56 protein-coding genes and 2 pseudogenes (1 of these 58 running past the window's edge) are annotated in these 56,205 nt (G+C 58.3%); 33 read left to right on the top strand and 25 right to left on the bottom strand.

Going from position 1 to position 56,205, the window contains the following annotated elements; all coding sequences use genetic code 11:
• The 4 genes from H1S06_RS13070 to H1S06_RS13055 all read left to right on the top strand — a co-directional run.
• On the top strand, positions 1-470 hold the 3' portion of the coding sequence (locus H1S06_RS13070; protein ID WP_181740890.1) for a porin. 445 nt of this gene lie to the left of the window's left edge; only the last 470 of its 915 coding nucleotides appear in the window; its start codon lies beyond the left edge, outside the window; it ends in the stop codon at positions 468-470.
• A gap of 122 nt (positions 471-592) precedes the next feature.
• Entirely contained in the window at positions 593-925 is a 333-nt protein-coding gene (locus H1S06_RS13065) for a DMT family transporter (protein ID WP_181740888.1), read from the top strand.
• 137 nt (positions 926-1,062) lie between these two features.
• Positions 1,063-1,449, top strand: a complete 387-nt coding sequence (locus H1S06_RS13060; protein WP_181740886.1) for a hypothetical protein — start codon at positions 1,063-1,065, stop codon at positions 1,447-1,449.
• Between the two features lie 72 nt (positions 1,450-1,521).
• Positions 1,522-2,064 carry a DUF411 domain-containing protein gene (locus tag H1S06_RS13055; protein WP_220183874.1) on the top strand — a complete coding sequence of 181 codons (543 nt, stop codon included), beginning with the start codon at positions 1,522-1,524 and terminating at the stop codon, positions 2,062-2,064.
• A gap of 63 nt (positions 2,065-2,127) precedes the next feature.
• Here H1S06_RS13055 and cydB read toward each other — a convergent pair whose 3' ends face one another.
• Together cydB and H1S06_RS13045 are read right to left on the bottom strand one after the other, a co-directional pair.
• A complete protein-coding gene (cydB, locus tag H1S06_RS13050) occupies positions 2,128-3,132 on the bottom strand; it encodes a cytochrome d ubiquinol oxidase subunit II (RefSeq protein WP_181740884.1) in 1,005 nt (334 codons plus the stop codon).
• Position 3,133: 1 nt separating this feature from the next.
• Positions 3,134-4,516, bottom strand: a complete 1,383-nt coding sequence (locus H1S06_RS13045) for a cytochrome ubiquinol oxidase subunit I (protein WP_181740882.1) — start codon at positions 4,514-4,516, stop codon at positions 3,134-3,136.
• 364 nt (positions 4,517-4,880) lie between these two features.
• Between H1S06_RS13045 and H1S06_RS13040 the strand changes: the two genes are divergently transcribed.
• On the top strand, positions 4,881-6,383 hold the full coding sequence (locus tag H1S06_RS13040) for an MFS transporter (protein WP_181740880.1): 1,503 nt from the start codon (positions 4,881-4,883) through the stop codon (positions 6,381-6,383).
• Between the two features lie 16 nt (positions 6,384-6,399).
• On the opposite strand, the gene H1S06_RS13035 is transcribed toward H1S06_RS13040, so the two are convergent.
• Both H1S06_RS13035 and pdxR read right to left on the bottom strand, forming a co-directional pair.
• Entirely contained in the window at positions 6,400-6,714 is a 315-nt protein-coding gene (locus H1S06_RS13035) for a hypothetical protein (protein WP_181740878.1), read from the bottom strand.
• 85 nt (positions 6,715-6,799) lie between these two features.
• The gene (gene pdxR / locus H1S06_RS13030; RefSeq protein ID WP_181740876.1) at positions 6,800-8,284 is read right to left on the bottom strand and encodes a MocR-like pyridoxine biosynthesis transcription factor PdxR; all 1,485 of its coding nucleotides are present in this window, start codon (positions 8,282-8,284) and stop codon (positions 6,800-6,802) included.
• A 236-nt stretch (positions 8,285-8,520) separates the two neighbouring features.
• On the opposite strand from pdxR, the pseudogene glyA reads away from it, so the two are divergent.
• Positions 8,521-9,785, top strand: a pseudogene (gene glyA / locus H1S06_RS13025) (serine hydroxymethyltransferase).
• An 89-nt stretch (positions 9,786-9,874) separates the two neighbouring features.
• A complete protein-coding gene (locus H1S06_RS13020) occupies positions 9,875-11,083 on the top strand; it encodes an MFS transporter (RefSeq protein WP_220183873.1) in 1,209 nt (402 codons plus the stop codon).
• A gap of 252 nt (positions 11,084-11,335) precedes the next feature.
• Here the strand turns inward: H1S06_RS13020 and H1S06_RS13015 are convergent, their stop codons facing one another.
• The 3 genes from H1S06_RS13015 to H1S06_RS13005 are packed head-to-tail and all read right to left on the bottom strand — an operon-like array spanning position 11,336 to position 14,092.
• Positions 11,336-12,577 carry an NAD(P)/FAD-dependent oxidoreductase gene (locus H1S06_RS13015; protein ID WP_181740874.1) on the bottom strand — a complete coding sequence of 414 codons (1,242 nt, stop codon included), beginning with the start codon at positions 12,575-12,577 and terminating at the stop codon, positions 11,336-11,338.
• 3 nt (positions 12,578-12,580) lie between these two features.
• Positions 12,581-13,666 carry a YkvI family membrane protein gene (locus tag H1S06_RS13010; RefSeq protein ID WP_181740871.1) on the bottom strand — a complete coding sequence of 362 codons (1,086 nt, stop codon included), beginning with the start codon at positions 13,664-13,666 and terminating at the stop codon, positions 12,581-12,583.
• A 48-nt stretch (positions 13,667-13,714) separates the two neighbouring features.
• Complete coding sequence (locus H1S06_RS13005) at positions 13,715-14,092, bottom strand: RidA family protein (protein ID WP_181740869.1); 378 nt, start codon at positions 14,090-14,092, stop codon at positions 13,715-13,717.
• 171 nt (positions 14,093-14,263) lie between these two features.
• On the opposite strand from H1S06_RS13005, the gene H1S06_RS13000 reads away from it, so the two are divergent.
• A complete protein-coding gene (locus H1S06_RS13000) occupies positions 14,264-14,893 on the top strand; it encodes a helix-turn-helix domain-containing protein (protein ID WP_181740867.1) in 630 nt (209 codons plus the stop codon).
• 44 nt (positions 14,894-14,937) lie between these two features.
• Complete coding sequence (locus H1S06_RS12995; RefSeq protein WP_181740947.1) at positions 14,938-15,345, top strand: GFA family protein; 408 nt, start codon at positions 14,938-14,940, stop codon at positions 15,343-15,345.
• A 320-nt stretch (positions 15,346-15,665) separates the two neighbouring features.
• On the opposite strand, the gene H1S06_RS12990 is transcribed toward H1S06_RS12995, so the two are convergent.
• Positions 15,666-16,211 carry a hydrolase gene (locus H1S06_RS12990; protein ID WP_181740865.1) on the bottom strand — a complete coding sequence of 182 codons (546 nt, stop codon included), beginning with the start codon at positions 16,209-16,211 and terminating at the stop codon, positions 15,666-15,668.
• Positions 16,212-16,342: 131 nt separating this feature from the next.
• Here H1S06_RS12990 and H1S06_RS12985 point away from each other — a divergent pair, with 131 nt between their 5' ends.
• From H1S06_RS12985 to H1S06_RS12960, 6 genes are all read left to right on the top strand, one after another.
• Positions 16,343-16,579, top strand: coding sequence for a hypothetical protein (locus H1S06_RS12985; RefSeq protein WP_181740863.1), 237 nt, complete (start codon positions 16,343-16,345; stop codon positions 16,577-16,579).
• Positions 16,580-16,742: 163 nt separating this feature from the next.
• Positions 16,743-17,834 carry a LacI family DNA-binding transcriptional regulator gene (locus H1S06_RS12980; protein WP_181740861.1) on the top strand — a complete coding sequence of 364 codons (1,092 nt, stop codon included), beginning with the start codon at positions 16,743-16,745 and terminating at the stop codon, positions 17,832-17,834.
• Positions 17,827-18,840, top strand: a complete 1,014-nt coding sequence (locus H1S06_RS12975) for an ABC transporter substrate-binding protein (RefSeq protein ID WP_181740859.1) — start codon at positions 17,827-17,829, stop codon at positions 18,838-18,840. The genes H1S06_RS12980 and H1S06_RS12975 overlap by 8 nt, the downstream gene beginning before the upstream one ends.
• Positions 18,841-18,901: 61 nt before the next feature.
• Positions 18,902-19,723 carry an ABC transporter permease gene (locus H1S06_RS12970; RefSeq protein WP_181740857.1) on the top strand — a complete coding sequence of 274 codons (822 nt, stop codon included), beginning with the start codon at positions 18,902-18,904 and terminating at the stop codon, positions 19,721-19,723.
• Between the two features lie 10 nt (positions 19,724-19,733).
• Positions 19,734-20,525 carry an ABC transporter permease gene (locus H1S06_RS12965; RefSeq protein ID WP_181740855.1) on the top strand — a complete coding sequence of 264 codons (792 nt, stop codon included), beginning with the start codon at positions 19,734-19,736 and terminating at the stop codon, positions 20,523-20,525.
• Positions 20,526-20,577: 52 nt separating this feature from the next.
• Positions 20,578-21,318 (top strand): ABC transporter ATP-binding protein, encoded by a 741-nt coding sequence (locus tag H1S06_RS12960; RefSeq protein WP_255483075.1) that lies wholly within the window; start codon positions 20,578-20,580, stop codon positions 21,316-21,318.
• 127 nt (positions 21,319-21,445) lie between these two features.
• On the opposite strand, the gene H1S06_RS12955 is transcribed toward H1S06_RS12960, so the two are convergent.
• On the bottom strand, positions 21,446-22,687 hold the full coding sequence (locus H1S06_RS12955) for an RNA-guided endonuclease InsQ/TnpB family protein (RefSeq protein WP_181740853.1): 1,242 nt from the start codon (positions 22,685-22,687) through the stop codon (positions 21,446-21,448).
• 32 nt (positions 22,688-22,719) lie between these two features.
• Between H1S06_RS12955 and tnpA the strand changes: the two are divergent.
• From tnpA to cysQ, 5 genes and pseudogenes are all read left to right on the top strand, one after another.
• A pseudogene (gene tnpA / locus H1S06_RS12950) lies at positions 22,720-23,155 on the top strand (IS200/IS605 family transposase).
• Positions 23,156-23,216: 61 nt separating this feature from the next.
• A complete protein-coding gene (locus H1S06_RS15615; RefSeq protein ID WP_328515347.1) occupies positions 23,217-23,570 on the top strand; it encodes a TOBE domain-containing protein in 354 nt (117 codons plus the stop codon).
• Positions 23,571-24,398 (top strand): phosphodiesterase, encoded by an 828-nt coding sequence (locus H1S06_RS12940; RefSeq protein ID WP_181740847.1) that lies wholly within the window; start codon positions 23,571-23,573, stop codon positions 24,396-24,398.
• Positions 24,398-25,204, top strand: a complete 807-nt coding sequence (locus tag H1S06_RS12935) for an HAD family hydrolase (protein WP_181740845.1) — start codon at positions 24,398-24,400, stop codon at positions 25,202-25,204. The genes H1S06_RS12940 and H1S06_RS12935 overlap by 1 nt, the downstream gene beginning before the upstream one ends.
• Before the next feature lie 64 nt (positions 25,205-25,268).
• A complete protein-coding gene (gene cysQ / locus H1S06_RS12930; protein WP_181740843.1) occupies positions 25,269-26,060 on the top strand; it encodes a 3'(2'),5'-bisphosphate nucleotidase CysQ in 792 nt (263 codons plus the stop codon).
• Positions 26,061-26,102: 42 nt separating this feature from the next.
• Here the strand turns inward: cysQ and H1S06_RS12925 are convergent, their stop codons facing one another.
• Both H1S06_RS12925 and H1S06_RS12920 read right to left on the bottom strand, forming a co-directional pair.
• The gene (locus H1S06_RS12925) at positions 26,103-26,876 is read right to left on the bottom strand and encodes a DUF4197 domain-containing protein (RefSeq protein ID WP_181740841.1); all 774 of its coding nucleotides are present in this window, start codon (positions 26,874-26,876) and stop codon (positions 26,103-26,105) included.
• Positions 26,877-26,910: 34 nt separating this feature from the next.
• A complete protein-coding gene (locus H1S06_RS12920; protein ID WP_220183872.1) occupies positions 26,911-27,783 on the bottom strand; it encodes a DMT family transporter in 873 nt (290 codons plus the stop codon).
• Positions 27,784-28,119: 336 nt separating this feature from the next.
• Between H1S06_RS12920 and H1S06_RS12915 the strand changes: the two genes are divergently transcribed.
• The 9 genes from H1S06_RS12915 to fauA all read left to right on the top strand — a co-directional run bounded on the left by H1S06_RS12915 (position 28,120) and on the right by fauA (position 37,541).
• Positions 28,120-28,395 carry a DUF3649 domain-containing protein gene (locus H1S06_RS12915; RefSeq protein ID WP_181740837.1) on the top strand — a complete coding sequence of 92 codons (276 nt, stop codon included), beginning with the start codon at positions 28,120-28,122 and terminating at the stop codon, positions 28,393-28,395.
• The gene (locus tag H1S06_RS12910) at positions 28,392-29,912 is read left to right on the top strand and encodes a PepSY-associated TM helix domain-containing protein (RefSeq protein ID WP_181740835.1); all 1,521 of its coding nucleotides are present in this window, start codon (positions 28,392-28,394) and stop codon (positions 29,910-29,912) included. The genes H1S06_RS12915 and H1S06_RS12910 overlap by 4 nt, the downstream gene beginning before the upstream one ends.
• Positions 29,912-30,163, top strand: a complete 252-nt coding sequence (locus tag H1S06_RS12905) for a hypothetical protein (RefSeq protein ID WP_181740833.1) — start codon at positions 29,912-29,914, stop codon at positions 30,161-30,163. Before H1S06_RS12910 ends, H1S06_RS12905 begins: the two co-directional genes overlap by 1 nt.
• The gene (locus H1S06_RS12900; RefSeq protein ID WP_220183871.1) at positions 30,153-31,241 is read left to right on the top strand and encodes an iron-siderophore ABC transporter substrate-binding protein; all 1,089 of its coding nucleotides are present in this window, start codon (positions 30,153-30,155) and stop codon (positions 31,239-31,241) included. Before H1S06_RS12905 ends, H1S06_RS12900 begins: the two co-directional genes overlap by 11 nt.
• Positions 31,228-32,262, top strand: coding sequence for a FecCD family ABC transporter permease (locus tag H1S06_RS12895; protein ID WP_220183870.1), 1,035 nt, complete (start codon positions 31,228-31,230; stop codon positions 32,260-32,262). The genes H1S06_RS12900 and H1S06_RS12895 overlap by 14 nt, the downstream gene beginning before the upstream one ends.
• Positions 32,259-33,308, top strand: a complete 1,050-nt coding sequence (locus H1S06_RS12890) for a FecCD family ABC transporter permease (protein WP_181740829.1) — start codon at positions 32,259-32,261, stop codon at positions 33,306-33,308. Before H1S06_RS12895 ends, H1S06_RS12890 begins: the two co-directional genes overlap by 4 nt.
• A gap of 26 nt (positions 33,309-33,334) precedes the next feature.
• The gene (locus tag H1S06_RS12885) at positions 33,335-34,183 is read left to right on the top strand and encodes an ABC transporter ATP-binding protein (RefSeq protein ID WP_220183869.1); all 849 of its coding nucleotides are present in this window, start codon (positions 33,335-33,337) and stop codon (positions 34,181-34,183) included.
• 109 nt (positions 34,184-34,292) lie between these two features.
• On the top strand, positions 34,293-35,222 hold the full coding sequence (locus tag H1S06_RS12880) for a helix-turn-helix transcriptional regulator (RefSeq protein ID WP_181740827.1): 930 nt from the start codon (positions 34,293-34,295) through the stop codon (positions 35,220-35,222).
• Between the two features lie 156 nt (positions 35,223-35,378).
• On the top strand, positions 35,379-37,541 hold the full coding sequence (fauA, locus tag H1S06_RS12875) for a TonB-dependent alcaligin siderophore receptor FauA (RefSeq protein ID WP_181740825.1): 2,163 nt from the start codon (positions 35,379-35,381) through the stop codon (positions 37,539-37,541).
• 13 nt (positions 37,542-37,554) lie between these two features.
• Here fauA and H1S06_RS12870 read toward each other — a convergent pair whose 3' ends face one another.
• The 14 genes from H1S06_RS12870 to hpaH form a co-directional block, all read right to left on the bottom strand.
• Entirely contained in the window at positions 37,555-38,310 is a 756-nt protein-coding gene (locus H1S06_RS12870; RefSeq protein WP_181740823.1) for a helix-turn-helix transcriptional regulator, read from the bottom strand.
• Between the two features lie 220 nt (positions 38,311-38,530).
• Positions 38,531-39,469 (bottom strand): p-hydroxyphenylacetate 3-hydroxylase reductase component, encoded by a 939-nt coding sequence (locus tag H1S06_RS12865; protein ID WP_181740821.1) that lies wholly within the window; start codon positions 39,467-39,469, stop codon positions 38,531-38,533.
• A 154-nt stretch (positions 39,470-39,623) separates the two neighbouring features.
• Positions 39,624-40,793 (bottom strand): p-hydroxyphenylacetate 3-hydroxylase oxygenase component, encoded by a 1,170-nt coding sequence (locus tag H1S06_RS12860; protein ID WP_181740819.1) that lies wholly within the window; start codon positions 40,791-40,793, stop codon positions 39,624-39,626.
• 228 nt (positions 40,794-41,021) lie between these two features.
• On the bottom strand, positions 41,022-42,203 hold the full coding sequence (locus H1S06_RS12855) for a Bcr/CflA family multidrug efflux MFS transporter (protein ID WP_181740817.1): 1,182 nt from the start codon (positions 42,201-42,203) through the stop codon (positions 41,022-41,024).
• 172 nt (positions 42,204-42,375) lie between these two features.
• Positions 42,376-43,302: a 3,4-dihydroxyphenylacetate 2,3-dioxygenase gene (gene hpaD / locus H1S06_RS12850; RefSeq protein ID WP_181740815.1), complete on the bottom strand. Its 927-nt coding sequence runs from the start codon at positions 43,300-43,302 to the stop codon at positions 42,376-42,378.
• Positions 43,303-43,360: 58 nt separating this feature from the next.
• Positions 43,361-44,560, bottom strand: coding sequence for a multidrug effflux MFS transporter (locus tag H1S06_RS12845; protein WP_181740813.1), 1,200 nt, complete (start codon positions 44,558-44,560; stop codon positions 43,361-43,363).
• A 45-nt stretch (positions 44,561-44,605) separates the two neighbouring features.
• Positions 44,606-46,036 (bottom strand): aldehyde dehydrogenase family protein, encoded by a 1,431-nt coding sequence (locus H1S06_RS12840; protein WP_181740811.1) that lies wholly within the window; start codon positions 46,034-46,036, stop codon positions 44,606-44,608.
• Positions 46,037-46,347: 311 nt separating this feature from the next.
• Positions 46,348-46,770, bottom strand: coding sequence for a homoprotocatechuate degradation operon regulator HpaR (gene hpaR, locus H1S06_RS12835; RefSeq protein WP_181740809.1), 423 nt, complete (start codon positions 46,768-46,770; stop codon positions 46,348-46,350).
• A 183-nt stretch (positions 46,771-46,953) separates the two neighbouring features.
• Positions 46,954-47,880, bottom strand: a complete 927-nt coding sequence (gene hpaA, locus H1S06_RS12830; RefSeq protein WP_181740807.1) for a 4-hydroxyphenylacetate catabolism regulatory protein HpaA — start codon at positions 47,878-47,880, stop codon at positions 46,954-46,956.
• An 80-nt stretch (positions 47,881-47,960) separates the two neighbouring features.
• Positions 47,961-49,496 carry a 5-carboxymethyl-2-hydroxymuconate semialdehyde dehydrogenase gene (gene hpaE / locus H1S06_RS12825; protein ID WP_181740805.1) on the bottom strand — a complete coding sequence of 512 codons (1,536 nt, stop codon included), beginning with the start codon at positions 49,494-49,496 and terminating at the stop codon, positions 47,961-47,963.
• 19 nt (positions 49,497-49,515) lie between these two features.
• Positions 49,516-50,298 (bottom strand): fumarylacetoacetate hydrolase family protein, encoded by a 783-nt coding sequence (locus tag H1S06_RS12820; protein ID WP_181740803.1) that lies wholly within the window; start codon positions 50,296-50,298, stop codon positions 49,516-49,518.
• Between the two features lie 3 nt (positions 50,299-50,301).
• Entirely contained in the window at positions 50,302-50,970 is a 669-nt protein-coding gene (locus H1S06_RS12815; RefSeq protein ID WP_181740801.1) for a fumarylacetoacetate hydrolase family protein, read from the bottom strand.
• A 29-nt stretch (positions 50,971-50,999) separates the two neighbouring features.
• The gene (hpaI, locus tag H1S06_RS12810; RefSeq protein WP_181740799.1) at positions 51,000-51,806 is read right to left on the bottom strand and encodes a 4-hydroxy-2-oxoheptanedioate aldolase; all 807 of its coding nucleotides are present in this window, start codon (positions 51,804-51,806) and stop codon (positions 51,000-51,002) included.
• Between the two features lie 61 nt (positions 51,807-51,867).
• A complete protein-coding gene (gene hpaH, locus H1S06_RS12805) occupies positions 51,868-52,671 on the bottom strand; it encodes a 2-oxo-hept-4-ene-1,7-dioate hydratase (protein ID WP_181740797.1) in 804 nt (267 codons plus the stop codon).
• Positions 52,672-52,998: 327 nt separating this feature from the next.
• Here hpaH and H1S06_RS12800 point away from each other — a divergent pair, with 327 nt between their 5' ends.
• From H1S06_RS12800 to H1S06_RS12785, 4 genes are all read left to right on the top strand, one after another.
• Entirely contained in the window at positions 52,999-53,388 is a 390-nt protein-coding gene (locus H1S06_RS12800; protein ID WP_181740794.1) for a 5-carboxymethyl-2-hydroxymuconate Delta-isomerase, read from the top strand.
• A 136-nt stretch (positions 53,389-53,524) separates the two neighbouring features.
• On the top strand, positions 53,525-54,544 hold the full coding sequence (locus H1S06_RS12795) for a TRAP transporter substrate-binding protein (RefSeq protein ID WP_181740941.1): 1,020 nt from the start codon (positions 53,525-53,527) through the stop codon (positions 54,542-54,544).
• Positions 54,545-54,547: 3 nt separating this feature from the next.
• Entirely contained in the window at positions 54,548-55,063 is a 516-nt protein-coding gene (locus H1S06_RS12790) for a TRAP transporter small permease (protein ID WP_181737554.1), read from the top strand.
• 27 nt (positions 55,064-55,090) lie between these two features.
• The coding region (locus tag H1S06_RS12785) for a TRAP transporter large permease (protein ID WP_181739427.1) at positions 55,091-56,205 on the top strand (1,115 nt) is incomplete at its 3' end.

The following is a 56,205-nucleotide window of genomic DNA, read 5'->3' as shown; positions in this document are numbered from 1 at the left end:
ATGAGAGCCCCGATCTGGCAGGCCTGAAGCTGAAGGCGCTGGTGCAGATCGACGATGACGACAACGACGATGAAGGCCAGCACCAGCTGGGCGCCAACTACAGCATCGGCAACCTGACCCTGGGCGCCGCCTATACCGATGCCGCCAACGACAAGGACATCTATGGTCTGTCTGCGTCTTATTCCGGCAACGGCTTCTACATCAACGGCGCCTGGATTGATCGTGATGACACGGGTTCAGGTATCGATGCACTGATCGGCGTGCCGTCCGGCAAGAATCTTTACACTCTGGGACTGTCCAGTCTGGATGATGATGCGGGGACGGATGATTTCGATGCAGTGATTCTGGCGTTCCAGCGTAGTCTGCACAGAGATGTTCTGGTCTGGGTTGAAGCCATGGCCTGGGACGGAACTCTGTACGGCATCGAGGACTCCAACGTGGTTCATGTGGGCATGAACTTCAATTTCTGAGTTTGATGCGCATATTACAAGAGGAGGCATTAGCCTCCTTTTCGTGTTTCCGGGCCGCGGTGAGCGGCTTATAATCGTCTCGGCTTTCAGCAAGAGCCGGGTGGAACGGGCAGGATAAAAGCATGCAAAATTGGCTGTTTCTTTCTATCGCAATTGTGGCCGAAGTCGTAGCGACCTCGGCGCTTAAGTCCAGTGAAGGCTTTTCTCGTCCTCTGCCCTCCATCATCGTGGTGGTTGGTTATTTGATTGCGTTTTATTGCCTGTCACTGACGTTGAAGACCATTCCTGTTGGTGTCGCGTACGCGATTTGGTCCGGTGTAGGGTTGGTTCTGGTGGCTTTGGCTGGTTGGTGGCTACATGGCCAAAAGTTGGATCCGGCAACCATGGCGGGCATGACGCTGATTGTGGCCGGAATCCTGGTGATCAATCTGTTCTCGGCCGGCAGCAGTCATTGATACCTGGAGGTCGGGCCCGCCGTGCTAGGGGAACCATAAGCGCCGTTTGTGTTCCTACTGTTTGCCGACCTCGATGGTATACTGGAAGAGGCAGGCTTCTGGTCCGTCTTTTTCACTCATCGTCACAGTGAGCACCCGTGTCGAAATCGCAGCCCAAAAACCGCACACAGACAATGTACCCGGTCCTGCCGCTGATGCTGCTGGGTCTGGTACTTTTGGTTGGACAGTTGTCGGTCCAGGCCGGGGGACACACGATGGCGCCATCTTCTCTGTTGAGCAGCCATGAAATGCCCTGTGTATCGGCAGATGGCAACTGCCATGCGCAGATGCCGGACGATTGCTGTGCCGATTCGGCGGCGACCTGTGTTATCAAATGTGCCCTGGGGACGGCATGGATCGGCATCGCGCCGGTTCAGGTGACTCTGGCACAGGTTCGTGCTTTACCTCCCCCCGTGTCACAGCGCTTGACCGACCACCCTCCCGAACCGCCTTACCAGCCCCCACGGCTGAGCCGGGTTGCCTGATCAAAGCGGTTTTTTATGATTAACCGGTACCCTCAGATTGAATACTCGGTACCGATCATCGGGAGATACATCATGTTTGCAATACGCAAGAATATCGTCGTTTCCATTGTTTCTGCTCTGGTAGTGTTGGGTGCCGGGACGGTTCAAGCCGGGCCGACCCCATCCGCAACCTCTGCCGACTCTTCGACCGTCAACGAGATGCTGAAGACGGCAGGGGCCGAACATCTGAACGTCTATAAAAGCCCGACCTGTGGGTGCTGTATTGATTGGGCCGAACATGCGGAAGAAAACGGTTTCGGAATCAAAAACTTCCACCCCCAGAATCTGACCCAAATGAAACTGGATTTGGGCATTCAAGGGCGTTTCCATTCCTGTCATACGGCGGTTTCCGAGTCCGGGTATCTGTTCGAGGGCCATGTGCCGGCCAGACTGGTGAAGCAGTTCCTGGCTGATCCGCCCGAGGGTGCACTGGGGCTGACGGTACCCGGCATGCCGATGGGCAGTCCGGGGATGGAAATGGGCGAACGCTTCCAGCCGTATCAAGTACTGCTGATGAAAAAGGGTGGAGATTACGAAATCTACGCGACCATCGATCAGCAGGCTGAGCAATACTGATCCAAGCGCCCTTGGCGACCCTGAGCCCGGGTGGTTGTCACTCGGGCTCAGGCGGACAGCCTGTCAGTGGTAACCATCCTCGGCGTGTACCTTGCCTCGGAAGACGTAATAGGACCAGACCGAGTAGGTCAGAATTACCGGAATGATCAACAGGGCGCCGACCAAAGCGAAGCCCTGGCTGGCCACCGGCGCCGAGGCCTCCCAGATGCTGATCGAGGGCGGGATGACATTGGGCCAGAGGCTGATGCCGAGTCCCAGAAAGCCCAGCGCCATGACGATCAGGCTCATCACGAACGGTCCGGCTTCGCCTCGATCGACCATCTTCAGCAACCACAGACACGCCAGAGCGGTGAACACCGGTAACGGGGCCAGCCAGTACAGGTTGGGCAGGCTGAACCAGCGCTCGGCAATGGCTTCATGGGCCAGCGGCGTCCAGATCGACACCAGCACGATGACGGCCATCAGCAGCCCGACCAGCGGCCGGCTCAGGCGGCGCATGCGTTGCTGCAGGCGGCCTTCGGTTTTCATGATCAGCCAGGTCGATCCCAGTAGAGTGTAGGCAGCGATCAGCGCAATGCCGCAGAACAGCGCAAAGGGGCTGATCCAGCTCAGGGCATGACCGCTGAAGGTATTGTTTTCCACCGGTAGTCCGGATAGGTAGGCCCCCAGTATCACGCCCTGGAAAAAGGTGGCGAGCAGTGAACCGGCGAAAAAGGCCTTGTCCCACAGGTGGCGGCTGCGGGGGCTGGCCTTGGCGCGGGCCTCGAACGCCACACCGCGCAGAATCAGCCCGATCAGCATCATCAGCACCGGAATATACAGCGCGCTCAGAATGACGGCGTAGGCCAATGGAAAGGCGGCCATCAGCCCGGCGCCGCCAAGGATCAGCCAGGTTTCATTGCCGTCCCAGATCGGTGCGATGCTGGCCATCATGCAGTCGCGGTTCTCCTTGTCGGGCACCAGCGGGAACAGTATCCCGACGCCCAGGTCGAAACCATCGGCAACCACGTACAGCAATACGCCAAAAAGAATGATGACGGCCCAGATCAGGGCAGTATCGATACCCATGTCAGTCTCCCGGATGCATATCCGACGGGGAGGTCGGACGGATGGTGGAAAGCGTTGTGTCAATGTCCTGATCGGGTCCCCGGCCGATCAGACGCAGCAGGTAGCGGATGCCGGTACCGAAGATCAGGCCGTATACGATCACCAGCAGTCCCAAAGAGAACACCAGGGTCGACGTGCTGTGATTGCTGCCGGCATCGGCGGTTTTCATCAGGCCGTAGATCACCCAGGGCTGCCGGCCCAGCTCGGTTGTGAACCAGCCGGCCAGCAGCGCGATCAGCCCGGAGGGTCCCATCAGCAGGGTAAAGCGGAGCAGGGTACGGCTCTGGAACAGCCGACCTTTGAGCCAGGCCCAGATGCCCCAGATACCCAGCAGGAACATCAGCAGTCCCAGGCCGACCATCACCCTGAATGACCAGAAAACGGCGGCGGCATTGGGACGCTCGTCGGCCGGGAACTCCGACAGGCCGGGGAAGGTGCCGTCCCAGCTGTGGGTCAGGATCAGGCTGCCCAAACGGGGAATGCCAACGGCAAAGCGGGTGGTCTCGGCGTCGTTGTCCGGCCAGCCGAACAGCAGCAGGGGCACGCCCGCGCCCGGTTCCTCGTTGCGCCAGTGTCCCTCCATGGCGGCGACCTTGGCCGGCTGGTGTTCCAGCGTATTCAGGCCGTGAAAATCACCGGCCAGCATCTGTAGCGGAGCGGTGACCACCAGCATGCCGAGGGCCATGGTCAGCATCTTGCGAATGGCTGGTGTGTTCTTGCCTTTGAGCAGGTGCCAGGCGGCGCTGGCCGCGACCATCAGTGCGGTACTGAGAAAGGCCGCCAGCACCATATGGACCAGTCGGTAGGGAAATGACGGGTTGAAGATGATCGCCATCCAGTCGGTGGGAATCACCTGATTGTCCACAACCTCGAAGCCCGCCGGTGTTTGCATCCAGCTGTTGGAGGCCAGAATCCAGGTCGCGGACACCAGCGTGCCCAGCGCGACCATCAGGGTGGCGAAGAAGTGCAGTCGGCCGCCCACCCGGTTCCAGCCGAACAGCATGACGCCCAGAAAACCGGCTTCAAGGAAGAAGGCGGTCAGGACCTCATAGGTCAGCAGGGGGCCGGTGATGCTGCCCGCAAAACGCGAAAATTCGGGCCAGTTGGTGCCGAACTCGTAGGCCATGACCACGCCGGAAACGACGCCCATGCCGAAGTTGAGCGCAAAGATGCGGCTCCAGAACTGGTACAGCTGCTTGAACACCGGGTTTTGGCTGCGTAGCCAGCAGCCTTCCAGAACGGCCAGGTAGCTTGCCAGGCCGATGGTGATGGCCGGGAAAATGATGTGGAAGGATACAGTAAAGCCAAACTGTATCCGGGCCAGCATCAGGGCTGTGTCGTACATGGAATTCCTCGGATTGAAATCAGTTTGTTCGGGGGTATCGTGTCCAGCGAGTTGCGCCGCGTTCATAGGAAGCAGGGAGGGGCCACTGCTGCTGGATCGTGGGATACGCCTCACCGGTTTTCGATGGCGCCAGACTACGCCTGTATTGCTGATAGGTTCAGGTATAAAAAAGTAATATTTAATGGGTACAGAATGAGGGGCAGCGTTAATATGATGGATCTGTACCCATCCATATTGACCGATGTGAGCCTTCCCCAATGGTACGGAGGCCGCTACCCTGCGAGTTTCCTTGAAAACAATAATGGGGTTGATGCGTGTACAGAAGCGCTGAATATGAATTGGCTCCGATACAGGAGCGTCGTATATGAAGGCGGAAAACCGGCAGCGGTCGGTGCTGCTGACGGCGTCGGCGGCCTGCGCACTGACCATTTTTGATACCAACTTGCTGGGTGTCATCATGCCGATGCTGGTGGCGGACATGGGGGTCGACTTTGCCCAGATGGCATGGGTCATGAGTGGGTTTTTGCTCAGTTTTGCGTCCCTGTTGCTGGTAGCCGGGGCACTGGCCGACCATTATGGTCGCAAGCGGATCTTGTTGCTGGGGCTGGGCCTGTATGGTGGTGCCGCACTGGCCTCAGGGCTGGCGCCCGAGGTGGGGTTACTGATTGCCGCTCGAATTCTGCAGGGAGCTGGGGCCGCGTTTTTGTTGGCGCCGGCGCTGGCTATCATCGGGCAGACCTTCCGGGCGCCGGAAGAGGCGGTCAAGGCTTGGGCTATCTGGGGCAGTCTGATGGGTTTGACCATGGTAACGGCACCCTTATTGAGCAGTCTGGTGGGAGCCGGGCTTGGGTGGCGCTGGGCGCTGGGTATGATGATGCCGATCTGTGCTCTGTTGATGTGGCAAGTCATGCGGTTAATCGACGAGTCCAGTGCACCGCGTCCGCAGGCGTTCGACTGGCTGGGAGCGGCTCTGTTCAGCCTGACCATGTTGGCCGGGAGCTGGAGTCTGATTCGTGGCCCTGAAATTGGCTGGAGCAGTGCTCTGGTACTCGGACCGTTGTTGGCCGGAGCCGTGTTGCTCACCGCTTTTATTGTGCGTGAGCTGGCCGTGTCCAACCCCATGCTGCAGCTGCGATTATTTGCTTCACCCGCTTTTGTGGGGGCGGTTGCCGCTATGCTGGGGTATGCCGCTGCCGCGCAGGTGATGGCGGCCTTTTTGCCTGTCTATCTGCAGAAGGGACTGGGTGTGTCACTGGTTTGGACGGGGGTTGCACTCCTGCCGTTTGCACTGGCCATGTTGATCTTTCCCATGGTCGGTCGGCGATTGTCGGCCTGGCTGCAATCCTGGCAATTGCTGGGACTGGGCTTGGCGATTATTGCGCTGGGTAATCTGGGCCTGGCGGCGGCGGTGAAGGCCGACAGTTCGATGGGGTTCTTTATCTGCATGGCGTGTCTGGGAGCCGGTGGTGGCCTGATCAACGGAGAAACCCAAAAAGCCATCCTGGGTACGGTGTCGGCCGATCAGGTTGGCATGGCCTCGGGAATCAGTACAACCGCGCGCTTTCTGGCCATGTTGATAGGGTATGCCGGTTTGTCATCGGTGCTGCTCAGTGGTGTTCGTGCGGAACTGCAGGTACAGCTGTGTCCTCCGTCGGGCTGCTGGTTGACAGCGGATCTGGTGACATCCGTGGCGGCCGGTGAGTGGATGCGGGCCGAGTATGAAGGCAGTCCGCTGGCGTCATCGTTTGCCTTGCAGGGATACCAGGCAGGCTTCAGCGCCCTGTTTGAGGTGGCGGCGATTGTCGCACTGGTGGCGGTGGCTTGTGTGCTGCTGTTGATGCGACGCTCAAAAGGAGATGAGACCTGAGACAGGGCCTTGGGCTTCAGTACTTGTCGATATAGGTCGGATGAATATCCGGCCGTTTATCGCTGTCGGGCTGATACAGCCAGGCATGCAGGCAGGTGAAAATGGAGAAAAAGGCGGACAGCTGTACGGCGAAAGTGAACTCTCCCAGCACGGCATACAGATGATCGGATATGTACAGAACTACTCCGGTCAGCCCGATGAAAAACAACAAACAGGCCAGTAGCATCGGCTTGCTGAGCAGGTGGCGGCATAGGTGGCGCAACAGATAGTCGGTTGCCGTCACGAAGAGCACCATGGCCAGAGCGGAAAATGTGAAGCCTTCCTGGAGCATTTTCGAGTCCTTTCGGAAGTGTCGGCGATCCTGCCTGGATAGGGATTATGTTGCCAGTCGTGAAGCGAATGCAAACCTTCAAACCTTACTTTTGGAGCTTTCTGAACACCCGTGCCAGTGTTTTTATGGCGGCACACATCTCTTCCGGGGTATAGGCTGCAAAACCGAGTAGAAACCCGGCAGTGCCCACGCCTGAAGCGTGTAGTCCACTTAATCCCATCAGGTCCAGCCCCTGTCGCCGCGCAGCCGTGATGACATCGGTTTCGGGGGTATTACAGGTCAGTATGCAGGGCATCTGCAGGCCGCCGATGGGTGGGCGGGGCTCGACAAAACCGGTCAGGTACTGCTGTACCAATTCGTCCAGTACCTTCAATCGCTCGGCATAGAGACCGCGCATCTGGCGGACATAGGCGTTGAAGTGGCCGCTTTCCATGAAGCGAGCCAGTGTCAGCTGTGGCAAGGGGGCGCTGTGGCCATCGATCAGGGTACGGGCGGTGGTCAGTGGTTTTACCAGCTGAGGTGGCAGTACCAGGTAGCCAATGCGCAGTCCGGGGAACAGTGATTTGGTGAAGGTGCCGATGTAGATGGTGCGGTCATAAGGATCCAGTCCTTGTACGCAGGCGGTAGGCTTGCCTGCGTAGTGGAATTCGCTGTCATAGTCATCTTCGATGATCCATGCGTTGTGCTGCCGGGCCCATTCGATCAGGGCCAGACGTCGATCCAGTGACAGGGTGGCACCGCTGGGAAATTGGTGCGAAGGCGTCAGGAATACCGCTTTGGCCGGATGAGGGCTTTGCTGTAGCAGGTCGACCTGCAGGCCTTGCCGGTCGACGGCAATGGGGATCGATTTCAGCCCGGCCGCATCGAAGGCGCGGCGGGCGCCGTAGTACGCCGGGTCTTCGATGAAGATGGCATCACCGGCATCCATCAGGTTCTGGGCACAGAGCGTCATCCCCTGTTGCGAGCTGGTGAGGACCAGTATTCGTTCGGGCGTGGCGCGGCCGCCTCGTTCCAGATTCACGTAATCGGCAATGGCCTGACGCAGTGCTGTGGTGCCCTGAGGATCGCTGTGCAGCAGTGCCGTCGTGCCCCATTCTTTTATCACCTGACGTTCCAATCGTGTCCAGAGCGGCAGCGGGAAGAGGCGTGTTTCGGGGATACCCGGCGAAAACGGGCGGGGTGACAAAGCTTCGCGTACGCCGCCGCTGTCATACATGGCGCTGCCGCGTCGGCTGAGCTCGGGGGCCAGTATTCTGGGGCTCCGGGTACGTCGCGTCAGGCTGCGGCGCGACAGTCGGGTCCGCTCTGATACGAAGCTGCCACTGCCGACTCGGCGTTCGATGTAGCCTTCTGCATGTAACTGGGTATAGGCGGCTTCAACCGTATCACGTGACACCTGCAGTGACCCGGCCAGCGCTCGTGAGGCGGGCAGCGGTTTTCCGGGTCCCAGAGCACCGTCGAGAATCAGTTGCCGAATGGCGCGCTGAATACGGGCATACAGTGGCAGATCCGCATGGTTCGGGTGGATCAGCCAGGCTTTTACCGATTCGAGCTGGGAATGTTTGAACATCGATTATGGCCTCTTCGGGGCGTGCCAGGATGGGAGCGGGATACGGCGTTACCCGCCTCAAAAGAGCCGACCAACTCCAGTATTGGTCTGGTTATTCTTAATAAAGTGGATGGGTTGGTCAGTCCATTTTCACGCTATAAATAATCTCACGCAAGGCCAGGTTTACCTGTTGCCAGCCGCGGTGCCTTGCAGCGCCATTGATTATTTATCCATCCGAATCTGAGGAAATAACTGATATGTATGATTCATCCCTCACACTGGAAACTTTTGATGCCGCATTGGCCGAGTCGGTACGGCAGGAAGTGCGCCGTCAGGAAGAGCATGTGGAGCTGATCGCATCTGAAAACTACGCCAGTCCACTGGTGATGAGGGTGCAGAACACGGTGTTCACCAACAAGTATGCCGAGGGCTATCCAAAACGCCGTTATTACAGCGGCTGTGAATATGTGGATCAAGTGGAACAGTTGGCCATTGAGCGGGCCAAAGAGCTGTTCGACTGCGATTATGCCAACGTGCAGCCACACGCGGGGGCTCAGGCCAATGCGGCGATCTTTCTGGCGTTGGTACAGCCGGGTGATACCGTGATGGGGATGAACCTGGCACAGGGCGGTCATCTGACCCACGGCAACCCGTCTAGTTTCTCCGGTCGGCATTACAACATCGTGCCTTATGGCCTGGATTCTGAAACCGGTTTGATCAATTACGACGAGATGGAGCGCATCGCACTGGAAAACCGTCCCAAGCTGCTGATCGGCGGTTTTTCCGCCTATTCACGTCGCAAGGACTGGGCCCGTATGCGGGCCATCGCCGACAAGGTGGGGCGCTGTTCTGGGTCGATATGGCGCATGTGGCCGGCCTGGTGGCGACTGGTGAATATCCTGATCCCTTGCCCCATGCCCATGTGGTCACCAGCACCACCCACAAGACACTGAGAGGCCCGCGTGGCGGCCTGATTCTGTCCAGAGGGCAGGGCGAGGATTTCTATAAGCGGTTGGACTCGGCTGTATTTCCTGGAGTACAGGGTGGCCCACTGATGCATCAGGTGGCGGCCAAGGCGGTGGCGTTCAAGGAAGCGTTGGCGCCCGAGTTCAAGGCATATCAACAACAGGTCGTGATCAATGCTCGCGCCATGGCCGAGGTGATTCAGGCACGTGGCTACAAGATCGTATCCGGCGGTACGGACAACCACATGATGCTGATCGACCTGATCGGTCGTGACTACACCGGCAAGGAGGCGGATGCCGCGCTGAGCAAAGCCTGGATTACTGCCAACAAAAACTCGGTGCCCAATGATCCGCGCTCGCCCTTTGTTACTTCGGGCCTGCGCATCGGCACTCCGGCGGTGACCACCCGTGGTTTCGGTGTGGCAGAGTGCGAACAGCTGGCCGGTTGGCTGTGTGATGTGCTGGATGCACTGGAATCTGCCGACCGTGATGCTGTTATTGCACGGGTGCGGGAGCAGGTGCTGTCGTTGTGCCGCCGTTACCCGGTCTATGCCTGAGACGAAAGTATCTCGGTTATACGGGGGTGCCGTTATACTCGGTTATTCCCCGTCATCAGCCCAGTAGTAAGCGGCAAGGAGAGTTAAAGGTGAACGTGACACGGAACGGCCTGCTGGCGCAGGTCTCGGCGGCCCATCTGATCAGCCACCTGCATATCATGACGGTGCCCGCATTGTTGCCGCTGCTGCCCGGCGTGATGGAGGTCGGTTTTGTCGAGCTGGGCATCGCCATCGGCGTATTCAACATTGTCACGGCGCTGGTGCAGATTCCGCTCGGTTTCATGGTCGACCGGCTTGGGGCCAAGCGCATGCTGCTGGCCGCGCTGCTGCTGGGCGCCTTCAGTTTCGGGCTGGTGGCGGCCATACCGACCTACACCTGTCTGCTGGTGGCCATGGCGCTGGCGGGGCTGGCCAATGGCGTTTATCACCCGGCGGATTACGCGCTGCTGTCCCGTGGCATGGCACCGGAACGCATGGGGCGGGCGTTCTCGGTACATACCTTCTCGGGTTTTCTGGGTGGTGCGCTGGCCCCGCCGGTGATGATCGGGGTGGCGATGATGCTGGAGCCGCGCTGGGCCTTCGCGGTCGCGGCCGGAGCCGGGTTGCTGGTGTTTGCCCTGGTGGCACCGGGCAGGGAACAGGTACCGTCGGAGCGGGAGGCCGCCGAGTCGTCCCGAGCCGAACAGCGGCCACTGTCTACACCGCTGGCCTCACTGGCAATCCTGATGTTGCTGTTCATGATGTTGAACCTGAGCACCGGCTCGATCGAGCAGTTCTCGGTATCGGCACTGGTGGGCGGATTCGATGTGTCATTGTCGGACGCCAACCGGGCGCTGACGGTGTTTCTGTTCTCGACCGCGTTCGGCGTTCTGGCCGGTGGTGTGCTGGCTGACCTGACTCAGCGACACGGTTCTCTGGCGGGAATCGCTTTTGCGCTGGCGGCCTGTCTGGCGATGGTGGTGGCGAGTGTACCGCTGTCGCCACTGATGCTGGCACTGGTGCTGGGCGCGACCGGTTTCCTGGCCGGTGTGGTTGCCCCGTCACGCGACATGCTGGTGCGAGCGGCTTCTCCGGCCGGTGCGGAAGGACGCACCTTCGGCATCGTCTCGACCGGCTTCAATATCGGTGGCGTGGTCGGGCCGATCCTGTTCGGTTTCATGCTGGACCGAGGCTGGCATACCAGCCTGTTCTGGGCGACGGCCACGTTCATGGGTATCACCACCCTGATCGTGCTGTATCAGGAGCAGCGTAAAATACGCTCGACCGGCACTGCGCTGGCTGAGGCGCAAGGCAGTTAGCGCGTGACCATCAGATCAGGGCATCAGGCGTGAGAATCAGGTGTATAGAGTGCGGGATCAATGGCATGAACCTACTGATGGAACAGGTGCGCGATCTCGGCCATCAGTCGAGCAGGTCTGAAGGCAAGGGTCTGCCTGTTGCCATCGACTGGCAATTGATTGGTGGAGGCGAAGATTTCCGGCAGGGAAGCGGTGGATACGTTCGGATATCCACCGCGTGTACCCGGTGCTCAGACCTCAACCGGCAGAGGGCTAGAATCGCTCCACCCGGTAGGGGTGCATATCGATATCCGGGGTCTCGCCATCCATCATCTGGCCCAAAAGCTTGCCGGTCGCGGGGCCAAGGGTGAAGCCCTGATGTCCATGACCCACTGCCAGCCAGAGTCCGGGGTGTTTATGTGACGGGCCAATCACCGGCTTCATATCAGGCATGCAGGGACGTCCACCCATCCAGGGCTCTGCATCCAGGCGCTCGCCCAACGGGAAAAAGCGACGGGCAGCGTTTTCGGCCGCTTCCAACTGCTGGTAGCGCCGTTTGGCATCCAGGGTTGCGAGTTCGGCACCACTGGTCAGGCGGATCCCCGTTTGCATGGGGGCCAGCACATAGCCGACTTCGGAGTCCAGCAGCCAGTGCTTGAGGGGTGTCTGCTCCGCATTGGCGTAATGCATGTGGTAACCGCGTTTGACAAACAGTGGCAGCGCAATATCCAGTTTCTTCAGCCAGTCAGTCGACCAGGGCCCCAGTGCCACAACCACCTGTTCAGCCTGGATGCGATCCTGTCCAGCACAGGCCTGCCAGCCTGATTGATGAGGCTCCAGCGAGTGCAGTTCGGCCTGTAGCCACTGCCCTCCAGCCTGCTGAAATGCAAGAGCATAAGCGGCGACCAGGCCGCCGGGTGAGGATGCGTTCCAGGGCTGTGTCCAGTGAATACCACCGACCAGATCTCGAGTCAGTCCCGGCTCCATTCGGGCCAGGGCAGCGGCATCCAGGGTTTGGTGAGTGACGCCGAAATGCGTCTGGACCTCATCAGCCATTTGCTGTCCCGCCGCCAGCGCACGGGAGGAGCGGAAAACTTCGATATAGCCATCCTGGCTCATCAGCGATTCGGCTTTGGCTGCTCGGATCATTTCCGCGTGGGTATCCAGCGACTGCTCGATCAGTGCCGCATACTCGGGGACAATCCTTGCATAGCGTGAGGGCGTTGACTGGTTCCAGTAGCGCAGCAACGGACCGGCAAACTTGAACAGTCCGCCCATCTGGTAACGGATATCGATATCCCGGTTGGGCAGTACCCGCAGCAGCGTTTTCAAGTCGCGCGGGAAGGCGTAGGGACGTACGGCCTCACGTTGAATCAGGCCGGCATTGCCAAACGAGGTTTCCCGCCCTGGTGTGTTGCGATCGACCAAGGTCACCTGGTGCCCGCGCTGCTGCAGATGCCAGGCTACCGAAACACCTACCATACCGGCACCTAAAACCAGAATCTCGCGTGACATCAATCAGTTACCTCTTTGTTCGATCGCGACTGCCGGGGCTGCGCCTGCTCGGCGCTGACGTATCCAGGCGAACAGAATCGCGGCCATCAGGAAAAAGCCCAGGTAGCCAAAAAATGGATACACCTGGCCGACAAGACTAACAAAACCGACCAGACTGCCGCCATAGGCGGCGAGGCCTATGCCGATGGCGCCAAAGCGAAACTGTCGGGTGCCAGCGGGCAGGAAACGTGCCGTAAATGCGTACAGAGCGCCCACGGCGGTATTCAGGATCATGCCCAGAATTACCATTGCGACCAGTACCGACAGGGCGGGCGACACTTCCTGTACCAGAAGCAGCATGGGCATGGGGGCCCCCGCGATACTGTCCAGGCGTGACAGCAACGCCATGGCGATGACCAGCATCAGTCCACCCAGAATGGCACCGCCGAGCAGGCCGCCCCAGGCCGCCTTGCGTTCATTGGCGACGGCCCCGCCCATAATGGCCAGAATCGGAACGCCTGCGACGATGTTGTAGGACACGTACAGCAGGGCGCCCAGCCACCAATAGCGAGCACCGGGTGTTTGAGTCTCGGCAACGGCTTCCAATGCGTTCAGGTCCGCTTCTCGCGTCAACACGGCATAGGCGGCAATAGCCAGCGATACCATGACCAGGACCGGTGTGACGGAGCCGATCAATGTGATGACGCGCCGTATGTCCAGACATACCACGGTAATGATGAAAACCGTGACCAGCGCGCTGCCCAGCAGTGCCGACAGGCCGAACTGCTGTTCCATCAGAGCACCGGCTCCGGCCAGCATGACGACGGTGACCGCAAACATGAAAAAGGTGATCATGCCATCGACCAGCCAGCCAAGGGCGGGGCCGCAAATGGCGTATACAAGCTCCTTGTGAGAGGTTGCCTGAAGGCGGCTGCCCATACCGGCCAGGGCCATGCCCAGGAACACGAAAACAGCGGCACTCAGTAATGTTCCCGCAAGTCCCCAGAGGCCGAAGTTGACGAAAAATACCTGGATTTCCTGGCCCGAGGCAAACCCCGCACCCACCAGGACGCCGACAAATGCACCGGCGATCTTGAGTATTTCCTTCATGGGCAGTGGCTCCACCGTTGCCTGTTGTTTCGTGCCGTCAGCACCTGTTCAGCTCTCGCCGACCCAGGCCTGTACCTCGACTTCAACGTCCACGCCCAGTGCCAGGCCTGCTGTTACAGTGGAGCGTACCGGCAGGCCGGCTTCAAAATAGCGCTTGTAGACTTCGTTGAAACCGGCAAAGTGCTGCATGTCGGACAGCCACACGGTGACTTTAACCACTTGAGAAAAATCGGCCCCGCAGTGTGCCAGTGTCTCGCCTATACGCGTCATCACGGTTTCGGTTTGCTCTTCAATGGTGCCGAGGACCACTTCACCGTTCGCTGTCATGGGGACCTGACCTGACAGCATCAGAAAGCCACCGGCCTTGACGGCACGGGAGAACGGAAGCGGCAGGTCGCTGGGGAAGCGCTGGATAGAATCAGTCATTATTATCAGTCTCGTTGGGTACGGGTTTGGATATCGGCACTATCAATGCCGAGTATTAGTCTGCATTATTTTCTCTGATGTGAGAATATCAGATATGAGAATTTTAAAGTCAAGTCGATTTCGGGATACACTAATGCCACACGCACAGCCCGGCTTTGCCGTAACACGTCAATGACAATCGAGTCACATTCTTTGCAACAGGCCCACCCGCTCATTGATCGAGTACTGGTCGGTGCGCGCCTGAGAAAGCATCGCAAGCAACAGAAGCTTACCCTCAAGCAGCTGTCGGAACAGTGCGGTGTCGCACTGTCGACGCTGTCGAAAATGGAGCTGGGCCAGGCTACGGTCAGCTATGACAAGCTTGCCGCCGCCGCCCGAGCACTGAACATCGAGCTGTCACAGTTGTTCAACCCGGATGAACAGGCCGACTCGGCGGCACGCCCCACCGTGGTCAGCGTCAAAATATCCGAGGCTCCCGGTTACGCCACCGGCAACTATGAATATCACCCCATCGCCGGCGAATTCCCCGGCCGTAGCATGATGCCGATCTATGCCCGTATCATGGCGCGGGACCTGAGCGAATTTGACGACTTTGTGCGTCATCCGGGGCAGGAATTCACCATGGTACTGTCTGGCCGCATCCGCATTCACTTCGAAACCGGTGAAACGATCAGTCTGGGGGAGCGTGAAACCGCTTACTTCAACAGTGCCATCGGTCATATCTACCTGGCGGAAGGCGAGCAGGATGCCGAAGTGATCGCGGTGATGTCGGAGCCGAAGGAAAACGAGCCGCCGCAGTAGGCGGTCTTTATCAACCTGATAGAAAGGTGAATACGTTGGACGCGATCAAATATCCGATCAAGGGGTCATGCCAATGTGGCCAGGTATCCTATGAACTGCTGGAGCCACCGCAGATGGTCGTTGCTTGTCACTGCAGGGAGTGTCAGAAACTGTCGACCAGTGCCTTCAGTATTACCGCCATGGTGGATGCCAAAAGCGTCGTATTCAGTGGCGAGATGGCACATTGGCAGCGTCCGGCGGAGAGCGGCAATGTCAGTGCTGCCAAATTCTGCCCCGGCTGTGGCAACCGTATCTATCACTACAACCCGGATCAGCCGGATCAGATCAAACTCAAGCCCAGCAATCTGTCCGACACCCGGTTGATCCAGCCGGTGGCCCATGCCTGGGTCAGCGAAAAGCAGGACTGGTTCGAGATTCCGGCGGGCGTGAAGGTGTTTGACAAGCAACCCTAGTTGTCGCATCCCGGACGGTTACAACTAATAAGAGTAAAAAAGAATTTAAATTTTTCATGTAGCTTCCTGTATTGCTAAAAGTTTAATCCTGCGCATGTGCATTTTTGCTCAGGGTCCACGATTTGAAGAGCTGATATAAGCACATGAATAGAAATTATAAATCAAGATGTTACCGCCATTTGTCGGCGGCTTGCACGGTGAGTCAGGTTTTCATAGTCGTTTTGTATACGGTCAGGGTGGCGATTTTGTGCCATGTAAACAGTCTTGTTCAGTATTGCGAAGAGGGTGGCCCCGGCGAAAGGTGACCGGGGCGTCATCAATCAGCGCAGAAATTCCATACTGAAGGCTTTGAATTGGGGGGCGTCGGAGCTGCGTACCCATTCGAATCCTGCCATTTCGCGGGTAAGTAACCTGACGCCTTCCTTTTCCATTCGACGCAGGGCCACTTCGGTATCAAGCGGGTTACGTGCGGAGATGGAGTCGGCAATCACGAATACTTCGTATCCTTCTTCGAGCAGGCGCAGAGCGGACTGTATTACACAAGCATGGGATTCCATGCCGCAGAGGACCGCCTGTTTTCGGTCCAGCTTACGGAAGGCGTTGCCAAAGTCTGGGTCATCAATGCAGGCGAAGTGAGCCTTGCCGTACAACCTGTCAGCACCGATCAGTTCACGCAGGCCTTCTTCAGTGTGCCCCAGCCCCTGAGGGTATTGTTCGGATCCGATTACCGGCACTGCCATCAGTTGAGCCAGCCGGGTCAGCCACTTGCAGTTGTCCACGAGCCGCTGCTGTTCATGTACGCCGGGCAGCAGTTTGGCCTGCACATCGATTACAACCAATACGGACTTATTTGTATCCAACAGCATTTTTACTCACTCCTTGTGCGTGTGATGGCAGGCCGGGCGGCATCCGGCTTGTAGTTATCTCTCCTGTATACTGCCTTGCATCCCACGTGGTCAAACGCCGCGTTCTCAATTGGACAGGGTTCAAGTTCATCGTGAATATGTTTTCCAGTAAAAGCCTTGGTATCGCTACGTTGATCTATTTGTTCACCATCGCTGTGGTGATAGTGAATGGCAGTGGCTGGGCGGCACTGATGGATTCAGCCGTGGTGTTGGGGTTTCTGGTATATGGCTGGCCTTTCCTGCTGCCGATGGCTCTTGTGCTGATTCCTCTTATTGCTTTGGTGGTCGAAGGCGGGTTTGCCTTTTTCGAACAGGATCAGGATCGGTAAATGATACTTCAGGTTGTTACTGCACATTAGGAATGCGGGGCCTGGTCGGGTTTCTTATCCTGAGATGATACGTATATGTAAACGATTACATCCTGTAGTTAAACGTTAACACGGGTGTAAAAAAACGAATCTATAGTGCCTCCCAACACGAAAGGAGGCATTCATGGTCAAACCCGTTACCATCAAGGATATAGCGCAGCACTGCGGACTTTCCGTCGCCACGGTCTCCCGTGTCGTCAACGGCAAGGGAGCGGTGCGAGCAGAGACGGTCGAGAAGGTCGAAGCGGCGATACAGGCTCTGGGCTATCGTCCGAGTATGGCGGCACGGGCGCTTAAATCTGCCAGCAGCATGACGCTGGGCGTGATCATTCCCAGTCTGACCAACCCGGTGTTTGCCGAAACGGCGGCGGGCCTGCAGCAACGGGCGCGTGAACTGGGCTATACACCGCTGATTTTGTCGTCCGATTACGATGACGCGCTGGAACTGGGTGCCGTCGAAAACCTGTTGGCCTATCAGGTGGATGGCATTCTGCTGACGGTCAATGATGCGGCGGCCAGTGCCGCGCTGCAGCGACTGGACGAAGCCGGATTTCCCTATTGCCTGATGCACAATGTGCCACGTCACCGTGTGGCGGGCTATATCGGTGTGGACAACTTTCGTGCTGCCGCCGAGGTGGCCGAGCGGATTTTGGCGCAGGGGCATACGCGTATCGGCATGATATCGGGCGAGTTCATTCGCACCGACCGGGCACGTGATCGCCATGCCGGTTTCCTGGCCGGACTCAAATATGCAGGGGTGGCACTGGCGCAGCTGGTACAGGTCGATCCGGTCAATGCTACCGGGCTGCAGCAGGCCCTGACGGCGGTATATGAACAGTCGGAAGAATCGCCGACGGCCTGGTTCTGCTCCAATGACCTGTTGGCGTTGGCTGCCATTGCTCAGCTTGAGCGAATGGGCAAGCGCGTCCCGGATGAAATATCCATTGTCGGTTTCGACGGTATCCAGGCGGGCGCCTTGCGTGCTCCCGCGCTGACCAGCATCCGTACCCCCAATCTAGAAATCGGCAGTGCCGCCGTTGATCTGCTGCTGACGCAGTTGAACGATACCTCGTCCGGTACCGGACGCAAGCTTGGCTATCAGCTGGTGGCAGGCGGAACACTGGCCGAGACATCTGTTATTCGTGATGGCAGCACCCCCGGCAAAACCCAGGATACACCCTTTCAATTATTCAATGAGAGTAAAGACGATGCTTAAACGACGTGCGTTCGAATTGACTTCCGCATTGGCCCTGTCCGCCAGCGTTATAAGCGGTACCGCTCAGGCAGCCGATGCCATCTGCTACAACTGCCCGCCGCAGTGGGCGGACTGGGGCACTCAGCTTAAAGTGATCAAAGAAGAGTTGGGTTACAGCATTCCGTTCGACAACAAAAACTCCGGCCAGACCCTGTCTCAGCTGTTGGCGGAGCAGAACAACCCGGTAGCGGATGTGGCTTACTACGGCGTGTCTTTCGGTATCACTGCGGCCGAGAAGGGCGTGACCGAAGCCTATAAGCCGGCCAACTGGGATCAGATTCCGGAAGGTCTGAAAGACCCCAATGGCCAATGGTTCACCATCCACTCAGGCACTATCGGTCTGTTCGTCAACGTGGATGCCCTGGATGGCAAGCCGGTGCCGAAAAGCTGGCAGGACCTGCTTGATCCCACCTACAAGGGGATGGTCGGCTATCTGGACCCGTCCAGCGCTTTTGTGGGCTATGCCGGTGCCGTGGCGGTGAATGGTGCCTTGGGTGGTGACCTGAATAACTTCGAGCCGGGCCTGAGTTACTTTGCCAAACTGAAGCAGAATCATCCCATCGTGCCGAAGCAGACAGCTTATTCGCGTGTGCTGTCCGGCGAGATTCCGATCATGCTGGACTACGATTTCAACGCTTACCGCGCCAAGTACAAGGACGGGGCCAACATTCAGTTTGTCATTCCGGAAGAAGGCAGTGTTGTGGTGCCTTACGTGATGAGCCTGGTGAAGAATGCGCCCAACCCGGAGAAGGGTCGCAAGATTCTCGACTTTGTACTGTCCAACAAGGGGCAGGCGGTTTGGGCCAATGCCTTCCTGCGTCCGGTGCGCCCCGATGCCATGCCGGAGGACGTGAAAGCCAAGTTCCTGCCTGCGTCCGAATATGCCCGTGCCAAGCCCGTCGACTACAAGAAGATGGCCGAGGTGCAGGGGGATTTCCAGAAGCGCTACCTCGATCAGTTGAACTGATTGACCGGCGGAGACCGGACTCGGTCCGGTCTCCTCTTGATTCCTGTTGTTGAGAACATCCATGTCCGCGCGATTAACCCGACCTCTGTACCTGATGATGCTGCCGGTGCTCATCATCACCTGTGCCTTTTTCCTGATCCCCATGGGCAAGCTGATCCTGATCTCGATCGGCGGCGAAGAGGGGGGCATGACCTACTGGCACGCCCTGACCGATAGCCGCTATCTGAGCAGCCTGCTGCAGACCTTGGTGCTGTCGATCGCTACCACTTTGACGACCCTGACCATAGCGCTGGTGGCGGGCATGTTTCTGGCTCGCAATCGCTTTCCCGGCCAGTCGGCGCTGGTGTCGCTGCTGACCTTCCCGCTGGCCTTTCCGGGCGTAGTGGTCGGTTTTCTGGTGATCATGCTGGGCGGACGTCAGGGACTGAGTGCCGAGCTGGGCCTGTTGCTGGACGGCTCACGCTGGACCTTTGCCTACTCCATCGTTGGGCTGTTTGTCGGCTACATCTACTTTTCCATCCCGCGGGTGCTGATCACGGTGATGTCGGCGGTGGAAAAAATGGACGTGATGCTGGAAGAGGCGGCGCGTTCCATGGGCGCTTCACGGCTGCACGTACTGCGGGATGTGATTATCCCGGCGCTGAAACCGGCGCTGATCGCCAGTGGTGCCATCTGTTTTGCCACTTCCATGGGGGCTTTCGGCACCGCTTTTGCGCTGGCCAGTGGCATCAACGTGATGCCGATGACCATCTACACCGAATTCACCCTGGGTGCCAATGTGGCCATGGCGGCGGCATTGAGCATTCTGCTGGGCCTGATCACCTGGCTGGTGCTGTTGCTGGCGCGCTCGGTATCCGGCGCCAATACCACGCCAGCGGCTTGAGGAGACCGTCATGAAACGATCCCTGTCCTATTACCTGCAGCTGGGTTTTACCCTGTTGATCTGCGCCTTCATGGTGGTGCCCGTGTTGATGTCCGTGGCCGCGGGGCTCACCAATAACTACTTCCAGGGGCTCTCCAGCGGCCTGACGCTGCGCTGGATCGAGGAGGTGCTGGCGCTGTACAGCGATACTCTCTGGCTGACTCTGCAGCTGGCATTGGCGACCCTGGCGGTCAACCTGATCGTGGGTGTGCCGGCGGCCTATTATCTGGCGTCGTCCAGCAGCCGCTGGGCGCGCATCTTTGAAGAGCTGATCGTGCTGCCGGTGGCAATTCCCGGCCTGGCCATCGCACTGGCGCTGATCATCGCCTATGGCGGCGTGCACGGATTGCGCACCAGCTGGCTGTTTATCCTTATCGGCCATGTGCTCTACACCCTGCCGTTCATGGTGCGCGCCGTGCTGGCGGTGCTGCACAGCATCAACTTCAAGACGCTGGAAGAGGGCGCCGCCAGTCTGGGGGCCGGTTTTTTCCGCCGCTTTATTGATGTGGTGGTGCCCAACTGCAAGGGCGGCATCATCAGCGGTGCGCTGATGACCCTCACCCTGTCGGTGGGCGAGTTCAACCTGACCTGGATGCTGCACACCCCGCTGACCAAGACGCTGCCGGTGGGGCTGGCGGATGCCTATGCCTCCATGCGACTGGAGATCAGCAGTGCCTACACGCTGATATTTCTGGTCATGCTGCTGCCGTTGATGATCGGCGTGCAATGGAGCGGCTCGCGGTTGCGCAAGCCCCGCGCCTGAGCGGTTGGCCCGATTTTCGTTTTACCCATTTATGCGTTTGCAGGATTCAATCATGAACACCAATGAACACGGCGCCTCCATCCGCCTGGAAGGCTGCACCAAAACCTTTGCCGACGGCACTCTGGCGCTGCACCCGCTGGACCTGTCGGTACAGGCCGGAGAAACCCTGGTACTGCTGGGACCGTCCGGCTGCGGCAAGACCACCACGCTGAGGCTGATTGCCGGTCTGGAGTTTCCGGACGATGGCGGGCGTATCCTCTTTGATGACGAGGATGTAACCCATACCCCGATCGAGAAGCGTAACGTGGGCATGGTGTTCCAGTCCTACGCGCTTTTTCCCAACATGACCGTGGCTGAAAACGTGGGTTACGGTCTGAAAGTGCAGAAGGTAAAGGCGGCCGAGATCAAGTCGCGCGTCGGTGAAATGCTGGAGATGATGGAGCTGGGCGCGCTGGCGCATCGCCGTATCGATCAGCTGTCCGGTGGTCAGCGTCAGCGTGTGGCGTTGGCCCGTGCCATCATCACCAGCCCCCGCGTGCTGCTGCTGGACGAGCCGTTGACCGCTTTGGGTGCAATCCTGCGTGACCGCCTGCGGGCGGATATCAACAATCTGCTGCGTCGGCTGGGTATCACCGCGATCTATGTGACCCACGACCAGGACGAGGCGATGGCGCTGGGCGATCGCATCGTGGTGATGGACCATGGTCGGGTGTCTCAGATCGGCACGCCGAAGGAGATCTACTTCGCGCCGCAGAATGATTTCTTGATATCCTCCACCCCCTTCGCAGCTTGAGCTGACTCAGGAGGTGGATTCCCTTTACAGGGTGCCAACTAATTACTCGGTTGGCTGGTTCCTGATGCTGACCGCTACTGCGGTTCACTTCACAGGCGCTGCGGGACTATCCGCCCCTGAAAAATAGCTAGGCTGCGCTTTCTAGCGCGGCCAGACCACGATTGAGTACGTTGATAGCGCCCACAACATCGGCGTTTTCTACAAGGCCACAATGGACGCAAGCAAAGCTGGCCTGTGAAGTGCGGTTTTCAGCCGAGACATGCAGGCAGGCAGGGCACGTCTGACTGGTGTGATGGGGCGGCACAGCTATAAGCAGCCCACCATTCCATGTCATCTTGTACTCCAACTGACGCCGTAGCTCTCCCCACCCCTGATCGAGAATAGAACGGTTCAAGCCTGACTTCTGTCGGACGTTCTTGCCTGGGTCATCAACGGTCCCTTTAGCGGATCGGGACATGTTAGCTACCTTCAAGGCTTCGACTGCGACCATCGCGTGAGTTTTGCTGATTTCAGTCGTTGCTTTCTGCTGGTAGTCATAACGTATGTCCGCGATCCGCTTGTGCAAGCGGGCGACTTTCTGCTTCTGCTTTTTCCAGTTGGCTGAGCCGCGTACCTTGCGGGACAGCCTGCGTTGCTCCTTGGCCAGCTTATCGCGGTGTGTCGCGAAGCTGCTGACACCCTTGTACACAACACCATTGCTCAGCGTCATATTTTTGGCTACCCCCATGTCGATACCGACCGCGCCGGTTCCGGTACGCGCCGGTTCAATTTCGACCTCGCACAGGATGCTTAAATGCCAGTTGCCGCATGGATCAAGCGTAACGGTGCAGCTCTTGGGAAGGCCCTGTATGGGCTGCGACTGGTAGTACCGCATAAGGCCAAGACCATTGGGCAGCTTGGCATGGCGACCCTCCAACCGACAATACTTTGGAAAGTTTACGAACCGGAGGGTCGAGTGATGGGCCAGCTTGCGTGTACGAAACACCGGGAATCCGCGCTTACCTGAACACCAGTCCTTAACTGCCCTGTCCCGCAGGTCACGCTGACGCTGTTGCAGGTTGTCAGTATAGGCTTCGGTCAGAAATGACAGCTCGGTCTTTTTCTTCCACTGAGTCAGGTGCTTGTTAAGTGCTGCCGAGCTTGGAAACTTCTTGGCTAGGGTTATCCTGTCCTTCGGCAGCAAGCTGTTCAGTTCGTTGTACAACGCTTTCTTGTCACCCACAAAACTAAGCTCTTTGCGGGCAATGGACAGCAGCATTTCGAGCGATTCATTGAAGACGACACGGCCACAGCCCGCCATGCGATACAGCAGGTTTACCTGCTCGTCGGTCGGCTTTAGTCGATATTTGTACGCCTTAAGAATCTTCATTTATAAGTCAGTGTGTAGTTATACTAGTACTGATACTATATTGCCAAACTAGCGAAGGCAATTATCAGTATGTATGTAATAAATAAGTCAAGACACAGTGCCTATCTGTTGCACGCCCATATCGTCTTCGTTACTAAGTACCGGCGCAATGTGCTTGGCGACTTGCACTTGGATGCCTTCAAAACGTCAGCGGCTGAAGTGTGCGCCGAATTCGATGCTGAGTTGCGGGAATGTGACGGTGAATCTGATCACGTCCACCTGCTGATCGAATACAACCCCAAGGTGCAGCTGACCAAACTGGTAAACTCGCTCAAGGCTGTTACGTCACGACGCTTGCGAAACCAGTTCACCGATCTTAGGGCAGCGTATGACAAACCCGTACTTTGGAGCCGTTCCTACTTTGTTGGGTCGTGTGGTGGAGCGCCCCTTGAAGTGGTTGCACAGTACGTGCGAAATCAACGGGGCTAACGCCCCGTTCCGCATTCACCCCACACCTTCATCGGTGTGGGCACCCTGCGGGAAAAAGCTGGTGGCGGACTTCATCGGCCAGATCAACACCTTTGAAGGTCCGGTCAGCAACCATCGCATGTTGCTGCCTGGAGGTGCCTTGCCGGGCGTAGGGCTGGCGGACGGCATCGGCAAAATCTATTGCCGCCCCGAGGATATTCGCATTACCGCAGGGGGCGGGGATGGCCTGAGTGGTGTGGTTCTGCAAACTCAATTCATGGGGGATCGTACCCGTGTCTGGGTGAGCGATGCCGGTCACGAGCCGATCATTGTGGACGCGCAGGGGCGTTCCGAGTTCAGAGCCGGACAGGCCGTGACACTGGACATGCGACCGGAACAGATGATCATGCTGGATCGTCGGGCGGAGAGTGTCTGAATGATCATTGCACAACTGACGGATCTGCATATCAAGGCCGGCGGCAAGACCGCTTATGCCGGCAAGGTGGATACCTATGCCAAGTTGCGACAGGCTGTCGAACATCTCAATGCCATGCGCCCGCAACCGGATCTGGTATTGATCACCGGTGATTTGGGAGACTTCGGCCTGGCGGCAGAATACCGTCAGGCACGGCTGGCGCTGGATGATCTGGAAATGCCCTTTTATCTGGTGCCGGGCAACCACGATGAGCGCCAGGCGCTGCGTGAAGTTTTTGCCGACCATGTGTACCTGTTTCAGGCCGACACACATCTGAGTCATGCCATTGAAGGCCTGCCGCTGCGTCTGGTCGGTCTGGATACCAGTGTGCCGGGCCAGCCGTATGGCGAAGTTGATGAGGTCCGCCGAGCCTGGTTGGCAACGGTGCTGGAGCAGGCGCCGCAGCAACGGACGCTGCTGTTCATGCACCACCCGCCGGTGGCTGTGGGGCTGGACCATATGGATGTGCAGCGGTTGAACGGCAGTGAAAGGCTGGCGGAGGTACTGCAGGAGCATCCTCAGGTTGAAGTGATTCTGTGCGGGCACCTGCACCGTCCGGTGGAATTCGTCTGGTGCGGCCGACCGGTCTACGTGGGGTCGGCGCATAACCATGCGGTGACGCTGGATCTGACGCCGGCAGCGGCATCCTCGTTTACTCTGGAGCCGGCCATGATCCGACTGCTCTATCTGCACCCCCAGAGCGGCATGATCCTGAGTCACCAGAGCCATGTGGAGGCCTGTGACGGCCCCCATCCGTTTTTTGATAAGCAGGGCAGGTTGATTGACTGATGGAACAGATACAACAACTGTCTCGGCGGCAGGCGCAGGGTATTCGCTATATTCTCACGGATGTGGATGACACGCTCAGCTACCGGGGACAACTATTGCCGGAAACACTGGATGCATTGTATGCCCTGCGCGCCGCCGGTATTACCGTGGTCCCTGTCACCGGAGCCTGTGCGGGCTGGTGTGATGCGTTGGTGCGGCTGCTGCCGGTCGAGACAATCATCGGTGAGGGGGGCGGTTTTCGGTTCCAGCTGGATGGTTTGAAGATGACCACGGAATACTGGCTGCCCGAGGCCAGTCGAGAGGAATCCCGGCTGCAGCTGGAGGCTTCGGTGAAGGCGGCTTTGGCGGTCGTGCCTCGTGCGCGTCTGGCGACGGACCAGGCGTTGAGGTTTACCGATTTTGCCATCGATATCGGTCAGGCGGTTCAGCTGGGTACTGAAGAGGTCGAGCAAATGTGCGAGGTACTTGATGCCTTCGGGGTGGACTATTCGACCAGCTCCATCCATCTGAATGTGTGGACCGGTGGGCACGACAAGTGGCGTGCAGCGGAACGCTATTTCACGACGCGGGAAGGGCTGACGCGTGACCAGATCACGGAACAGGTGCTGTGCATTGGCGATTCTGCCAATGATGAACCCATGTTTCGCGCACTGCCGATCAGCGTTGGGGTTGCCAACATTGAGCACAGCCGTACCTGGCTGAAAGCCTTGCCGACCTACAAGACCGCAGCAGAAGGAGGCAAGGGTTTTGCCGAAATGGCGCAGCACCTGTTGTCGCTACGGGGCGGTGAGGTTCGTTTGGCCTGAGGTGTTTGGGCACTTCATGGTAAAATCGTGCTTGGTGAATACTTTTCTGTCCACAGGAGCGCCCATGCCTGTTACATCCTTGCCCCTGAAATCCCTGCTGACGCAGGTTGAGCGTATCGCTCGGACAGCCGGTGAAGCTATTTTAAGCGTGTATGGCGAACAGGATTTCGGTATTGAGCACAAGGCCGACCAGTCGCCCCTGACTCGTGCCGATCTTGCTGCCAACGCAGTGATTGTGGATGGGTTGAGCGATCTATCGCCATGCTTGCCGATTTTGACCGAGGAGGCGGTGGATGATTTTACCGGCCCGGATGCGGATGGTCGCTATTGGCTGGTGGATCCGCTGGACGGGACCAAGGAGTTCATCAAGCGCAATGGCGAATTTACCGTCAACATCGCCCTGATTGAGCAAGGGCGTCCCGTGTTGGGCGTGGTACATGCTCCCGTACTGGACGTCACCTGGCTGGGTGCCGAAGGCGTGGAAGCCTGTCGTATGGAGGGTACGGATCAGCGTCGAGCGATCCATGTCAGTACCCATCAACCGGGTACTCCCTGGAAGGTTTACGGCAGCCGTTCTCACCTGGGACCTCACACTCTGGCCTGGATGGATGCATTGGGCGAGCATGAATTGATCCGTCTGGGCAGCTCAATCAAACTGTGTCTGGTAGCCGAGGGAGCCGGGCACCTTTACCCGCGGTTGGGACCAACCTGCCTGTGGGATACGGCGGCGTCTCATGCGGTGATCAATGCAGCAGGCGGGCAGTTGCTGACGCCGGAGGGGGAGGTCTTGAGCTATGCCGACCCGAGTGAGACGCTGAATCCCCACTTTATTGTTTATGGTGGCAGCAAGCCCTAGTCAGGAGGGGGCGGAGGCGTTACCGCCACCGCCGGTCGTGATTTACTGCCCAAAAACGCTTTTCAACAAATCCGTCGTACGTGCGACCGGGTTTTCACGGATCTGTTTTTCTTCCTGTGCCAGGCGCAGGAAAAGCCCGTCCAGAGCCGCGTCGGTAACATGCTCACCTACATCCGGGCTCAGCCCTTTCAGCATGGGAACCTGACTTTCAGCCTGGCTGACCAGTGCCTGGTAGGCCTGCATGACGCCGGTGCTGCTCATGGCTTCTTCGATCAGCGGCTGCATGCGAGAGCCCAGCGGCCCCTGTGTTTTCTCGCGGAAGTAGTCGGTTGCTGCCGTATCTCCACCGGAATAGATGCGACGGGCGTCATCTAGCGTCATCCCTTCCAGAGTTTCCAGAAAGATTGGTGTGGCTTCGCTGATGGCCTGCTCGGCCGCGCTGTTCATGCTGGCTTCGAACGTGTCAATCTGGCTGTCCAGGCCGTACTTGCGCATCAGGCCGCTGGCGGTGTCGAGAGCGCCGGGTAAAGGAATGCGCACATCATCGTGGTTGGCGTAGCCACCCTCGGCGGCCAGTTCCTTGATGGCACGCTCGCCCCCGACTTTCAGCGCTTCTTTCAGTCCGCTGGCCAGGGTGGCGGTATCCATGCCTGCGGGAACGGGGGTGGATTTGCTTTCGGGAGCCGTCTGCCCCTGCAACAGCTTCTCGCCCTGTTTCTTGAGGACGTCATCCCAGTCGGCTTGAGCAGGTTGAGACAGAGTCAGTGCGAGTGCCAGACCGCTGAGAGCGGCGGGGGTCATCAAGCGTTTCTTCATGGGGCATCCTTGTAAGTTGATGTGTGCCGTTCATTCAATGGAGCTTGATCCATGCTCGCACAGCGGGCCAGCGATTAACAAGCATGGCAAAAAAGATGAGGGCGCAACCGCTGAACTGGAGTGCCGTCATGGTCTCGCCCAGCCAGAGTACGGCCAGCAGTGCGGTCCAGACCGGTTCCAGAGTCATGATGATTGCCGTGTGGCTGGGCGGTGCCAGACTTTGTCCACGGGTCTGAATCAAAAAACGCAGGCTGGTGGCGATCAGAGCGCTGGCCAGCAGCCATCCCCAGATGGCCGATGGCTGGCTAAAGTTCCATTCTTCCGTGAACGCTGAAAGGGTACCGGTCATCAGGCCGGTGACCAACAAGGGTATTGCGGTCAATGGCAAGGCGGGCAGGCGAGCTGCCGCACGACTGTTGAGGATGAACATCAGGGCGATAAACAGTGCCGACAGCAGGAAAAACACCTCGGCCAGACCAATGTGGAACTCATGATCCAGCGACAGGCAGGCCAGCCCCGCCACCACAAATGGTATGGACAGAAAAACGGAAGGGCGCGCGCGTTCACCGAACAACAGGCCGACCAGCGGTACCATGACGACACCCAGGCTGGTTAAAAATGCACCAACGCCGACATGAGTCGCGAGGTCCAGGCCCAGAATCCAGAAGGTCATGGCGATGCCGAAGAAAATCCCCACCAGTCCGGCGCTCTTCCATTGTGGTGCAGTAAAGGCGCGCATGGCCGGCCAGCCAATAACCGCCAAAACGCTTCCTGCTATCAGAAAACGCAGTGCCATGAACAGCATTGGGGCCAAACCTTGAATGGCTTCTCGGGAAAAGATCCAGCCGGCGGCGGCCAGCAGAGTGGTCAGCAGAAGAAGCAGGTCGGCCTTGCGATGTGTAGACAAGATCGGCATCCCCGTCGAGTTATGGATGGACGCCTATCCTAGCAGAGCGTGGACACCTTCCCGAGTCTGTAAACGGGAACATGGAAGTGCATGAACGGGTGTCATTCATTCGACTGCAGATGCAGAACGGGACAACAGCCTGTCCTGCAGCTGTCGTCTGTTACCACTGAGAATCTATCTCATTTGCTGCAAACGCTATGCTCACCGCCAAATCATTCGCCGGATCAGTGTGTCACCTGGGCGTGGCGGCTAGACTGCGTCCGTTCTGGAAGCTGGCGTTCAGGTCAGCAGCCGATTTTCACTTCAACGATGCAACTGCCGTACAGAGATTACATCATGCCAGCCAAGGTTCGCTTCCATCTGGAGCCATTGCTTCGCACACTGTTCGCCATCCTGAGCGCATTTCTGCTGACACGCTGGAGCAGCATTGCCGTGCTGGCCTTGCCCTGGGCACCTGAGCAGGCGGTTCTGACCGGCATGCTGCTGGCATTTGCCGTCTTTGCTGCCACGGTGATTTGGGTGTTCTGGGCGGCCAGCTTGCGTAGTGCCTGCATGGGGTTGTTGCTGCCGACGTTATTGCTGATATATGTCTGTTATGGAGGCGGAGTGTGATCGCTCCTCTGGGGCGCCACGTGCGTCAACGCATGGCTCAGTTGCATCGCTGGACGGGTGTCCTGCTGATCTGGTTGCTGTTTGTGATTTTTCTGACAGGAACTCTGAGCTTTTTTCGGCAGGAACTGACGCAGTGGATGCAGCCCGAACGGCCACAGGGTCGGGAGCTGGCTCAGCCGGAAGCGGCGTTGGAGCACGCGCTGCCGTATTTGTGGCAGCATGCCTCGGCAGCCAGCCACTGGACGATTGTGCTTCCCGGGGAGCGAAGCGGTTTGTTAGATGTGAGCTGGCGCGGGGCGGAAGGCCGGGGACAGGCGTATCTGCATCCGGACACGGGGGAAGGGGTCCAGGTCCGGGATACGCGCGGCGGTGAATTTTTCTATCGTTTCCACTTTCAACTGCACTACCTGCCCGTGCTGACGGCACGCTATCTGGTTGGCATCGCCGCCATGATGATGCTGTTGGCACTGATTTCGGGGGTGCTGACACACAAAAAAATTCTGCGTGACTTTTTTACCTTTCGCTGGGGTAAGGGGCAACGATCATGGCTGGACGCACATAATGGCTTTTCGGTGCTGGCCCTGCCTTTTCATCTGATGATTACCTACACGGGTCTGGTGACGCTGATGACGCTGTATGTGCCCTGGGGGATGGACAAGGCTTTCCCTGAGCAGGAACAGCGCCAACAATTGATCGGTGAGATTTTTGCGTTTATGCCGTCCACGCCGAGTAGTGGTCAAGTGGCAGCTTTGACATCCGTGCCGGCTCTAGTGGAACAGGCGCGGGCAAGTTGGCAGGGCGCACATGTGGGACGAGTGCAGATAGCCCATCCGGGAGACTTGAGTGCCAAAGTGCTTGTCGAGGCGCAGACCGGACAGGCGGACCGGCTGGGGATCAGTGGCCATCCACCGTTCATGCTGTTTGATGGCGTCACCGGCGAGTTGCTGAAGGCCAAGGCCTCACGCCCGGCCTATGATGCGTATGGTACGTTGCTGGGGCTGCACCTGGGGCGCTTTGCGGATTGGCCCGGTCGTTGGTTGTATGCGCTGTTGGGTGCGGCGGGATGTGGCATGTTGGCAACGGGCATGTTGCTTTGGACCAGTAAGCGGCGGCGCAAGCCGGGGCATTCCCGCGTCGGGCTCTGGCTGGTTGAGCGCCTGAACGTGGCGACACTGGCAGGATTTCCCGTTGCGGTTGTGGCGTTGTTCTGGCTGAACCGGTTGTTGCCGGTGGAAATGACGGCACGGGCGCAGTGGGAAATCCATGGGCTGTTTCTGGTATGGCTGGGCATGGGTATCCATGCGCTGCTGCGCCCTTTGCAGTCAGGCTGGCGTGAGCAGCTGGGGCTGGCAGGCCTGCTCTTGCTGGGGTTGCCCGTGTTGAATCTGCTGACGACTGATAGAGGTTTTCCAGCCAGTCTGGCTGCCGGTGATGGAGTATTCATCGGTTTCGATCTGTTATCGGTGTTGCTGGCGTTGTTGATGTTCCGATGTGCGCGTCGCCGGAGGGGTGTCTGATGGTGCATTTGCTGGTCCTGACACTCTCCGTTGCGGGCTTTCACGTGCTGGCGATGACGACCGGGCAGGGGGCCTGGCGGCACCGCCCGGTTCTGTATCGGCTTGGCTGGTGCCTGTTATGGGGTGCCCTGATCGTCGCCAGCGTGCTCTGGGGTGGGGGATTGGGAGTGACTCTGGGGGTCGGATATCTCAGTGCCGGAGCCGGGCTGGTATTTATGGGACGTATTGTGGTGAAACGATATGGCCGCTGACGTGAACAGGTGCAGCCCGTTGCGGCGTATCGGTACGCTGGTGCTGACAATGGCGCTGGCTCTTTCGGGCTGCGGAGAGTCGGACTCGATGCGGCGAGAGGCAAGCGCGCCGGATGTTGCGATCGCCTCGGAGCCTGATCAATTTCCGGTCCGGGTACGCACGGCGCATGGCGAAGCTTATATCCCCAAGCGCCCCCGGCGGGTTGTCACGTTGGGAGCGGCAGCCGAAGACTGGAGCCTTCAGCTGGGGGTTGTCCCCGTTGCCGTGGAACCGCATTACTGGGGGGGCGATCGCGAGGGGTATTTACCCTGGTTTCGGCAGGCCATAGAGGCACAGGAGGTCGCGCTGCCGGTGATTATCAGCAGTTATCCCGAACTGGATGTCGAACGTTTGCTGGCACTGAGTCCTGATCTGATCCTGGCACCACAATCCGGGTTGACTCGGGAAAGCTATCGGCAACTCAGTCGGTTGGCACCCGTGGTCGGTTACCCCGACCAGCCTTGGCTGACATCGGTCGAGCAGCAGGTTCGTCTGATTGCGCGTGCGTTGGGACAACGCGAGCGTGGCGAAGCCTTATTGGTCGAACGTCAGGCCCTGTTGGCGCAATATGCGGCTGACAATCCTCAATTTTCCGGCGTTCCGCTTGCTTATATCAATGCTGCCAGCCGGGTCGGCAACCTGTCCGTGTATCTTCCCGGTGACCCCAGAATGGATGTTTTGCTGGCACTGGGCTTTGTTGAGTTACCGGAGTTGACGGGGCTGCAGGCGAGCCGCGGACATTTTGCCGCTCTGTTGGGGTTGGAACAGGCCGACCGGCTGGACAAGGCTGGGCTGATTGTCAGCTGGTACAGCTCGAATCGAAGTCGCCGGGACGTCGAGTCCATGGCCCTGCTGCGTCGCCTGCCGCCCTTGCGCGAGGGGCGCTATCTGGCGATTACCGACCCGGCGCTGGTGATGGCCAGTTCTTATGGCAGCCTGTTGAGTCTGCGCTGGAGCCTGCCACGGCTGGTATCGCGATTGAACCAGGCTTTAGCGGTTCAACCGATGGATGAAGGAGAGGCTAATGATGCGTACTAGCACCGATCGGGCTGCATCAGGTGTCATGTCGACCGGATGGATTCTGCTTGGCCTGCTGGCGTTGCTGCTGGGACTGGTGGTTATGAACCTGCTGTGGGGTGCACGCATGTTGTCGCCGGTCTGGCTGATGCATATGTTTGAGCCGCCGGGTGATCGTCACGAGCTGTTGGTACTTCAAGCGCGGGCGCCGCGTGTGCTGGCCGGTGTGTTGGCAGGAATGGCGCTGGCCGTTGCCGGTACGGTGATTCAGGCCTTGTGTCGTAACCCCCTGGCTGATCCTGGGCTGTTGGGCGTCAATGCCGGTGCCAGTGCCTCGCTGGTTACGCTCAGCCTGCTCCCTTTTGCGTCGGAGTGGGGCGTGTTCTGGCAGGCACTGCCCGGCGCTTTGCTGGCCAGCGCTTTTGTGTACGCGTTGTCACAGGTGCAAAGTGCGCTGGGGCAGGCACAGGCTCCGGTTCGTCTTATTTTGGCGGGAGCCGCCATCAGTGCTGTGCTGGGGGCTTATGTGCAGGCGCGGGTGTTGCTGAATCCTCAGTTGTTCGACGGCTTCCGCTATTGGATGGCCGGTTCGTTGTCGGGTCTTGGCTGGTCCGAGGTCAACGCACTATGGCCCTATCTGGTGCCTGCCGGGCTGATGCTTGTATTGCTTGCACCGGGGCTGAATCTATTGCTGCTGGATCGCAGCACGGCCGTATCGCTGGGTATGAGCTTGCAGCGGCATACGATCCTGGCCTGGCTGAGCGCGACCCTGTTATGTGCGGCGGCCACTTCGGTCGTGGGTCCACTGGCGTTCGTCGGTTTGGCAGCGGGACATCTGGCGCGTGCCTGGTTGCCGATGTCGTTTCGTGTTCTGCTGCCAGGTGCTGCATTGGCGGGAGGCATACTGGTGCTGTCGGCCGACCTGTTGGCTCGCGTTCTGTTGCCGCCAAGAGAGTTGCTGACCGGTATTATGATTGCGCTGTTAGGCGCTCCTTTTCTGTACAGTGCCGCACGTACGGCCGGGGAGTATAAAGCATCATGATGGCACCACGTTTTCCTCTCTGGAGGTTGGGAACTCTGACCCTGCTGGCTCCGAACAGGGCAGCGGTTTTGACGGCCGTACTCGGCACCGCTTTGGTAATGGCGGCCATGTTGCTGAGTGTGACACTTGGGGAACCGGGCTTGTCACTTTCCGGTCTGGTGCAGGTTCTGGGGGGCGAAGCCTCACCCTATGATCACTGGCTGCTGTGGCAGTCACGGTTGCCGAGAGCCTTGTGTGCACTGGGTGTCGGTGTGGCGCTGGGGGTATCGGGGGCGGTATTTCAAAGCCTGAGTCGTAACCCCTTGGGTAGCCCGGATATCATCGGCGTCAATACCGGGGCCAGTGCCGGCACCTTGTTGTGGTTAATGTTCCTGCCGGCCTGGCCGATGTTCTGGGGCGGTTTGCTGGGAGCGGTGGCCGTGCTGGTGCTGTTGTTGCCGGGACTGGAGCGCAGCGGGCGATTGTCGCGCAACCTGGTGTTGATGGGAGTGGCGATCAATGCCTTTGCACTTGCGCTGGTGCAGTTTGTGTTGACGCTGGTCCAGCGCGAGCAGGCTCAGCAAATGTTGGGGTACCTGTCCGGCAGCCTGGCACACAAGGATTGGCAGCAGGTGGCGCTTATCGGCATGACGCTGGCAATGGCCTTGCCGGGACTGCTGCTGTTGAGCCGTCGCTTGACGTTGCTGACGCTGGGCGGCGAGATGGCCCAGGGGGTGGGGGCGGGAGTTCGACAGACTCGGCTGGTGGCCTTGTTGCTGGCGACCGTTCTGGCACTGGGAGCGGTGTTGTGTGCCGGCCCGGTGGCATTCGTGGCGTTGGTCGCGCCCCATTTGGCACGTTGGGGCAGCCATTCGCCAGCGTTGTTGCGCTCGGGCTTGATCGGAGCCCTTTTGTTGCTCGGTGCCGATACGGTGACACTCATGCTGCCGGGCGTGCATCGCCTTCCGGTGGGTGTGCTGACGGCCCTGCTGGGAGGGAGTTATCTTGCCTGGATTCTATTCGCGGGCCTGTTCCGTTCCCGGTCGCAAGCGCGGGCCGGTTTGTGATGACATTGTGGAAGGACTTCAAGCCAATGAAACAGACTCACACTTCCGGTATGCCGATGGACCCTGTCTTGCAGGGGCAGGACCTGCACTTGAACTATGCCGGAGTGCCGGTGATTTCCGGGCTGGATATCCGCATTCCGCGAGGTCAGCTCAGTGTCATTCTGGGGGCTAACGGATGTGGCAAATCCAGTGTGCTTAAGGTATTGAGCCAGGTGTTGCCACCGGATCAGGGCAACGTGCTGCTGGATGGCCGATGTCTGGCGGCGATGGGCAACAAGGAAAGGGCACGACAGCTGGCTCTATTGGTACAAAAGCCGGAACTGCCGGACGGCATATCGGTGCAGGAACTGGTGAGCCGTGGCCGCTATCCGCATCAGAGCGTATGGCGGCAATGGTCGCCGGAGGACGAAGCGGCCGTCGCAGAGGCCTTGAAAGCGACAGGGCTGAGCGAGATGGCCCGGCGTGAAGTTGCCTGCTTGTCGGGGGGGCAGCAACAACGGGTCTGGCTGGCACTGGTTCTGGCACAGCAGAGTGAAGTGCTGTTGCTGGACGAGCCCACGTCATTTCTGGATATTCGCGCACAGCTGTCGGTACTGGATTTTTGCCGTGCCCTGCGTCGGCAGGGGCGTACGTTGGTACTGGTGTTGCATGATATCAATCAGGCCCTGCGTTACGCCGACCATCTGCTCTTGATGCGAGATGGACAGTTGCTGGCACAGGGGCGGCCGGATGTCGTCATCAATGAGGAGGTGCTCAAGGCGGTATTTGATCTGGATGCGCGCATCATGCAAGACCCGGAAGCCGGTTGTCCCATGCTGATTCCGCGTATGAATTCACAGACTCATACCGGGGCGGCATTACCGGCATGGGAATGAGACTTGAGCATATCGAATAGATTCTATTCGATAATCATTAGTATTTGCGTTTATTGTTATGGCTGAGCTAGTATGGGCGTCACTTTTCCTTGTGACGATCAGTTTGCTCATGCAGAACCGCTATGACTCAACACCTGCCGAGGCCCGCATCTTTACGGATCAGGACTTGCTGACATTTGGCGAACGCTACGCGTTGGACTACCGTTTTCCGGACCGCTACCGGTCCGGAAACATCATGCGTGGTCAGGTGGAAGAATTCGGCTTTCGTTCGGGGATGCAATTGGTCTATTCCAATGTGCAGGTCATGGAATCCTATATGTCCAGTTCACTGGACCCGGCACCGTTGAATATCATTATCATGCTGGAAGGGTATGTCAGTCTGTCACTGGGGCCTGAAGTCATTGAATTATCGGAACAGATGGCACTGACAGTCAGTCTCGACAAGGAAGTGCAGCTGGATGCCCGGCAGTTGACCGGACAGCATCTGAAGGTTCTCACCCTGAGCCTTGATTATGCGGCGCTGGAGTTGTTGCAGGCTCCCGTCCAGAGCGGCACCGGCTGGCACCTGTGGCGTCTGCCGCCACACCTTTACCAGGGATTGCTGGCGTATCGCCAGAATATGGATTTGTCCCGGCTGTATCTTGAAGGACTGAGTTTGCAGGTGCTGTCGCATGGGTTGGCACAAACCGAAGAGTTGGCACCTCTGAAGGAACCCCGCATCTCACCACAGGAGCGTGTGCGTCTGGAGCAGATACGAGATCGGGTAGTGGATGATCCGCGTGCCGAATACAGCCTGACGGATCTGTCTCGACTGGCGGCCATGAGTCCCAGCAGTCTGCGCAGCAAGTTCAAGGCCTGTTATGGACAGACGTTGTTCGACTTCATCAAGGAGCAGCGCCTGAATATGGCGCGTGATTACCTGCTGCAGGGATTCAGCGTACAGCAGGCTGCACATTTTGCAGGCTACAGCTACGCCACCAATTTCACGACGGCCTTTCGCAAACACTTCGGGGTGGCGCCCAGTTCCCTGATTCGTTGAATCGGATACGCGTGAATAGGTGTTCAGTCATCAGGCATAGCTCAAACGACAAAAGATATTAAAGAATAAGCATTCCCATTTGCACCTGATTTCACTCGCCGATTGGAACCGAGTGACAGGCATGATCTTATTCCTTGTTGTTTGGAGACGTACCCCATGTTCCTTGATCCTTCATTCGTGCATCGGGCCGGTCGCTGCGGCCTGTTGACGGCCCCGCTGCTGCTCAGTGTTCCCGTCCTGGCTGAAACCCTACAGCAAGAGCAGGAAACGGTCGTCGTGACGGGCCGCCAGCTGTCGGCAGATTCCGAACAGCGCGACAGCTATGCACCGGGTGCCAGTACAACGGCAACGGGCTTGCCGTTGGCGATTAAGGAAACCCCGCAGGCTGTCAGTGTCGTTACGCATCAGCAGATCGAGGATCAGGGGTTGGTGACCAGCGGTGAAATCCTGCATCAGGCGCCGGGGGTATCCATGACCCGCCGTGACAGTAACCGTTTTGGCTATGCCGCTCGTGGATATTCCATCAGTACCTACCAGTTCGATGGCCTGATGACACCGATTCAGGGCGCCTGGAACTTTGGCGACACCGATTGGGACAGCGCCATCTATGACCGCATCGAAGTGGTACGAGGGGCGACGGGGTTGCTGACCGGAGCGGGTGACCCTTCTGCCAGCGTGAACTTCATTCGCAAGAAACCCCTGCCGGAGTTTACCGGTCGACTGAGTGGCGATATCGGGCGTTGGGATACGCGCCGTGTGACCGCTGATGTGTCCACTCCGCTGGATAAAGCCGGCCGGACCGCGGCACGCTTTGTGGCCGTACGTGATCGCCGCGATACTCATGTGGATGATATGGCCGAGGATAAGGAAACCTACTATGGCGTGATCAACTCCCAGCTGACACCCAATACCGATATCAGCCTTGGGGTTGAATATCAGCAGAATCGAACCGACGGCGCCGGAGCCGGTTTTCCCATGTTTTACGCAGATGGTGGACGGACGCGCTTTGATCGGTCGGCCTCCAACAATACGAACTGGTCCCGGTTTTTCAACGAGACGACCCGGGCCTTCATGGATGTGAACCATTATCTGGACAATGGCTGGCGCCTGCGTGCCGCCTACAGCTACGACGATGGCAACTACGGTTTGACCTATCTGTTTCGCAGCGGTTTCCCCGGTCGCAACACGGGGGAAGGCATGTCGGCCTATTTTGCCAATTATCGGGGTGATCGTAGCCGTCAGGATCTACATTTTACCGCCGAGGGTCCCTTCGCCCTGTTCGGTCGCGAGCATGAGGCCGCATTCGGCTGGGTCAGGACCCAGGATGATCTGGACATGCGACTGGCTTCACCGGCCGGATCAGCCCCGGATATCGGTGGCTATGTGAACGGCAAGGGTGATCCCGTTGCCGAACCGGCCTGGGGAAATTTGAACAGTGTTGATGACAGCAACCTGGTACAGACCGGTGCCTATGCGGTCACGCGTCTGTCTCTGTCAGATCCCCTGCACCTGGTTGCGGGGCTGCGGCTCAGTGACTGGAAACTGAAGCAGGAGTATTTCGGTGATCGACGCAACTACTCCTACAGTAATGAGCTGACCCCCTATGCCGGATTGATCTACGATTTTGACGAGCGCTTCAGTGGCTATGTCAGTTATACCGAAATTTTCCAGACGCAGAACAAGCGCACACCCGATGGCGAGCTGCTGGACCCGGTAACCGGGCGCAACTATGAACTGGGTGTGAAAGCGACTTTGGCCGATGAGCTGGACCTGAATCTGGCGGTTTTCCGAAGTGAACAGGATGGCCTGGGAGAGGCCATACCCGATCAGACGGTTAATGGTCGTCCGGATACACAGGCCTACCGTGCGACGAATGGTGCGACTGTGGATGGCTTTGAGGCAGAACTTGTGGGGCGCCTGGCCGACGGGTGGAACCTCAGTGCCAGTTACACATTGGCCAATGCCAAAAAGGCGGATGGCGAACGCATGAATACCCTGCATCCGCGTCAGCAGGCCAAGTTGTTCACCAGCTACCGGTTTACCGGTGATTGGAATCCGTTGCGTGTCGGCGGCGGCGTACGCTGGCAAAGCGGCATTTACAGCGATACCCGTGGTCCTAACGGCACAACACGTGTAGCGCAGGGCAGTTATTCGGTAGTGGATCTGATGGCGCGCTACCAGTTTACCCCGGATTTGAGTGCACAACTGAATTTGAACAACCTGTTCGATGAGGAGTACTACGAGCAGGTCGGCTTTTACAGTCAGGCCTGGTGGGGGACGCCACGCAACCTGCGGCTTTCCGTGAACTACGACTTCTGATGGCGTTGTTGGCTCAGGTACATAAGGCAAACAGCTGGGCGCGACTGGAAATGCCCAGCTTCTCATAGGCTCGCTTGCGGTAAGTGATCACACTGCTGACAGCGACTTTCAGCTCGGCCGCAATGGCCTCATTCTTTTTGCCGCGCAGAACCGCGCGGCAGACTTCCCGCTCGCGTTCGGACAGGAACGCCAGCGGGCCTTCCTGCCGCAGATGGTCGTTCAGTTCGAAATGCTTGCTGACCAGAATGCTGATCAGTGCACAGACACGGCGGTTGAACGCAGGATCATCGAAGCGTTCGTCGAATCCGGGGGCACGATGGTACAAATTAATGTAGTAGTTGCCCTGCTCGGTCCCGCGAATAATGGCAATCTTGTCGGTAAAACCGGGTGTTTCGAAGAAGGCCTGGCGGTAGTGCAGTCCCATGCTGTCGCTGACTGAATTGAAACGCACGACCTCCACCTCGCCCGAGGCAATGGTCTTGAGCAGCCTGAAATTGGGGTCCTGCAGGTAGTGTCGTTCACTGACATAGGCTTCAGCCAGACGCTTGCCTGAAGCTTCGTGGGCAAAGTCTTTGTAAATCAAGGTGGAAACCTGTTGTCCGTCAGCACAGTAGAACACCATGCATTGATCAGTGCCGAACTCGCGTTGCAGCCAGTCCAGGAAGCGGTCGTAGAAGCGAGCTGTGCCCAGTTGTTCCAGAACGCTCAGAACCTGTTCGGACGGCATCCAGCCGAGTGTCATTATTGCCGGGGGGCTCAGGTGCTGCATGATGAGGTCTGCCGTTGAAAAACACGCCGGTGTACCGGTTTGGAGTATAGCCGGCAGGCTTTGGAGGGCGGAAGTATCAGGACATGTCCGGGGTAAACAGACGTGCAGTCGCTGGAGAGGACGGGAACCTCACGGGATCGGAATACCGTGCCGATCAGAGCCGTATCCCCCTGTAAGACCTGCCCGAGGGCAGGTCGTGTTGTCACCCGGGAGCAGGGTGTTACTGAGCGGCCAGGGTCGCCAGCACCTTCTTGAAGGTGGCCAGTTCGTCTTCACTGAAATCGCTGAACATCTTCTGCTGTTCTTCGTCGGCAATGCGCCACAGGGCATCGGCTTGCTCGATGCCTTTTTCAGTAATGCCGTAGCAGTCGTTTTCCAGTGCAACCAGACCCTTGCGCTGCAGGATCTCAGCGGCTTCGGCCACTTCGATTTCAGGCATATTGACCTCTTTGAGCAGGTCTTTCAGGCCCAGGTTGGGGGCCTGCTGCAGTACCATCAGCATGCGGGCTTCGCTGGTACGCAGTCCGGTAGACAGCTGCTGCGGCGTGTAATCAGCCTGATAGCTGCGCACGGCCTGGGTCATCAGGTAGTACAGGTTGTCATTCAGGCGGCTTTCCAGCTGTTTGACCGCAGCCGGTTTATCGTCGGATTTGGTCGGGAACCGAGAGTGAGGCATGACGACTGAGTAGCTGCCCTGATGGTAAACCAGTGGGGCACGGCCGGTATCCTCGAAAGCGACAACCTTTCCGATCAGGATCCAGTGGTCGCCACCATCCACGGTTTCATAGGCTTCACACTGGAAACAGGCTGCTGTGTCGTGCAGCAGTGCAGCACCGCCGAGACCATCGGTGTAGGTGATATCGGCAAACTTGTCGTCGCTGGGGCGGGCAAAATGATTGGAGACATCGATCTGGTCCGCGGCCAGGATATTGACGGCAAAGTGGGTCGCTTCTTCAAAGATGCGGCAGCTGCCGGAGCGCTTGTCGATGCTCCACAGAATCAGTGCCGGGTCCAGAGAGACGGAGTTGAAGCTGTTGGCGGTGACACCGGTTTTTTCACCGGAAGGTGTTGTCGCCGTAATAACGGTGATTCCGGTGGCAAAGTTGCCCAGAGCCCGACGGAAGGCTTTGGAATCGAATTCTGTGATTGAGTTGCTCATAAGGGCACCTGATGTTGGGTTCTTATGTGATGACGGCACAACCGAACAGTGTCCGTTTCAACAGGGTCTGCTTCGGCCCCTTCGGTTGTACAGCGGGTCCCTTGCCATAAGGGAGGGGACGCACTTGAGTCCATGCGTCCCCGGCTGGAGCGGATCAGAGCAGAGCGGGATCCGGTTCCAGGCCCAGCAATTCGCGGCCGATGATCTGGGCGCAAACATCATAGTCGGTGTAGGCGTGTGCCGCCGTCATGTTGGATTCGCGCCACAGTCGCTGCCCTTCGCGCTCTGACAGCCAGTTGGAGGCACCCATCACGGCCCACAAACGGTTGACGGCTTCAACACACATCTTGATGGCGTAGGCCTGGTTGGTACGCCAGTGTGCCAGGGTATAGCGGTCCGGGTACTCGTGGCGCTCGCCGTATTCCTTGTGCTCGTTCCAGGTTTTTTCCAGGTAGGCACGTGCGGCACATACCTGCTGATAGGATTCGGCGACGCGCAGGATCGGCGGAATGGATTCTTTCACCTGAGCGCCGGTGTAGGCACGGACACGGTTCTTGGTCATCTCCTTGTAAACCTCGACCATACGCTCGGCTACTCCCAGGCTCATGGCGGCGAAGCCACAGGCGAAGTAGGGACGGTAAGGGGTATGGTAGATTTTGCTGTCCGGGTACAGGGAGCGACCGACATGACGACCTTCCATCATGTCACCGGCGGCCTGGATACGGTGTTCGGGTACGAAAACGCCTTCAATGTGAGCGGTTTTGGTGCCGCTGCCGCACATGCCGGCGGAGTACCAGTCGTCAATGACGCTGAAATCGCTCTGAGGGATGACGGCGAAGCTGTAGATTTTCTCGCCGGCGTCGTTGAAGCGGTTAAAACCGACAATGATCCACTGAGCGTGATCAACACCGGAGCTCCATTTCATGTCGCCGGTAAAGATGATACCGCCCTCGACCTCTTCGTGCTTGCCAAAAGGCGCGATGGAGCTGGACGCAACGGTATCCGGGTTTTCACCCCAGAATTCGTCCTGGGCCTGCTTGGAAAACATTGCCATCTGGTGGTTGTGTGTACACAGCAGACTATAGGCCCAGGCCGTGGAGCAGCAGGCACCGGCCAGTGCGGCGATGCAGTCGGCAAATTCCGGCAGGCTCATTTCCAGACCACCATAGGCCTTCGGCAGGAAGGCGCGGTTCAAGCCGATGCCGTGCAGCATATCAATGTTTTCCTGCGGTACCTTGCGCAGCTCTTCCGCCTTACCGGCGTTGGCGCGAATGGCGGGCAGGATCTCTTTGAGTTTATCAAGCATCGGATTGTGCGTAGTCATCGGGATCTTCTCTCTTCTAATAGTCTGAATCGGCTGCGTAAACCGGGTTGGGTATTTGGGGGTACCGGCTCGCAACGAAATACTGATCCGTTAGGATTCGTCGATTATGAGGAGCAATCCTGGTGCAGGAAATGTAAAAAACTGGCTTATCATTGTATTTTTCTTTATTTACAGGCCCCGCCTTCGGCGAGGCACTACTAAAGTATAGACAAAATCGAGCGGTACAATTCAATCACCGTTTCGGGTGAGTCGTAACGCGACCAGCGCGCCGATGCCGGTCAGGCCGATAATCAGCGTCATTGGCAGTGGTGTGCCGTCATGCAGGGCACTGGTAGCCGAGCTGGCCAGAGCGCCCAGGCCAAACTGACAGGCAACGGCCAGACCGGCAGCGGCACCGGCCTGGTCGGGGTAGCGTGACAGCAGGCTGGCCATGCAGTTGGCGCCCATGACGCCGGTGACGCTGACATAGCCCAGCAGCCCGGCAACAATCAGGGGCAGACCGCCCAGGCCGGTCAGGCCTGCCAGAATCAGGACCAGGCCCGAAGCGGTGGCCAGCAGAGCACCGGCCAGCAACAGTTTTTGCGTGCCCAGCGTGCCGACATAGCGAGCATTGAGGCTGACCAGCACAATAATGCCGCCGATATTCAGGCTGAACAGCCAGGCAAAATGCTGGGGCGCAACGCCAAAGTATTCGATGTAGACGAAGGGGGACGCGGTGATATAAGCGAACATGCCGGCAAATGTCAGACCCATGCAGAGAATATAGCCGATCGCGACCGGCTGCAGTCCGATCTGCAGGTAGGCCTTGAAGACTGCCAGAATACTGGCATTGCGCGAATCGCCATGATGCGTCTCGGGTATTTTCCAGGCGCTGAACAGCAGCATGAGCGCCGCAAAGGCGAACAGGACCACAAACAGAGAGCGCCAGCCGGAAATCAGAATCAGATAGCCGCCCAGAAGAGGGGCGATCAGAGTGGCGATCATGGTGACAAGGTGCATTAGTGACAGGACTCGGGCGGCCTCATTGAGCGGAAACAGGTCGCGCACAATGGCGCGTGCCAGTACCGAAGCGGCCGCACCTCCCAAAGCCTGTACAAAGCGGGCCGCAATTAGCCACTCGGCGCTGTCGGCCAGAATGCAGCCGATACTGGCCAGCAGGTAAAGTCCAATACCGCCGAGCAGCAGTTGACGACGACCGAACTTGTCCGACAGCGGGCCGTAGAACAGCATGCCAATAAACAACCCGACCAGAAAGGCGCCGATAGTCATCTGAATACTGGCCTCGGATGCCTGCAAATCCTCTGCAATCAGTGGCAGGCTGGGCAGGTACATATCGATCGATAAGGGACCAAAGGCAACAAGTGCGGCGAGCAGAACGATCAGGCGTTGGGGGTTGGCTACCGATGACATCACAGGCTCCGGTTCTATCATGAATTGTTATGCGTGAATATTACCACTGTCGACAATGTATTTAATATATTAACAAGTTTGCAGGGGGCGCGGAAAATGGTGGAAGCGTCATGCAAAAGATGAGAACGGCCCGCGTGAGCGGGCCGTTGAGTGCAGGGTGATAAGGGGGGAATCAGACCCGGCTGGAGCCCGGAACGAAGGTTTCGGTGACTGAAGCCTGAGGCCCCGGAACCTGGTCGCCGCTGACCGGTGAAACCGGGAACAGGGCGTTGATCTGGCCGGTGCCGGAGCTGCCGAAATAGGGTGTCAGTACTTCCACTTTCTGGTCGTATTCGGACCAGCCAAGCGCGCCCAGCAGCATGGCTGTATCGTGCATGAAACCTTCGCCATGTCCCTTGACCGCATATTCGGGCAGCATTTCGCAGAAGTCGGCCCACTCGGCATTTTCCCACATGCGTACGACTTCATGGTCCAGACGTTCCAGGAACGGTGACCAGGTTTTGGTGGCAAAGCCCGGCGCCTGGCCGTTCTGGGCAAAGCGGTGTGACAGGGAACCCGAGGCCAGGATCGCGACGGTGCCGTCGTACTTTTCCTCGATTGCCTTGCGCATGGCCCAGCCCAGACGGGCGCTGTCGTTCAGGTAGTGAACGGTGCACATGGCCGATACAGAGACTACTTTGAAGTGGCGATCTTCATTCATGTAGCGCATGGGCACCAGAGTACCGTACTCGGGATCGAGGCTGGTTGAATCATGGGCCAGAGTTTCAACGCCCTGAGCATTACACTCTTCCGCCAGCAAACGCCCCAGTTCAGGGTTGCCGTCGTATTCAAATTCCATATTGGAAATGAAGTGCGGCAGTTCGTTGCTGGTGTAGTTGCCGGCCCAGTGAGCCGCGCAGTTGATGTGGTAATTGGCGTTGACCAGCCAGTGAGTGTCAAACACGATGATGGTATCGACGCCTAGCTCACGGCAGCGGCGGCTGATCTCCTTGTGACCGTCAATGGCGGCCTGGCGGAAACCTTTTTGAGGACCGTCCAGTTCCGACAGGTACATGGAGGGAACATGTGTGATTTTTGCAGCTAATGCGAGTTTACCCATGAGGTTATCCTCTTTTGATTATCGCGGGTCCATACCCGTCAAGCATTGAGCATCGACGCTATTGCACCGATGCCGGATCAGTCATTTGGCGTCCGACACGCCTGGCCTGCCAATGGGCCAGCAGAGCGATACAGGGAGCCAGCACTATACAGCCGAAGAGCAGAGAGACTCCGAACTCCAGCAGCCAGGGGACCAGCTGAGCAATGGCGGCGCCAGTGAGCAGCTGGATAAAACCCATTAATCCGGATGCGGTGCCTGCTGAGCCGGTTGCGCAGCTGATGGCCGCCGATTGGGCATTGGGCTGGCTCAGTCCGCGCCCAAAGGTGAGCAGCGCCATGGGCAGAAACAGACTGGCAAAACTCAGCGTGCCGAACAGCGTTGGCAGCAACAGGATGATGGCACCTGCCAGCGACAGCAGGTTTCCGATCAGGACCATCCGGTCGACGTTGCAATAATGTGCCAGCTGAGTAGAGGCCAGGCTGCCCAGCATGAAGGCCAGTGAAACCGCCAGAAACCAGAGGCCAAAGTCGGCTGAAGTGCCCCCCAGATGGTTGACCACCAGGTAGGGAGTACTGCCGACAAACAGGTAAAAGGCAGAGGCAATGGCCGTTGTGGAAACGGCATATCCCAGATAGGGGCCGGATTGCAGGACTTCGCCATAGCGGCTCAGCAGGCTGCCCAGACGCAGGCTGTCGCTGCGCACGGCACAGGTTTCCGGGAGTCGGGCCAGAGCGAACAGCCAGACCAGAGTCCCCATAATGAGAGACAGGTAAAAGACCGATTGCCAGCCGCTCCACAGGTTGAGGTAGCCGCCCAGTGCAGGAGCAACGGACTGGGCAATTGCGATGGCCATGACGACATACCCCATGCGCCCGGCGGCACCGGTGCGACCGTGTACATCCAGAATAATGGTGCGTGCCAGTACCATGGCGGTACTGCCGCCCAGAGCCTGGAGTACACGTCCTGCAATCAGTGATTCTACATTGGCGGCCTGAGCTGCCAGCAGACTGCCAGCGATGTGCAGGCCCAGGCCGGTCAGCAACACCGGGCGTCGGCCGAAATAATCGGCCAGAGGGCCGGAAATCAGCTGACCGAATGCCAGTGTTAGCAGGTAGGCCGTGAAGGTCAGCTGGATCGTGCCGATATCCGTATGCAGTGCCTGTGCCGCATCCGGCATGGCCGGAACAAAGGCATTCAGCGCCAGTGGACTGGCCATGGCGATGAAAACCAGCAGGATAAGGGAAGGCTGTTGCTTCAACGGTCGACCTGTTCGGTTAGAGGCGGGGGTGCCCCCGCCAGTGTTTTAGTTCGGGTTGCGTACGACCAGCATACGCAGCTCGGTCATGTCTTCAATGGCGTAACGCACACCTTCACGACCCAGGCCGCTGTCCTTAACGCCACCGTACGGCATGTGATCCACGCGCCATGAAGGCACATCACCGATGACCACGCCGCCGACTTCCAGTTCGTCCCATGCTTTCTGGATCTTGTAGATGTCGCGGGTGAAAATACCGGCCTGCAGACCGAAATCGGAGTTGTTGACCTCTTTCAGGGCTGCGTCGAAGTCGCTGAATCTGGACAGGATCGCCACCGGACCGAAGGCTTCCTGAGTGTTCACGCTCAGGTGCGGCTCGACATCTGCCAGCAGTGTAGCCTGCAGCATGGCACCGTCACGCTCACCACCGGCCAGCACGGTTGCACCGGCTTCCTTGGCTTCCAGCACCCAGTTGTGCAAACGAGCAGCTTCCTTTTCGGAGATCATTGGGCCAATGAATGTGCTCTCATCCTTGGGATCACCGGATACCAGCGCATTGACGGCTGCAGACAGTTTTTCACGTACTTCATCATAGTGCTTTTCGTGCACCATGATGCGCTGCACGCTGATGCAGCTTTGGCCGGACTGGTAATAGGCGCCGAACACGATGCGTGCGACAGCATCATCAATATCGGTACCTTCGTCCACGATGCAGGCCGCATTACCGCCCAGTTCCAGTACGACCGGCTTTTTGCCGGCCTTGGCTTTCAACTGCCAGCCCACATCCGGGGAACCGGTGAAGCTCAACAGCTTCAGGCGGTCGTCGGTGGTGAACAGGTCGGCACCGTCTCGGTGACAGGGCAGGATCGAGAATGCGCCTTTCGGGAGGTCGGTTTCGGCCAGAATTTCACCGATAATGATGGCGCCGACAGGTGTCAGGCTGGCCGGTTTCAGGATGAAGGGGCAACCGGCGGCAATGGCCGGAGCGACCTTGTGGGCGGCCAGGTTCAGCGGGAAGTTGAACGGTGAAATAAAGGAACAGGGGCCAATGGGTACGCGCTTCCACATGCCGGTGTAGCCTTCGGCACGGGGCGTGATATCCATGGGGACCACTTCACCGCCGATACGGGTGGTTTCTTCTGCTGCAATACGGAAAGTATCGATCAGACGAACGACTTCACCGCGTGCATCCTTGATCGGCTTGCCCGCTTCAATACACAGAGCGACCGCCAGCTCTTCGGCACGTTCTTCGAAGCGCTTGACACAGTAGTTCAGGATTTCCTGACGCTTGTATGCCGGCAGTTTGCGCATCGGCTCGGCGGCGGCATCAGCGGCGGCAATGGCCTGGTCAATGGCGGCTGCATCGGCAATGGCGACACGTGTGGCGACTTCTCCGGAGAATTTGTCGGTTACCGCCAGGTCCTGGTTAGGGGACAGGGCTTCGTTGGCCAGGTAGTAAGGGTAGGATGCTTGCAGCATGGGATGGGTCTCCGTCTGCTTATTGATGTTGGGTTGTCTAATCGGTGTCACCCGCCCTGCGCTGTCGCTGCCGGCAGGCAATCGCGTATCAAATCCAGTCGCCCCAAAGGCCTGAACTGCACGTGTCGATATTCGGTGGCTGTGGGTGGTGCGTTTTTTGGCAAGCGAGTGTTGCTTGTCGGATAAAAGCGACCGATACCGAAGGTGCCATATTGTTAATATGTTAAGTAATGCTAGTTAACATGTTATCTAATGTCAATGGCTCCCCGGAAGGGGCGCCGTTCGACAATAGGGAGGGATATTGACGGGGGTCAGGGTTTGATCTGGCAGAGCAGGTTGAGCAACTTGTTCAGCTGTTCCATATTCTCGCGGGAGAACTGTGCGGTGATTTCCTGGTAGCGGGCTTCAAGCACGGGACTGACTTTCTCGAACATCTCCTTGGCCTTGTCGGTCAGGCTGATCAGTACGCGGCGCTGGTCTTCGGGGGAACGTCGGCGCTGAATATAATCCTGCTGTTCCAGTCGACTGATGATGCCGGTCAGGCTGGGGCTCAGAATGCAACAGAGTTCGGCCAGTTGCTTGGATTCCAGTTCTCCGTGCTCGTCCAGCGCGCGAATAATGCGCCACTGTTGTTCTGTCAGTGGAATTTCCTGCAGCACGGGGCGGAAAAAGCCCATAGTGACTTCGCGGGCCTTGAGCAGTTTGAGCGGTATGGAATCTTCGTATTTACGCATGTTTCGCATGAGTCTGAAAGTACCCGTCAGTTGGTCCTGGCCTGGTCAGCGCACTGAATGTCCGTTTGCAGTAAGTGTACACTACCGGGCCTGCAAGCGGGCATGGGCGAGGACCGGGGCGTTGTACAGGCAGTGTTGTTGCCTGGCCTCTGGTCTGAATCAGGTCGGGATTTTATTAATATGTTAATTAGTAGTCCAGTTGTCGTGCTTGTGAGCCTGCCTGAATTGTTGTGCCGTCATGTCGGTATGGCGCTTGAAAAAGCGTGAAAAATAGGCCGGATCGCTGAAACCGAGCCGGTAGCAGACATCACTGCTGGACAGTTCGGAGAAAACCAGAAGCCGCTTGGCTTCCTGGATCAGGCGGTCATGAATCAGTTTCTTGGGTGATCGGTTGGAGACCCGTTGACAGATCTGGTGCAGTCGGCTTTCCGAAATACCCAGTCGATTGGTGTACTCCGGCAACCGCAAGTGTGTGCAAAAGTGCTCTTCAACCAGATTGGTAAAACGGTGAAAGATGCGCAAGTCGTCGTTATTGAGGCTGGTGCTTTCGGCTTCCTTGGGGGACAGGCGGGATATCTGGATCAACAGCAGATTGACCAGCGTGTGCAGGGTCAACCGTTTGGCTGCGCGCTCCCGATACCATTCAACCTTGAGATTGCGCAATGTCTGGGTGATCAGGGGCCATTGCAGGCGCTGAGACGGCTCCAGCTCGTTGCGGGCAATGCAGAGCCCGTGTTTGAACTCGGTTTCCATTTCCTGCTGCAGACCGTCCTTCAGCAGTTGCCAGACGATTGATTGATGAATCGTCAGTACATGGCCGCAGGCTTTATCTTCCGTCAGAAACGAGTGGGGGACGGAGGCCGGAGTCAGCAGGAGTGCCGGGCCGCGGGCATGGTAGATTCGGTCATCGATATGAAAGCGTATTTCGCCCCGGTCAATGTAGTGGATCTGCAAATACTGGGCATGCCGATGTACCGGCATGTCACGTCCGTAGAAGGCGGCAAGGTTTTCAAGGACATCATAATGAATGGGCGCGTGCAGATAACGGCGGTCGTAATCCTTGCCCAGGATGATGTTGGGGATCCATTCGTGCTGGCTGCTGGTTGTCATGATGGGACTATAGCAAACCCCGACCGGAGACAGGAGGGGCCGGCCCCGCAGGGGCCGGCGGTACGTCTACGAGGTGCTAATCAGCCTTTGCCCAGCTGAGGTACGCGGTGGGTACCCTGTGCAATACAGACGTTCTTGGTTTCCATGTAGAAGTCGAAGCTCCAGTCGCCACCGTCGCGACCGATGCCGGACATCTTGATACCGCCGAACGGAGACGGCAGGTTACGGTTGTTCTCGGAGTTCACCCACAGCATACCGGCTTCGACATGCTTGGCCATGCGCATGGCGCGGCCGGTGTTCTCGGTCCAGATGTAACCGGACAGGCCGTATTCGGTATCGTTGGCAATGGCGATCGCTTCTTCTTCGGTGTCGAAGGAGATGGCGGTCAGAACCGGGCCAAAGATCTCTTCCTGTGCGATGCGCATCTTGTTGCTGGCACCGGTGAACAGGGTCGGCTCCAGGTAGTTGCCGGCCGGGTCGATGTTGCCGCGCGCTTCGTCGATACGCTTGCCGCCGACCGCGATGTTGGCGCCGTCTTCCTTGGCAATGTCGAAGTAGCTCAACACCTTGTTGTAGTGCTCGGTGTGAACCAGCGGACCCACTTCGGTGTTCGGGTCCAGTGAGTGACCGACTTTCAGGTTGCGTACGCGCTGTTCCAGGGCTGCCATGAACTTGTCACGGATGCCGCTCTGAATCAGCAGACGGCTGGAGGAAGTGCAACGCTGGCCGTTCAGGCTGTAGATCATGAACACCACGGCGTCCAGGGCGCGTTCGAAGTCGGCATCGTCAAATACGATCACCGGGTTCTTGCCGCCCAGCTCGAAGTGCATGCGCTTCAGCGTGTCGGCACCCTGACGCATGACGTGAGAACCGGTAGCGGATTCACCCACCAGTGCAACCGCCTTGATTGCCGGGTGTTCGGTCATGCGCTTGCCGACGCTTTCGCCGAAACCGTTCACCATGTTCCAGACGCCCTTGGGCAGCACTTCGTCCGCGATCTCGGCCAGGATGTAGGCGCTCAGCGGGGTCAGCTCAGCAGGCTTGTGCACCACGGTGCAGCCTGCAGCCAGTGCCGGTGCAATCTTCCAGGTGGACAGCATGAACGGCGTGTTCCAGGGCGTGATGATGCCGACCGGACCGATCGCCTTGCGAATGGTGTAGTTGACGTGCTCGTCCTGGTGCAGGGCCAGGCCGTTCTGCGCTTCCGGCGCCTTGTCGGCGAAGAAGCGGAAATTGGCCGCGCCACGGATGGCGGCCTGCTTCATGAAGCGGATCGCCTGACCGCAGTCCATGGACTCAACCAGGGCGATCTCGTCGGCGCGCTCGACCAGACGGTCGGCGAACTTGTGCAGCAGGCGTTTGCGCTCGGCACCCGGCATGGTAGACCATTCCGTGAAAGCGTTCTCAGCCGCTTCACAGGCCGCGTCCATATCGGCGACGGAGCCGGCCATGATCTTGCCGATGGAGCTGTTGTCGGTCGGGGTAACGTTGTCGTATTCGTTGCCGCCGTTGCCGAGGGTGAATTCACCGTTGATGTAGTGGCCGGTGGTGTTGTTCTTGAAGCGCTCCAGGTACTGCTGGGCGCGTTCCAGGTTGGTATCCAGTGTATCGCTCATGGTGATCTCCTGAAGCTTGTTAGTATTTGTCGCCGTAGAATTCCTGCTCGCTGACCATGCGGGTCTCCAGTGAGCAGACATCTTCAATAGTACAAACGATGGTGTCGCCCGGCTGGCAGTCGACGATGCCGTGCGGGGTACCGGTGCAGATCATGTCGCCCGGGTTCAGGGTCATGATCTTGCTCAGGTACTCGATCACGAAGGGTACGTCAAAGATCATGTCCTTGGTGGTACCGTCCTGCGTCAGCTTGCCGTTGACCGTGGTGGTCAGTTTCAGTGCGTTGGCATTCGGGATGTCCGCAGTGTCGACGATCCAGGGGCCCATCGGCAGTAGAGAGTCACGGCTCTTCACGCGCAGGTTGGGGCGGTAGTAGTTTTCCAGATAGTCGCGGATGGCAAAGTCGTTGCAGACGGTGTAGCCGGCAACGTAGTCCAGCGCCTCTTCACGCTTGATGTTCTTGCCGGTCTTGCCGATCACGGCAACCAGTTCGCACTCGTAGTGCTGGTATTCGATACCGTCCGGGCGGTAGCTCACCTGCTTGTGGCCGGTCAGCGTGTTGGCGTGCTTGATGAACACCAGCGGCTCTTTCGGCGGCTCGAACGCCAGCTCGGTGGCGTGATCGGCATAGTTGATGCCCAGCGCGAAGATGGTACCCGGTGCCTTTACCGGCGGCAGCCAGGTGATCTGGTCGGAATCCAGCGCCACGTCCAGCACTTCACCGTCAGCGGTGGTGATGCGATCGTTGGCGTCGATGTCGATATCCAGCTCGCGGCCGTCAAATACGATACGTGCATGTCTCATGGCTCAGGCGCCTCCCAGAGTGTTGTTCAGGGTGCCGACACCCTCAATGCTTGCTACAACCTTGTCACCCTTGGCGACGGCCACGCGGTCACCGGCGAAACCGACAGCGATGATCTCGCCCGGCTGCAGGGTCATGATGCGCGAGATGATGCTGATCAGTTCGGCAACGCTGCGCTCCATATTGGCCAGTTCGAAGACGCTTTTCTGCTCGCCGTTGACGCTGATGCTGACGGTCAGAGCATCCGGGTTGGCGATCTTGTCAGCTGCAACGATTTCCGGGCCGACCGGGGCAGACGTATCCAGGCACTTGCCCTTGATGTCCGGGCGGTAGTAGCTCTCTTCCGGCAGAGAGAAATCGCTGACGATGGTGTAGCCGTTGACGTAGTTCAGTGCGTCTTCGGCGGATACGCGGCAGGTTTCCTTGCCGATGACCACGCCCAGGCTGGCGCCCACGGCCATGGCCGCTACGTCGTTACTGCCGAAATCCTTGGCCCATTCGACCTCGGCACCGTCAACACTCCAGGTGTTGCGCGGCTTGTAGTAGAGCACCGGCTGGGTCGGCGGCTTCTTGTACGGGGCATCGTTGAATGTGGCATCCAGAGCAGCCAGCTGCGCCTTGTCGTTCAGCGCGACGCAGACCAGCTTGCTGTTGACCAGAGTGTTTGCAGTCATGGTTAACCTTCTCGTGTTAGGACTGGCGATCAGTAGCCAGCCTGAGGTTTCTCGTCTTCAACCGGAGCGCCCTGTTTGAAGCGCTGCGCCAGCTTGCGGGTTTCGTTGGCCAGAATCATGGTGTCGACACCGACGCCCACGAAGTTGGCACCCTGCCGGACATAGTTCTCGGCCAGAGCCGGGTCCAGGCAGAGCAGACCGGCATACTTGCCGGCATCGCGAATCTTGTTCAGACCGGTGTTGATGGACTCGACCACCACCGGGTTGCCGGCATCACCGATATAGCCCATGGAAGCAGACAGATCGGACGGGCCGATGAACACGCCGTCCACGCCGTCCACTGCCAGAATAGCATCCAGATTTTCCATCGCACTGGCGGTTTCCACCTGCACGATCAGACAGATTTCGTCGTTGGCTTTCTGCAGGTAGCCCGGTACCTGATTCCAGCGGGCGGCGCGTGCCAGCGAGGTGCCCAGACCGCGAATGCCCTGCGGCGGGTAGCGTACGGCCTGTACCAACTGAGCGGCCTGCTCGGCGGTTTCCACCATCGGTACCAGCAGGGTTTGCGCGCCAATATCCAGCAGCTGCTTGAGCAGAGCGGTGTTGCCTTCGACACAGCGCACGATCGGCGCTACATCATAGGGTGCCATGGCCTGCAGATGAGCCATGATGGTGCGCAGGTCGAACGGCGCATGCTCGCCATCGATCAGCAGCCAGTCGAAACCGGCGACAGCGGCAATTTCGGCAGCGCTGTTGTCCGGCAGTCCCAGCCAGAGGCCGTACTGGGTGTTGCCGCTGGCCAGACCCTGCTTGAAGCGGTTTTTCGGCAGTTCCATGCTCGTCTCCTGTTCAAAAGGGCGGGCAACAGGCCACACCCGGATTTGCAAAGGGTTTGGCTTATTCGAAGTTCAGGGTGACGCCGCCCAGAGGTCCGAAGTCGGCGTGGACGGTGTCGCCCGCCTTGACCGGTACCGGGCGGGTGAAGGAGCCGGACAGGATGACCTGACCCGGTTCGAGACCGATACCGTGCGGCGCGAAGCGCTTGCAGACCCAGGTGATGCCTTTCAGCGGGTTGCCCAGTACACCACCAGCCAGGCCGGTTTCTTCGATCTGGCCATTCAAATACAGCATACAGCCGGCCCAGCGCAGGTCGATATCCATCGGCTTGATCGGGCGGCCACCCATGACGATACCGGCATTGGCAGCGTTGTCGGAGATGGTGTCGTACACCTTGCGAGTGTAGCCGGTTTCCGGATCGGTGCGCAGGCAGCGAGCGGCGATCAGTTCCAGCGACGGGATCACGTAGTCGGTGGCGTCGATGACGTCGAAGATGGTGACGTTTTCACCAGACAACGGCTTTTTCAGTACAAACGCCAGTTCCACTTCGATACGCGGGTCGAGGAAATCGGATGCCTTGATGGTGGCACCATCATCAAACAGCATGTCGTCCAGCAGCACGCCGTAATCCGGTTCGTCGATATTGGAAGACATTTGCATGGCGCGAGACGTCAGGCCGATCTTGTAACCGATGACCTTGCGACCGTCTTCAAGTTTGCGGTCTACCCAGGCTTTCTGCACGGCGTAGGCATCGGCCATGTCCATGTCCGGGTACTCCAGCGTCAGCGCCGGAATCTGCTTGCGGGTTACTTCTGCCTCGTACAGGCGATCGGCACAGGCCTTGATCTGCTCTTTGTTCAACATGCTCGCTAGCACCTTCTTGTTATCCATTGCGTTCACTGGTTGTGCTGGGCGGACGCTGTTCGACGGTGAAGGCGCCGACAGGCAAGGGCACAGACCATTTGATTTGCATTTTAGTTAACATCTTAACTAAGTCAATACCTCAATATGAGTATGGCCAATACAGTTATAGACGAGTTTTGCCACTATGATCTTAAAAATGTTGCAACTTACATCTTATTGACAACAGTTAATATGTTAATTAGATTTCGTTTGTTTTTCTGTCTGCTACTTCCGTGTCGGAGAGCCGTGCGGGCAGAAATTTTTCATCCATCAGAGGAGGGCCTCGAGATGCCTCACTTCATTGTTGAATATTCGGGAAACCTGCACGAGCGTCTGGAGTTTCAGTCGCTTTTCAAAGAGTTGCACGAGTATGTTGTCTCGACAGGTGCCTTTCCAATCGGCGGTGTGCGTAGCCGAGCCATCCGTTGCAATGACTTCAGGGTGGCCGATGGTCGTGAAGACTTCGCCTTCCTGAACCTGAATCTGAAGATCGGGCATGGGCGTGACATGACGCTGAAAAAAGAGGTGGCGGAGCGGGTGTTCGCGATTCTCTGTGACTGGATGAGGCCGATCACCGATAACAGCTATGTGCAGATCTCTTTCGAAATGACAGAGCTGGACCCGGTGCTTAAATTCAACAAAAACAACATTCATCCGTTGTTCGTGGATCCGAAGTAAGCCGGAAAGCGTTCATGGAACAGGCGGCATAACCCCTGGCCGCCAGCACAATAAGCCGTATCAGCGGCAACAACAACGATCGTAGCAACAGACGTAGAAGACCGGGAGATACACCGTGAAAGCAAGTTTTAAATCCATGCTGAGCGCTGCTGCGCTGACACTGGGGCTGGGCGTTTCCGCTGCGGCGTCAGCCGAAACCACTCTGATCGTGGGCACCTGGCAGCCGCCGGGCAACCCCATGAATTCAGTCGTGTGGCCAACCTGGGCCGGGTGGGTGGAAGAAGCCACCGAGGGACGCGTCAAGGTTAAAATCGAGCAGGATGTGGGTCACCCCAAAACCTACTTCCAGCTGGTGGAAGATGGCGTGATCAATGCGGGCTGGAGCTATCATGGCTATGGTCCGGGCCGCTTCAAGCTGCCGGTCGCGGTTGAGCTGCCGGGCCTGAATGTCAGTGCGGAAGCGGCATCGGTCGCGCTGTGGAAGGTGCAGCAGAAGTACTTTGCCGATGCAGGTGAATATGAAGGTCTGACTCTGCTGGCAACCCTGACACACGGTCCGGGGCAGATTCACAGCATCGATCCGGTTGAGAGTCTTGCCGATTTGAAGGGCAAGAAGGTCCGTATCGGTGGCGGTGTGCAGACCGAGTTGGCCGAGCGCATGGACGTCACCGGTGTGGCCGCTCCAGGCTCGAAAGTGTACGAAATGATGCAGCAGGGTGTGATCGACGGTGTCTTCATGCCGATCACCGAGCAGAAGTCCCTGCGTTTGCATGAAGTGGCACCGAACCTGACCGTACTGCCGGGCGGTATGTATCTGGGCAGCTTCTCCATGTTTATCGATCCGTACTTCCTGGAAGACCTTGATCCCAAGGATGCCGAGGCGATCCTGAGCGTATCCGGTGAAAAGCTCTCGGCTCTGGCCGGTCGTGCCTGGGATCAGGCGGATGTGGAAGGTCTTGAAGCTGCACGTGCTGCGGGCGTGACAGTCAAGGAGCTGGGACCAAACGACCCCATGACGCTGGAATTTGGCGAGCTGATCAAGGGCATGGATGACGCCTGGGTTGAGAGTGTTGCCGATCGTGATGTCGATGCCCGTGCAGCGCTGGCCGAACTGCGCCAGATCGCTCGTGAGTACGAAGCGCAAAAGCAGGAGTAATCCATGTCGTTTGGTGCCTGGTTGAAAGCGCACTATGACGAGAAGGGGCCGGTCCGTTGGCTGGCCTTTTTTCTCGAAGTGGTGTCGGCAAGCGTACTGTTCTTTCTGATGGCGTTGACCTGTGTCGACGTTTTTGGCCGTTATCTGTTTAACAGTCCCATTCATGGCGGCACCGAGATGACCGAGATCGGTCTGGCGGTGATGGTGTTTGCGGCGATGCCGGTCATAACCTGGCGGGGCGGTCATATCGTGGTTGACCTGCTGGACCGTTTTCTGGGTTCGAAGATCGTCAAGGTACTGTCGTTGCTGGCGGCGCTGGTCATGTCATCGTCCCTGTACTTTCTGGCACTGCGTATCTTCGAGTTGGGCGAACGCTCCATTCGTCGAGGTGTCGTGACCGAGTTTCTGGCGATGCCGAGCGGTTACATCGTGCAGTACATCGCGATCATGAGCTGGGCCACGGCCCTTGGCATGATCACCTATGGCGTCTATCGCATCCTGTTTCAGGATCAAGACTAACCCGAACCGGATACAGGTATCTCGATTATGTCCGTAGTTCTGATCGGCTTTGCCGTTCTCCTGTTTCTGATCATCGTGGTGCGGATGCCGATTGCATTTGCCATGGGGATCGTCGGCTTCTTCGGCTTTGCCTTTTTGCAGGGCCTGGAGCTGAGCAATATTGCCAACTTCCGTTGGACCGGGGCGCTGTCGATGGCGTCCAACCGCGTGATCGACACCGTGCAGGAATACAGCCTGTCGGTGATTCCGCTGTTTATCCTGATGGGTAACCTGGTCACTCGCTCGGGCCTGTCTCAGGAACTCTATGCGGTGTCCAACGCCTTTCTGGGCCACCGCAAGGGCGGCCTGTCGATGGCAACTGTTGTGGCCTGTGGCGGTTTTTCCGCCATCTGTGGCTCCAGCCTGGCGACCTCCGCCACCATGTCCAAGGTGGCGATGCCGCCGATGCGCAAGTACGGATATTCCGACGCGCTGGCCACGGCTTCCATTGCCGCCGGCGGCACCCTGGGTATCCTGATTCCGCCCAGCGTGATCCTGGTGATCTACGGTCTGTTGACCGAGTCCTCCATTCGTGAACTCTTCGCGGCCGGCTTCATACCGGGCCTTCTCGGTATCCTGTTGTACCTGGTGGCGGTGCGCTATGTGGTCTGGCGTGATCCCAGTGCCGGTCCGGCCGGTGAAAAGACCGAGTGGCCGGAACGCCTGCAGGCCATGAAAGGCGTCTGGGGTGTCCTGGTACTGTTCACGGTGGTCATGGGTGGTATCTATCTGGGGATTTTCACTCCGACCGAAGCGGCCGGCATCGGTGCCGGTGGTGCCTTCCTGATTACCCTGTTCCGTGGCCGCATGACCCTGCGCAACCTGTTCGAGACGCTGGCCGATACGGCGCGGACCTCGGCAATGCTGTTTGCGGTGGTGATCGGTGCCCTGATCTTTTCCGACTTCATTAACCGTGCCGGTCTACCGACGATGCTGCTGGAGCTGGTGTCCTCCATGAATGTGCCGCCGATGGGTGTGATCCTGGCGATTCTGGGCATCTATATCGTGCTGGGCATGGTGTTCGAAAGCCTGTCGATGATGCTGTTGACGGTGCCGGTGTTCTACCCGCTGGTGGCCAGTCTGGGCTATGACCTGGTGTGGTT

Source organism: Marinobacterium marinum (assembly GCF_013868415.1).
GTDB lineage: Bacteria > Pseudomonadota > Gammaproteobacteria > Pseudomonadales > Balneatricaceae > Marinobacterium > Marinobacterium marinum.
This window is presented reverse-complemented; position numbering and strand designations above follow the sequence as displayed.

What these genes read in the sequence shown, in the direction of transcription:
- hpaI (WP_181740799.1), bottom strand. Translation starts at nt 51,806, where the DNA reads ATGGAACTGCCGAAAAACCGCTTCAAGCAGGGTCTGGCCAGCGGCAAC.
- H1S06_RS12860 (WP_181740819.1), bottom strand. Translation starts at nt 40,793, where the DNA reads ATGACTACGCACAATCCGATGCTTGATAAACTCAAAGAGATCCTGCCC.
- H1S06_RS12925 (WP_181740841.1), bottom strand. Translation starts at nt 26,876, where the DNA reads ATGAAGAAACGCTTGATGACCCCCGCCGCTCTCAGCGGTCTGGCACTC.
- H1S06_RS13015 (WP_181740874.1), bottom strand. Translation starts at nt 12,577, where the DNA reads ATGTCACGCGAGATTCTGGTTTTAGGTGCCGGTATGGTAGGTGTTTCG.
- hpaA (WP_181740807.1), bottom strand. Translation starts at nt 47,880, where the DNA reads ATGACAACCAGCAGCCAGCACGAATGGATCCCCAACATCATCCTGGGC.
- H1S06_RS13055 (WP_220183874.1), top strand. Translation starts at nt 1,522, where the DNA reads ATGTTTGCAATACGCAAGAATATCGTCGTTTCCATTGTTTCTGCTCTG.
- H1S06_RS12815 (WP_181740801.1), bottom strand. Translation starts at nt 50,970, where the DNA reads ATGACTGCAAACACTCTGGTCAACAGCAAGCTGGTCTGCGTCGCGCTG.
- H1S06_RS12820 (WP_181740803.1), bottom strand. Translation starts at nt 50,298, where the DNA reads ATGAGACATGCACGTATCGTATTTGACGGCCGCGAGCTGGATATCGAC.
- H1S06_RS12940 (WP_181740847.1), top strand. Translation starts at nt 23,571, where the DNA reads ATGATCATTGCACAACTGACGGATCTGCATATCAAGGCCGGCGGCAAG.
- cydB (WP_181740884.1), bottom strand. Translation starts at nt 3,132, where the DNA reads ATGGGTATCGATACTGCCCTGATCTGGGCCGTCATCATTCTTTTTGGC.
- H1S06_RS13065 (WP_181740888.1), top strand. Translation starts at nt 593, where the DNA reads ATGCAAAATTGGCTGTTTCTTTCTATCGCAATTGTGGCCGAAGTCGTA.
- H1S06_RS12915 (WP_181740837.1), top strand. Translation starts at nt 28,120, where the DNA reads ATGCCAGCCAAGGTTCGCTTCCATCTGGAGCCATTGCTTCGCACACTG.
- H1S06_RS12975 (WP_181740859.1), top strand. Translation starts at nt 17,827, where the DNA reads ATGCTTAAACGACGTGCGTTCGAATTGACTTCCGCATTGGCCCTGTCC.
- hpaE (WP_181740805.1), bottom strand. Translation starts at nt 49,496, where the DNA reads ATGAGCGATACACTGGATACCAACCTGGAACGCGCCCAGCAGTACCTG.
- H1S06_RS12970 (WP_181740857.1), top strand. Translation starts at nt 18,902, where the DNA reads ATGTCCGCGCGATTAACCCGACCTCTGTACCTGATGATGCTGCCGGTG.
- H1S06_RS12840 (WP_181740811.1), bottom strand. Translation starts at nt 46,036, where the DNA reads ATGCTGCAAGCATCCTACCCTTACTACCTGGCCAACGAAGCCCTGTCC.
- H1S06_RS12960 (WP_255483075.1), top strand. Translation starts at nt 20,578, where the DNA reads ATGAACACCAATGAACACGGCGCCTCCATCCGCCTGGAAGGCTGCACC.
- hpaR (WP_181740809.1), bottom strand. Translation starts at nt 46,770, where the DNA reads ATGCGTAAATACGAAGATTCCATACCGCTCAAACTGCTCAAGGCCCGC.
- pdxR (WP_181740876.1), bottom strand. Translation starts at nt 8,284, where the DNA reads ATGTTCAAACATTCCCAGCTCGAATCGGTAAAAGCCTGGCTGATCCAC.
- H1S06_RS13005 (WP_181740869.1), bottom strand. Translation starts at nt 14,092, where the DNA reads ATGACTGATTCTATCCAGCGCTTCCCCAGCGACCTGCCGCTTCCGTTC.
- H1S06_RS12800 (WP_181740794.1), top strand. Translation starts at nt 52,999, where the DNA reads ATGCCTCACTTCATTGTTGAATATTCGGGAAACCTGCACGAGCGTCTG.
- H1S06_RS12965 (WP_181740855.1), top strand. Translation starts at nt 19,734, where the DNA reads ATGAAACGATCCCTGTCCTATTACCTGCAGCTGGGTTTTACCCTGTTG.
- cysQ (WP_181740843.1), top strand. Translation starts at nt 25,269, where the DNA reads ATGCCTGTTACATCCTTGCCCCTGAAATCCCTGCTGACGCAGGTTGAG.
- hpaH (WP_181740797.1), bottom strand. Translation starts at nt 52,671, where the DNA reads ATGTTGAACAAAGAGCAGATCAAGGCCTGTGCCGATCGCCTGTACGAG.
- H1S06_RS12955 (WP_181740853.1), bottom strand. Translation starts at nt 22,687, where the DNA reads ATGAAGATTCTTAAGGCGTACAAATATCGACTAAAGCCGACCGACGAG.
- H1S06_RS13035 (WP_181740878.1), bottom strand. Translation starts at nt 6,714, where the DNA reads ATGCTCCAGGAAGGCTTCACATTTTCCGCTCTGGCCATGGTGCTCTTC.
- H1S06_RS12870 (WP_181740823.1), bottom strand. Translation starts at nt 38,310, where the DNA reads ATGCAGCACCTGAGCCCCCCGGCAATAATGACACTCGGCTGGATGCCG.
- hpaD (WP_181740815.1), bottom strand. Translation starts at nt 43,302, where the DNA reads ATGGGTAAACTCGCATTAGCTGCAAAAATCACACATGTTCCCTCCATG.
- H1S06_RS12880 (WP_181740827.1), top strand. Translation starts at nt 34,293, where the DNA reads ATGCAGAACCGCTATGACTCAACACCTGCCGAGGCCCGCATCTTTACG.
- H1S06_RS12855 (WP_181740817.1), bottom strand. Translation starts at nt 42,203, where the DNA reads ATGTCATCGGTAGCCAACCCCCAACGCCTGATCGTTCTGCTCGCCGCA.
- H1S06_RS12795 (WP_181740941.1), top strand. Translation starts at nt 53,525, where the DNA reads ATGCTGAGCGCTGCTGCGCTGACACTGGGGCTGGGCGTTTCCGCTGCG.
- H1S06_RS12935 (WP_181740845.1), top strand. Translation starts at nt 24,398, where the DNA reads ATGGAACAGATACAACAACTGTCTCGGCGGCAGGCGCAGGGTATTCGC.
- H1S06_RS13000 (WP_181740867.1), top strand. Translation starts at nt 14,264, where the DNA reads ATGACAATCGAGTCACATTCTTTGCAACAGGCCCACCCGCTCATTGAT.
- H1S06_RS12790 (WP_181737554.1), top strand. Translation starts at nt 54,548, where the DNA reads ATGTCGTTTGGTGCCTGGTTGAAAGCGCACTATGACGAGAAGGGGCCG.
- fauA (WP_181740825.1), top strand. Translation starts at nt 35,379, where the DNA reads ATGTTCCTTGATCCTTCATTCGTGCATCGGGCCGGTCGCTGCGGCCTG.
- H1S06_RS13040 (WP_181740880.1), top strand. Translation starts at nt 4,881, where the DNA reads ATGAAGGCGGAAAACCGGCAGCGGTCGGTGCTGCTGACGGCGTCGGCG.
- H1S06_RS12890 (WP_181740829.1), top strand. Translation starts at nt 32,259, where the DNA reads ATGATGGCACCACGTTTTCCTCTCTGGAGGTTGGGAACTCTGACCCTG.
- H1S06_RS13010 (WP_181740871.1), bottom strand. Translation starts at nt 13,666, where the DNA reads ATGAAGGAAATACTCAAGATCGCCGGTGCATTTGTCGGCGTCCTGGTG.
- H1S06_RS12990 (WP_181740865.1), bottom strand. Translation starts at nt 16,211, where the DNA reads ATGCTGTTGGATACAAATAAGTCCGTATTGGTTGTAATCGATGTGCAG.
- H1S06_RS13045 (WP_181740882.1), bottom strand. Translation starts at nt 4,516, where the DNA reads ATGTACGACACAGCCCTGATGCTGGCCCGGATACAGTTTGGCTTTACT.
- H1S06_RS12865 (WP_181740821.1), bottom strand. Translation starts at nt 39,469, where the DNA reads ATGAGCAACTCAATCACAGAATTCGATTCCAAAGCCTTCCGTCGGGCT.
- H1S06_RS12980 (WP_181740861.1), top strand. Translation starts at nt 16,743, where the DNA reads ATGGTCAAACCCGTTACCATCAAGGATATAGCGCAGCACTGCGGACTT.
- H1S06_RS12885 (WP_220183869.1), top strand. Translation starts at nt 33,335, where the DNA reads ATGAAACAGACTCACACTTCCGGTATGCCGATGGACCCTGTCTTGCAG.
- H1S06_RS12905 (WP_181740833.1), top strand. Translation starts at nt 29,912, where the DNA reads ATGGTGCATTTGCTGGTCCTGACACTCTCCGTTGCGGGCTTTCACGTG.
- H1S06_RS12900 (WP_220183871.1), top strand. Translation starts at nt 30,153, where the DNA reads ATGGCCGCTGACGTGAACAGGTGCAGCCCGTTGCGGCGTATCGGTACG.
- H1S06_RS12895 (WP_220183870.1), top strand. Translation starts at nt 31,228, where the DNA reads ATGATGCGTACTAGCACCGATCGGGCTGCATCAGGTGTCATGTCGACC.